The sequence below is a fragment of the Streptomyces sp. NPDC085931 genome, from assembly GCF_044540565.1.
Classification (GTDB): Bacteria; Actinomycetota; Actinomycetes; order Streptomycetales; family Streptomycetaceae; genus Streptomyces.
Genome location: NZ_JBITSK010000009.1, coordinates 22,153 through 77,904 on the forward strand (window position 1 = coordinate 22,153; position 55,752 = coordinate 77,904).

A 55,752-nucleotide genomic window follows, 5' to 3' on the forward strand; every position below is an offset into this window, starting at 1 on the left:
CGGGGTCGCCCGCGCCCCCCCCGGCCCCCCCGCCCCCCCCCCGCCCCCCCCCCGCCGGGGGGCCCCCCCCCCCCCCCCCCCCGGGGGGCCCGGCCCGGGGGGGGGCCGCCCCCCCCACGGCGGGGTGTGCCGTCGTCCGGGGTGTCGTCCGCGTTGTCGTCCGGGTTTCCTCTTGAGCCATGGGGCCCATCATAGAATCATGGGATGATTGACTGTCCACTCCTGTCCGGCCCCCGGACGCCCTCCGGGCCGCCGTTCGTGCGAAGGTGAGCCATGCCCCTGAGCCATCCCCGACGTTCGGCCCTGTCCGAGCAGGTCATCGCCGCGCTGCGGGCCCAGATCACCGCGGGCGAGTGGCCGGTCGGCTCCCGCATCCCGACGGAGCCGGAGCTGGTCGAGCAGCTCGGCGTCGCCCGCAACACCGTCCGTGAGGCCGTCCGCGCCCTGGCGCACAACGGCCTGCTGGACATCCGCCAGGGTTCCGGCACCTACGTCGCGGCGACGAGCGAGCTGGCGGGCGTGATGCAGCGGCGGTTCGCCGACGCCGATCCCCGGCACATCGCCGAGCTGCGCTCCACGCTGGAGTCCTCGGCCGCCCGGCTGGCCGCGCAGCGGCGCACGGAGAGGGACCTCAAGCAGCTCGACGCGCTGCTGCTGCGGCGCGAGGAGGCCTGGGAGTCGGGCGACAAGGAGGCGTTCGTGACTGCGGACGCCACGTTCCACCTGGCCGTGGTGTCCGCCTCGCACAACGACGTGATGACGGCCATGTACGCGGACCTGGGCGAGGTGCTGCGGGACTGGCTGCGCGAGGACGTCGGCGAGGAGCTGACGCCGGAGACGCACATGGACCACGGCCGGCTGCTCGACGCGATCCGCGCGGGTGACGCGGAGCAGGCGGCGGCGGAGGCCGCCCGCTATCCGTTCCTGTGCCGCCTGGGCGGGATCAGTTCCCCTTCCGGTGGCTGATCCACGCCGCGTCGACCTCCTTCCAGCAGCGCCCGGTCAGCCGCACGGTCTGTGCGGGCGCGGTCGCCACCGGCGCGCTGTCGGTGTCGAGGTCCCACCAGCGGGCGCACTCGACGTGCAGGCTCACGCGGTCGGTCTCCGGATACGGGTTGTGGCAGTGCGCGGTCACGAGGGAGCCGGCGACCCGGATGCGGCAGGCGGCGCCGAACGGGTCCGCCGGCTCCTGCTCGCCGGCGGGCACGCGCGCGTGGGGCACCGCCTCGTACGCCGGCGTCAGCACGAGAGCGACGGCGAGGGACACTGAGGCCGTTCGGCGGGACAAGCGCACAAGGAGACCTCCTCGGCCGTGCTGGGGAGGGGCTCGCGTGGTCGACGCGACTCCCAGACTGACCGGCTGCCGCCCGCCGCGCCCGGCCGGCTGCGCCGAACGGGTGACGCCCCGCTCCCCCGCGCGAGCGGGAAACGGGGCGTCCGGGCCGTACGAGGGACGTACGGGGTGGGTCAGGCGCCGATGGCGTGCAGACCGCCGTCCACGTGGATGATCTCGCCGGTGGTCTTCGGGAACCAGTCGCTCAGCAGCGCCACGACGCCGCGGCCGGCCGGCTCCGGGTCCTTCAGGTCCCACTCCAGCGGGGAGCGGGAGTCCCACACCGACGCCAGCTCGCTGAAGCCCGGGATGGACTTGGCGGCCATGGAACCGAGCGGACCGGCCGAGACCAGGTTGCAGCGGATGTTCTGCTTGCCCAGGTCACGGGCCATGTAGCGGCTGGTGGCCTCCAGGGCGGCCTTGGCCGGGCCCATCCAGTCGTACTGCGGCCAGGCGAACTGCGCGTCGAAGGTGAGGCCGACGACCGAGCCGCCGTTCTGCATCAGCGGCAGGCAGGCCATGGTCAGCGACTTCAGGGAGTACGCCGAGACGTGCATGGCGGTGGCGACCGACTCGAACGGCGTGTTCAGGAAGTTGCCGCCGAGGGCGTCCTGCGGGGCGAAGCCGATGGAGTGCACGACACCGTCGAGGCCGCCGAGCTCCTCGCCGACGATGTCGGCCAGGCGCCCCAGGTGCTCGTCGTTGGTCACGTCGAGCTCGATGACCTTGACGGGCTTGGGCAGCTTCTTGGCGATGCGCTCGGTCAGCGTGGGCCGCGGGAACGCGGTGAGGATGACCTCGGCGCCCTGCTCCTGGGCCAGCCTGGCGGTGTGGAAGGCGATGGAGGCCTCCGTCAGCACACCGGTGATCAGGACGCGCTTGCCCTCGAGAATTCCGCTCATGGTGATCAGTGACCCATTCCCAGTCCGCCGTCAACGGGGATGACGGCTCCAGTGATGTACGAGGCGTCGTCCGAGGCGAGGAACCGCACGGCCGCGGCGATCTCCTCCGGCTGGGCGTACCGGCCGAGGGGGACCTGCGACACGATGCCGGAGCGCTGCTCGTCGGTGAGCACCTTGGTCATGTCGGTGTCGACGAAGCCGGGTGCGACGACGTTGAAGGTGATGTTGCGCGAGCCCAGCTCCCGGGCGAGGGACCGCGCGAAGCCGACCAGGGCGGCCTTGGAGGCGGCGTAGTTCGCCTGCCCCGCGGAGCCGAGCAGCCCGACGACCGAGGAGATGAGGACGACACGGCCCTTCTTGGCGCGGAGCATGGCGCGGTTGGCGCGCTTGACGACGCGGAAGGTGCCGGTGAGGTTCGTGTCGATGACCGAGGTGAAGTCCTCCTCGGACATGCGCATCAGGAGCTGGTCCTTGGTGATGCCGGCGTTGGCGACGAGGACCTCGACGGGGCCGTGGGCCTCCTCGATCTCCTTGTAGGCCTGCTCCACCTGCTCGGCGTCGGTGATGTCGCACTTGACAGCCAGGAAGCCGGCCGGCGGCTCACCCGAGCGGTACGTGATGGCGACCTTGTCGCCGGCATCGGCGAAAGCGCGGGCGATGGCGAGGCCGATGCCCCGGTTGCCTCCGGTGACGAGAACCGAGCGGCTCAACGGATCACCCTTTCGGTAGCGGTCTGATACCCCGCCCCGGCGCCTGGACGACAGGCGGCGATGACAGGCGGCTTCCTCGAAAACCTATCGGTCCCGGCACGCCCGCGGACAATCGGGCACCGACAGTGGCGCCGGGGCCTCGCTGTCGGGTCCCTACAGAAGGGCCGCGCTCGTCCAGCCGGAAAGTCGTGGCCCGCGCGCGGGATGGGCGACATGATCGGAGCAGTCACCACGACACCGAGCACGGCAACCACGGTCACCTCGACAGAAAGAGACGGCGGTGCCTCATACCATCGACGAGGCCTTCACGGCCCTCCCCCTACGCGCCCTCGCCGACGCGGCCCTCGCACGCGCGCGTGCGCTGGGCGCCGAGCACGCGGACTTCCGGTTCGAGCGGGTGCGCAGCGCCTCCTGGCGGTTCCGGGACGCCAGGCCCGCCGGGTCGTCGGACACCACCGACCTCGGCTACGCGGTGCGGGTGGTGCACGGCGGCACCTGGGGCTTCGCCTCCGGCGTCGACCTCACCATGGACGCCGCCGCCCGGGTCGCCGGACAGGCGGTGGCCATGGCGAAGCTGTCCGCGCAGGTGATCAGGGCGGCCGGGTCGGACGAGCGCGTCGAGCTGGCCGACGAGCCGGTGCACGCCGACAAGACCTGGATCTCGTCGTACGAGATCGACCCCTTCGGCGTGCCGGACGAGGAGAAGGCCGGGCTGATCGCCGAGTGGAGCGCGCGGCTGCTGGCGGCGCGCGGGGTGGACCACGTCGACGCCTCGCTGCTCACCGTCCACGAGAACAAGTTCTACGCCGACACGGCCGGAACCGTCACCACGCAGCAGCGGGTCCGGCTGCACCCGGTGTTCAACGCCGTCGCGGTCGACGAGTCCAGCGGCGAGTTCGACTCGATGCGCACCCTCGCCCCGCCCGTCGGACGCGGCTGGGAGTACCTGCGGGGCACCGGCTGGGACTGGGAGGGCGAGCTGGAGCGGATCCCGGAGCTGCTGGCCGAGAAGATGCGCGCCCCGAGCGTCGAGCCGGGCCTGTACGACCTGGTCGTCGACCCGTCCAACCTGTGGCTGACCATCCACGAGTCCATCGGCCACGCCACCGAACTCGACCGGGCGCTCGGCTACGAGGCCGCCTACGCCGGCACCTCCTTCGCCACCTTCGACCAGCTGGGCAAGCTGCGCTACGGCTCCGAGCTGATGAACGTCACCGGCGACCGCACCGCCGAGCACGGCCTGGCCACGATCGGCTACGACGACGAGGGCGTCGAGGGCCAGTCCTGGGACCTGGTGCGCGACGGCACGCTCGTCGGCTACCAGCTGGACCGGCGCATCGCGCGGCTGACCGGCTTCGAGCGGTCCAACGGCTGCGCCTACGCCGACTCCCCCGGCCATGTGCCGGTCCAGCGCATGGCCAACGTGTCGCTGCGGCCGGACCCGGCCGGGATGTCGACCGAGGACCTGATCGGCGGCGTGGAGCGCGGCATCTACGTGGTCGGGGACCGGTCCTGGTCGATCGACATGCAGCGCTACAACTTCCAGTTCACCGGGCAGCGCTTCTACCGCATCGAGAACGGGCGGCTGGCCGGGCAGCTGCGGGACGTGGCCTACCAGGCGACCACCACCGACTTCTGGGGCTCGATGGCCGCGGTGGGCGGACCGCAGACCTACGTGCTGGGCGGCGCCTTCAACTGCGGCAAGGCCCAGCCGGGCCAGGTCGCCGCCGTGTCGCACGGCTGCCCCTCGGCGCTGTTCAAGGGCGTCAACATCCTCAACACCACCCAGGAGGCCGGCCGATGAGCGTGCGCACCAGCAAGCCCCACGAGGTCGTCGAGCGCGCCCTCGAACTGTCCCGGGCGGACGGCTGCGTCGTCATCGCCGACGAGCACTCCTCCGCCAACCTGCGCTGGGCGGGCAACGCCCTGACCACCAACGGCGTCACCCGCGGGCGCACCCTCACGGTCGTCGCCACCGTCGACGGCAAGGAGGGCACGGCCTCGGGGGTCGTGTCCCGGTCCGCCGTGACCGCCGACGAGCTGGAGCCCCTGGTGCGGGCCGCCGAGGCCGCCGCGCGCGGCGCCGGTCCCGCCGAGGACGCGCAGCCGCTGGTCTCGGGCGTGGACCGGTCGCCGGAGTTCACCGAGGCGCCCGCCGAGACCTCCTCGGCCGTGTTCGCCGAGTTCGCGCCGGCGCTCGGCGAGGCCTTCGCCCGCGCGCGTGCGGGCGGCCGCGAGCTGTACGGCTTCGCCCACCACCAGCTGGTCTCGTCGTACCTGGGCACCTCCACGGGCCTGCGGCTGCGGCACGACCAGCCGAACGGGACGCTGGAGCTGAACGCGAAGTCGCCCGACCGGACCCGCTCCGCGTGGGCCGGGCGCTCCACGCGGGACTTCAAGGACGTCGACCCGGCCGCCCTGGACGCCGAGCTGGCCGTGCGCCTCGGCTGGGCCGAGCGGCGCGTGGAGCTGCCGGCGGGCCGGTACGAGACGCTGCTGCCGCCGACGGCGGTGGCGGACCTGCTGATCTACCAGCTGTGGTCGGCCTCCGGCCGGGACGCGGTGGAGGGCCGGACGGTGTTCTCCAAGCCGGGCGGGGGCACGCGGGTCGGCGAGAAGCTGACCGACCTGCCGCTGACCCTGCGCAGCGACCCGCACGCGCCCGGCCTGGAGTCGGCGCCGTTCGTGATCGCGCACTCCTCGGGCGGCGACCAGTCGGTGTTCGACAACGGCCTGCCGCTGACGGCCACCGAGTGGATGCGCGAGGGCGAGCTGCGGCACCTGACGACCAGCCGCCACAGCGCGGGCCTGACGGGGCTGCCCGTGGCGCCGGGCATCGACAACCTGATCCTGGACGGGGGCGAGGACCGCTCCCTGGACGAGATGGTGGCGAACACCGAGCGGGGGCTGCTGCTGACCTGCCTGTGGTACATCCGCGAGGTCGATCCGGCGACGCTGCTGCTGACGGGCCTGACCCGGGACGGCGTGTACCTCGTCGAGAACGGCGAGGTGACGGGCGAGGTGAACAACTTCCGGTTCAACGAGTCGCCGGTGGGCCTGCTGGGGCGGGCCACCGAGGCGGGGCGGACGGAGAAGACGCTGCCGAGGGAATGGAGCGACTGGTTCACCAGGGCCGCGATGCCCCCGCTGCGCGTCCCCGATTTCAATATGAGCTCGGTCAGCCAGGGCGTATAACCTCGTACCCACCACGAGCCCAATCAAGGAGATACGAGAACCGTGACGGACATCGTCGACGAGCTGAAGTGGCGCGGGCTGTTCGCCCTGTCCACCGACGAGGACGCTTTGCGCAAGGCGCTCGCGGACGGTCCCGTCACGTTCTATTGCGGTTTCGACCCGACCGCGCCGTCGCTGCACGTGGGGCACCTGGTGCAGGTGCTCACCGTGCGCCGGCTCCAGCAGGCCGGTCACCGTCCGCTGGCGCTGGTCGGCGGCGCCACGGGCCTGATCGGCGACCCCCGCCCCACGGCGGAGCGCACGCTGAACGACCCGGAGACGGTCGGCGGCTGGGTCGACCGGCTGCGCGCCCAGATCGAGCCGTTCCTCGACTTCGAGGGCGACAACGCCGCCGTCATGGTCAACAACCTCGACTGGACGCGGGACCTGTCCGCGATCGAGTTCCTGAGGGACATCGGCAAGCACTTCCGCGTCAACAAGATGCTGACGAAGGACTCCGTGGCCCGCCGCCTGGAGTCCTCCGAGGGCATCAGCTACACGGAGTTCAGCTACCAGCTGCTGCAGGGCATGGACTTCCTGCAGCTCTACCGCCGCTACGGCTGCACGCTGCAGCAGGGCGGCAGCGACCAGTGGGGCAACCTCACGGCGGGCCTGGACCTGATCCACCGCCTGGAGCCGGACGCGACCGTGCACGCCCTGGCGACGCCGCTGATGACGAAGGCGGACGGCACCAAGTTCGGCAAGACCGAGGGCGGCGCCGTCTGGCTGGACCCGGAGATGACCACGCCGTACGCGTTCTACCAGTTCTGGCTGAACGTGGACGACCGGGACATCTCCCGGTACATGCGCATCCTGTCCTTCCGCTCCCGCGAGGAGCTGGAGGAACTGGAGAAGCAGACCGAGGAGCGTCCGCAGGCCCGGGCGGCGCAGCGGGCGCTGGCCGAGGAGCTGACGACGCTGGTGCACGGCGCCGGCCAGACGGCCGCCGTGATCGCCGCGTCCAAGGCCCTCTTCGGCCAGGGCGAGCTGGCGGAGCTGGACGAGCGCACGCTGGCCGCGGCCCTGTCCGAGGTGCCGCACATCCGGGTGGCCGAGCTGGGCCCGGCCGTCGACCTGTTCGCCGAGGTCGGCCTGGTCGCCAGCAAGTCGGCCGCGCGCCGCACGGTGAAGGAGGGCGGCGCGTACGTGAACAACGTGAAGGTCGCCGGCGAGGACGCCGTTCCCGCGAAGGAGGACCTGCTGCACGGCCGCTGGCTGGTGCTGCGCCGGGGCAAGAAGAACCTGGCCGCGGTCGAGGTCACGGGCGGCTGAGCACGCGGCACGGGAAGGGGGCGGTCTCCGGTGCCGGAGGCCGCCCCCTTCGCCCGCGTCCCGTCATGCCCTGCGTCTGCTCCCCCTCGCCGCCGTCCAGGCCCGGTCGCCCAGACCCACGAGGATGAGCGCGGCCACCAGCTGGAAGACGTGCCGCCACCAGTCGATGCCGGCCGTGGCCTCCACACCGGCCGCCCGGGCGATGGCGTTGCCGGCGATACCGCCGATCATGCCCAGGATGACGGTCAGCCACAGGGGAATGTGCTGCTTGCCGGGAATGATCGCCTTCGCGAGCAGACCGAGCACCAGTCCCACAATGATCGCCCACAACCAGCCCATCGCTGCCTCCTCGTCCGGCTCGACCTGAGCTCTACGGCCAGTGTCGGCCGAGCAGCGGTACGCCGCATGCCGACGCCGCCGTACGCGGTACGGCGCAGGCCGCTCGCGCCGCCCGGACCGGCCCCGGTCTCCCAGCGGGCGCAGACGCGGCGTAACGTGGGATCTGTCCTGGTCGGTTCCCCCCACCGGTCCGGGGCTGCGACGGGGCGGGGACGGTCCGATACGGGCGGATGGTGGAATGCGATGCGGAAGCAGCATGGCGGCGGCAACGTCCAGGTTTTCCGGATCACCGGCGCCCGGGCGGGGCTGCAGGAGGACGTACGCGGGCGGCAGCGCAGGTACGTGATCTCGATGACCGTCCGCACGATTTCCGTGATCCTCGCGGCGACCTTGTGGAACGTCGAACGGCACGTGGCCGTCGTGGCGTTGGTGCTCGGGCTGGTGCTCCCGTACGTCGCGGTGGTGATCGCGAACGCCGGGCGCGAGAACGCGCCGTCTCTGCCGTCGACGTTCGTGGCGCCGCCGGTGCGGCCGATGATCGCGCCGCCGGCCGGGCAGGACGGCCGGGCGGAATCCGCCGCGGAAGACGCCGTGTCGGGGACGGTGCCGGGCGCGCGGGGCGAAACCCCCGATCGGTAGGGGCGCCGCGGGCCTTGCGGGCCGCGCTCACAAACGGAAGTGGGCTTCCGGCCAAGCTCAGGAAAAGCTCAGATCAATCATGTTGTTCCGGTGCCGGGCCCGGGGTTACCCGTGACATACTTCGTACGCGCTCCGCATCCCCCGTCGGAGCGACGGACCGACGCCGGGCAGCTCCCCCCGTGGCTGCTCGGCGTCGCCTTTTCTGTGTGCAGTGGTGAGATGAACCTGTGAGTGACGAGACGCCCATCTGTTCCGCGAAGGGCTGCCGTGCCGACGCCGTGTGGGTGCTCGCGTGGAACAACCCGAAGATCCATACGCCGGAGCGGCGCAAGACGTGGCTGGCCTGTGCGGAGCATCGCGAGCACCTGTCGCAGTTCCTCGGGGTGCGGGGCTTCCTGAAGGACGTCGTCGCGTTCGAGGAGTGGCAGGAGCGCGGCTGACCGCTCAGCCGCCGATCGCCGACATCGGGCGGTCCGGCTGCACGAACGAGGGGTCGTCCAGGCCGGCGCCGGCCTTCTTGCCCCACATCGCCAGGCGCCAGAGGCGGGCGATCTCCTCGTCGGGGGCGCCGGAGCGCAGGGCGGCCCGCAGGTCCGTCTCCTCCCGGGCGAACAGGCAGGTGCGGACCTGGCCGTCAGCCGTGAGGCGGGTGCGGTCGCAGGCCGCGCAGAACGGGCGCGTGACGGAGGCGATCACACCGACCACATGCGGGCCGCCGTCGACCAGCCAGCGCTCGGCCGGGGCCGAGCCGCGCTTCTCCTCGCCCTCGGGCGTCAGCTCGAACCGCGTGCGCAGGGAGGCCAGGATGTCGCCTGCCGTGATCATCCCGTCGCGCTTCCAGCCGTGCTGGGCGTCCAGCGGCATCTGCTCGATGAACCGCAGCTCGTACTCGTGCTCCACGGCCCAGGCGAGGAGGTCGGGGGCCTCGTCCTCGTTGAGCCCCGGCATGAGGACCGAGTTGACCTTGACCGGGGTCAGGCCGGCGTCGCGGGCGGCGTCCAGGCCCTCCAGGACGTCCTTGTGGCGGTCGCGGCGGGTGAGTGTCTTGAAGACGTCCGGCCGGAGCGTGTCCAGGGAGACGTTGACCCGGTCCAGGCCCGCCGCTTTGAGGGCCGCCGCCGTGCGCTTGAGGCCGATGCCGTTGGTGGTCAGCGACATCTGGGGGCGGGGCCGAAGGGCCGCGACGCGCTCGACGATGCCGACCAGGCCGGGGCGCAGCAAGGGCTCGCCGCCGGTGAAGCGGACCTCCTCGATCCCGAGGGACGTGACCGCGATGTCGATCAGGCGGACGATCTCGTCGTCGGTGAGCAGATCCGGCTTGGCCAGCCACTGCAGACCCTCCTCGGGCATGCAGTACGTACAGCGCAGATTGCAGCGGTCGGTCAGCGAGACCCTCAGGTCGGTGGCCACTCGGCCGTAGGTGTCGATGAGCACGTGGGCCCCCTCCCTCGACGCGGATCGTGCCCGGAGCACGGGTTCTCCGACACCTGTGAGCCTACGTGACAGCGCTGACAACGCCACAGACCCGATCCCACGACGTGGGACGCGGCCGCGCCGCGGGGACCTGGAGGTTCCTACGACGCGGCCGCAACCGGCCGTTCGTGCTCAGTGGGCGCCGGTGCCGGTCAGGGACCTGACCTCCAACTCGGCGTACTTCTTGGCGTCGGGCTCCTCCTTGGACAGGACCGTGCCGAGCCAGCCCATGAGGAAGCCGAACGGGATGGAGATGATGCCCGGGTTCTTCAGCGGGAACCAGGCGAAGTCGACGTCGGGGAACATCGCCTTGGGGTCGCCGGAGACCACGGGTGAGAACAGCACCAGGCCGACGGCGACGATCAGGCCGCCGTAGATCGACCACAGGGCGCCCTGAGTGGTGAACCGCTTCCAGAACAGGCTGTAGAGGATCGTCGGCAGATTGGCGGAGGCCGCGACCGCGAAGGCGAGGGCGACCAGGCCGGCCACGTTCAGGTCGCGGGCCAGGGCGCCGAGGCCGATGGAGATGACGCCGATGAAGACGGTCGCCCAGCGGGCCGCGCGCACCTCCTCGGCGCCGGAGGCCTGCCCGTTGCGGATGACGTTGGCGTAGATGTCGTGGGCGAAGGAGGACGACGAGGCGAGGGTGAGGCCGGCGACCACGGCGAGGATGGTCGCGAAGGCGACCGCCGAGATCGTGGCGAGCAGGATCGCGCCCCAGGTCGAGTCGACGCCGCCCAGGTGCAGCGCGAGCAGGGGGGCCGCCGTGTTGCCGGACGGGTTGGAGGCGAGGATCTCCTCCTGCGAGATGAGCGCGGCGGCGCCGAAGCCGAGCGCGATCGTCATCAGGTAGAAGCCGCCGATGATGCCGATGGCCCAGTTCACCGACTTACGGGCGGCCTTGGCGTCGGGCACCGTGTAGAAGCGGATGAGGATGTGCGGCAGGCCGGCGGTGCCGAGCACCAGGGCGATGCCCAGGGAGATGAAGTCCAGCTTGGAGGTGCCGGTCGCGCCGTACTGGAGGCCGGGCTCCAGGAAGGCGGCGCCCTTGCCGCTGTTCTCGGCGGCGGTGCCGAGCAGGTCGGAGATGTTGAAGTCGAACTTCAGCAGCACCAGGAAGGTGATCAGGAGGGTGCCGCCGATGAGCAGCACGGCCTTGACCATCTGGACCCAGGTGGTGCCCTTCATGCCGCCGATGGACACGTAGACGATCATCAGGATGCCGACCAGGGCGACGATGAGGATCTTGCCCGCGTCGGAGGTGATGCCGAGCAGCAGCGAGACCAGGACGCCGGCGCCGGCCATCTGGGCCAGCAGGTAGAAGATCGACACGACGATCGTGGAGGTGCCGGCGGCGGTGCGCACCGGGCGCTGGCGCATGCGGTAGGCGAGGACGTCGCCCATGGTGTAGCGGCCGGAGTTCCGCAGCGGCTCGGCCACCAGGAGCAGGGCGACCAGCCAGGCGACCAGGAAGCCGATGGAGTACAGGAAGCCGTCGTAGCCGAAGATGGCGATGGCGCCGGCGATGCCGAGGAAGGACGCGGCCGACATGTAGTCGCCGGAGACGGCGAGGCCGTTCTGGAAGGCGCTGAACTGGCGGCCGCCGGCGTAGAAGTCGGCGGCGTCCTTGGTCTGGCGGCCGGCCCAGATCGTGATGCCGAGGGTGGCCAGGACGAACAGCGCGAACAGGGTGATGATCAGCGGGCGGTGCTCGCTGGCCTCGTTCGCGGCGAGCAGGGTCTGGTGTGCGGTGCTCATGCGCCGCCCTCCATCCGGGACTTGATGGCCTCGGCCTTGGGGTCGAGCTTCGCGGCGGCGTGCTTGGAGTACCACCAGGCGATGAGGAACGTGGTGACGAACTGGGCGACGCCGAGGACGAAGGCGACGTTGATGTTGCCGAACAGCTTGGTGCCCATGAAGCCGCCGGCGTAGTTCGACAGCAGCACGTACAGCAGGTACCAGGCGATGAAGGCGACGGTCAGCGGAAAGGCGAAGGAGCGGTAGGAGCGGCGCAGTTCACCGAACTCCGCGCTCTCCTGCACCTCGGTGAACTCCTCGGGTGAGGGGAGTTTGTGTTGCTCTTTCGAGGGGGGCGGTGCGTCGGCGGCCACGGAGTCTCCTCGCAAATGACGAAAGCGGTGGGTACGGGGACGGAGGCGAGTGTCCTCGCGCTCCTTGTTCAACGTCACGGCGGCACACGGGGAGCGGTTCAACCGCGTCGCGTTCTTTCCGAAGTCGTTCCGGCGAAACGTTGCTGGCCGGCGAGAGGCCGGGATAGCTTCACCCTGCACCACCTCGTCATGTACCTGCCCGAGCACCACCTGTGCCTCGGGCCGGTTTCGTTTCCGGAGGATGTGGAGACCCCATGTCTCACTTGCGTTCCAGACGCCGGCTCGCTCTCGCCGTGCCCGTCGTGCTGTCGCTGACGGCCTCGCTCGGTTTCCTGCCCGCCGCCGCCTCGGCGGCCCCGCAGGCGGAGCGGGCCACCCGGACGGCGGACGCGCCGCGGCTGGCGTACGTCGTCAACACCAAGACCGACCGCCACACGATCGCCTCGGTCAAGAAGGCGATCGGGAAGGCCGGCGGCTCGGTCGTGGCGACGTACGAGCGGATCGGCGTCCTCGTCGTCCACTCCTCGAACCCCGACTTCGCCAAGACCGTTCGCACGGTGCGCGGAGTCCACTCGGCCGGTGCCACGCGCACGGCGCCGCTGGCCGCCGCGGGCACGAAGGAGGAGGGCGCCGCCCGGTACCTGACGGCCGCCGAGGCCGAGCGGGTCGAGGCCGCCTCCGCGCGGACGCCCGAGAGCGAGCCCCTCGAAGCGGACCAGTGGGACCTGCGCGCGATCGGCGCCGACAAGGCCGCGCAGATCGCCCCGGGCAGCCGCAAGGTGACGGTCGCGGTGATCGACACCGGCGTGGACGACACCCACCCCGACATCGCCCCGAACTTCTCCGCCTCCCAGTCCGCCAACTGCGCGGGCGGCAAGGCCGACACCACCGAGGGCGCCTGGCGGCCGTACACGCCCGAGGACTACCACGGCACGCATGTCGCCGGGTCCATAGCCGCCGCCCGGAACGGAGTCGGCGTCGCCGGCGTCGCTCCGGGGGTGAAGGTGTCCAGCATCAACGTGACCGACCGGGCGAGCGGCCTCTTCTACCCGGAGAGCGTCGTCTGCGCGTTCGTGTTCGCCGCCGACCACGGCGTCGAGATCACGAACAACAGCTACTACGTCGACCCGTGGCTGTACAACTGCATGGACGACCCGGACCAGCGCGCCGTCGTCACGGCGGTCAACCGGGCCCAGCTGTACGCCCAGAAGAAGGGCACGCTGCACGTCGCCGCGGCGGGCAACTCCAACCACGACCTGGACGCCGACGCGATCGTCGACGACTCCAGCCCGAACGACACCACCCCGGTCGAGCGCACCATCGACCCGCACGAGTGCTTCGACATCCCGACCCAGCTGCCGGGTGTCGTCACGGTCAGCGCGACCGGTGTGCAGAACGTCAAGTCGTACTACTCGACCTACGGCAAGGGCGTCGTCGACGTCGCCGCGCCGGGCGGTGACCGCCGCTACCAGATCCCGGACACGCCCTCCAAGGACGGCCGGATCCTGTCCACCATGCCGAACGGCGCGTGGGCCTTCCTGCAGGGCACCTCGATGGCCTCGCCGCACGCCTCGGGCGTCGCCGCGCTGCTGAAGTCCAAGTACCCGTGGGCCTCGCCGGCCCAGCTGCAGGCGCTGCTGAAGGCGCAGGCCGACGAGACCGCCTGCCCCACGTCGTACGACCAGGACGGCGACGGCACGCAGGACGCGGTGTGCGAGGGCGGCGAGCGCGTCAACGGCTTCTACGGCCACGGCATCGTCAACGCGCTGCGCGCGGTCAAGTGACCCGCGCCTTCCGGGCCGCCTCCACGACCACCTTCCGCACAGCCGCCTCGTACCGCGAACGAACTGGAGACACCATGACTGCGCCGCACGCGCGCTACCGCCGCGCCGTCGCGATCCCGGCCGGGATGGCCATGGCCACGGCCCTCGCGTTCCTGCCGAACGCCACGGCCACGGCCGCCGAGGACGCCCCCGCCGCGGTCTCGGCCGACGCGACCCCGCTCAGCTACGTCGTCAACGTCAAGCCGGGCCACGGCACGTCGGCGCACGTGAAGAAGGCCGTCGGCAAGGCCGGCGGCACGATCGTGACGTCGTACGACCAGATCGGCGTCCTCGTCGTCCACTCCTCGAACCCCGACTTCGCCAAGACCATCCGCACGGTGCGCGGCGTGCAGTCGGCCGGTGCCACCCGCACCGCGCCGCTGCCCTCGGCGTCGACGGGTGACCTGGGCGCGCCGAAGGTGCTGAGCGCGGCCGAGGTCGCGCGGGCCGAGGCGGCGGCCGGCCAGGACCCGCTGGAGTCCCTGCAGTGGGACCTGCCCGCCATCAAGGCGGACAAGGCGCACGAGAAGTCGCTGGGCAGCGACAAGGTCACGGTCGCCGTGATCGACACCGGCGTGGACGACACCCACCCCGACATCGCGCCCAACTTCGACCGCAAGGCGTCGGTCAACTGCGTCACGGGCAAGCCGGACACCTCCGACGGTGCCTGGCGGCCGAGCGCGGCGGAGAGCCCGCACGGCACCCACGTGGCCGGTGAGATCGCCGCCGCCAAGAACGGCGTCGGCATGACGGGTGTCGCGCCCGGCGTGAAGGTCTCCGGCATCAAGGTGTCCACCACGGCCGGCTTCTTCTACACGGAGGCCGTGGTGTGCGGCTTCGTGTGGGCGGCCGAGCACGGGGTCGACGTGACGAACAACAGCTATTACACCGACCCGTGGTACTTCAACTGCAAGAACGACCCGGACCAGAAGGCGCTCGTGGAGGCCGTCACGCGCGCCTCGCGGTACGCCGAGAAGAAGGGCGCGGTCAACGTCGCGGCGGCGGGCAACGAGAACTACGACCTCGCCTCCGACTCGATCACCGACCCCTCCTCCCCGAACGACACCACGCCCGGCGAGCGGGTCGTCGACCCCTCGGAGTGCCTCGACATACCCACCCAGCTCCCGGGTGTCGTCACGGTCGCGGCGACGGGCGCGAAGGGCATCAAGTCGTCCTTCTCCAACTACGGTCTGGGCGTGGCCGACATCGCCGCGCCGGGCGGCGACTCCACGGCCTACCAGACGCCGGCGCCGCCGGCCACCAGCGGGCTGATCCTGGGCACGCTGCCGGGCGGCAAGTGGGGCTACATGGCCGGTACGTCGATGGCGTCCCCGCACGTCGCGGGCGTCGCCGCGCTCATCAAGTCGACGCACCCGTACGCCTCCCCGGCCCTGGTGAAGGCCCTGCTGTACGCGCAGGCCGACGCCAAGGCGTGCACGGACCCGTACGACATCGACGCCGACGGCAAGATCGACGCGGTGTGCGAGGGTTCGAAGAACCGCAACGGCTTCTACGGCTGGGGCATCACCGACGCGCTGGACGCGGTGACCAAGTAGCGTCCGTGTGACGACGGAACGGGCCGGGCGGGGACATCCGCCCGGCCCGTCCCGTTCCCGCGGGACGGCGGGCCGACCCCGCTCCCGGCTTGCCCGGACCTGTGGAGGTTGGTGAAGATCCTGGGGTGACCTTGACAAGATCTGCACCTGTGACGGGCCGGGCGCGGCAGCGGGGCGGCGCCGGGCGGGCCGTCGCCGTCCTGGTGCTCGTGACCCTGGGCGCGCTCGTTCCGCTGCTCGGCCCGTCCGCCGCGCTGCACGGCACCGGGGAGGCCGAGGCGCCCGGCGCCGGGGGCATAGCCCTGCTGCGCACGGTGCTGTTCGCGGCGCTGTGCATACCGGTCGGCGAGCTGTTCGTGAACCGGCTGGCGCGGTCGGTGCCGGGGGCTGCGCCGGGCCTGCCGCCCAGCTGGTCGTCCTGGGCGGCCGCCGCCGGCTTCCTGGCCGCGCTGGGACTCGCCTCGGTCGTGGCCACCGGCAATCTGGTGCCGGGCGCCCTCGCGGACATCGACGTCGGCGGCCTGTACGCCTCCCGGGACGGCAAGCTGGCCCTGCTGGAGGTCAACGCCTTCCTCGTGGCGGGCCTGTGCGCGGTGTCCCGGCGCCCGGCCGCGCAGGTGCTGCCGCTGGCCGCCGTCATCGTCGCCGAGGCGCTGCGCGCCCATCCCACGACCGAGCACACCCCGCTGACCGGCTCCGCCCTGACGCTCGTCCATCTGACCTGTGCCGCCCTGTGGGTGGGCGGTCTGCTGCACGCCCTGCGCGTGCTGCGGCGGTGGCGCGACCCGGCGGGCGCGGCCCTGCTGGGCCTCTACGCGCGCGTGGCGGCGGTACTGCTGGCCGCCATCACCGCCACGGGCGTGTGCAGTTCACTGCGGCGGATGCCGCCGGAGACGATCCTGGAGCAGCTGACGGCGACGGCGTACGGACGCGTCCTGCTCGCCAAGGTGCTGCTCGTGGCCGCCGTCGCCGCGCTCGCCCTGTGGGCCCGGCGGCGGCTGCGCCGGGCGGCCGATCCGCTGACCGCCTGCGCACCGGCCCGGGCGGAGGTGGTCGCGCTCGGCCTGGTGGTCGCGGTGTCCGGAGCGCTGACCGCGCTGCCGGTGCCCATCCGCTGGTAGACGCGGCCCTCCGGCCCCCGGCCGGCCTCAGGCCACCCGCATCTCGCCGTACGTCGCGGCCGGAGCGCGGCGGGCGTCGAGCGCCCCGAGTGCGCCGCCGGCCAGCAGGGTCTGCGCGGCGAGGTAGGTGAGCATGATCCAGAAGTCGGGGCGGGGCGGCTGCGGCCAGTCGGCGACGCCGGTCGCGATGAGGGTGTCGGAGAGCAGGAAGAGCGCCCCGCCCAGGCCGGTGAAGAGGCCGAGCCGGGTACCGGCCGCGTATGCCATGGCCGTGAGCAGGAGGCTGTACCCGGCGACGGGGACGCGCAGGTGCGCGGGCAGGTCCGGCCACAGCAGCGCGACGGTCGTCAGGAGGGCGCCGGCGTAGGCGAGGGCCGCAAGGCCCGCCCGCGCGCGGGGGACGGCGTAGCGGCTGCCGTGCGTGCGGAACAGCAGGAGGTAGCAGACGTGTCCCGCCGCGAAGGAGGCCATCCCGGCGAGGAAGGCCGGCTCGGCGTCGGACAGCAGCAGGACGTCCCCGCCCCAGCCGAACAGCAGGGCGGCCAGGAGCGGCCGGGGCGCCCGGCGCAGGGCGGCCCACAGCGCCAGCAGCGGCATCAGCAGCGGCTTGGCGACGGTGTGCCCGGCGTCGAAGCCGGCCGCGAGACAGGCGAGGTCGACGACCGCGGTGAGGCCGAAGACGACCAGGACGAGACGCGGGCGGTTCACGCCGGCGGGCTCTTCCGGGCGGGCGCGGTTTCGACGACGGGCTCCCGCCCCGCCGGAGTCCCGGGCGGGAGGGGAGCCGCCGCGGCGGCGCCGGCCGGCGCCGCCGCCCGCGCCGGGCCCCATCCCGGGCCCCGGAACACCCGTCCCGCGCGTTCGCTCCAACTGCGGGCCGCGCGCAGGTCCTTGGCGATCGCCACGTACTCGTGGGTGGCCACCTTCAGCAGGTTGTAGGTGTCGATGTTCTTGGTCAGCCCGTAGCGGGGCCGCTCGGTCTCCGCGACGAACGAGCCGAACAGCCGGTCCCAGACGATGAGGATGCCGCCGAAGTTGCGGTCCAGGTAGCCGCCCTGGGAGGCGTGGTGGACGCGGTGGTGCGAGGGCGTGTTGAAGACGAACTCGAACCACCGGGGCATCTTGTCGATCCGCTCGGTGTGGATCCAGAACTGGTAGACGAGGTTGGCCGAGGAGCAGAACGCGAGCGCGGCCGGGTGCACGCCGGCGAGGATGAGCGGCACGTAGAACGGCCACACCGTCAGGGACGTCCAGGGCTGGCGCAGCGCGGTGGTGAGGTTGAACTTGCGGCTGGAGTGGTGGACGACGTGACAGGCCCACAGGATGCGGATGACGTGGTGGCCCCGGTGGGACCAGTAGTAGAAGAAGTCCTGCCCGAGCAGCATCAGCGGGATCGTCCACCACAGCACGGGCACGCGCAGGGGCGTGAGTTCGTACAGAGCGGTGTAGACGGCCAGGATCGGGATCTTCCACAGGAAGTCGAAGGCGAGGCTGCCGAGCCCCATGCCGACGCTCGTGGCGGCGTCCTTCGCCTCGTAGCCCGCGGCGTCCTCGTCGGGGTGGAGACGGTAGCTCACCATCTCGACCACGGTGAGCAGCACGAAGGCGGGGATCGACCACAGCACGACATCGGGCAGGTTCGGCATGCAAGCACCGTAGGACCGCCGTCCCGGGCCCACCAGACGTTGTTACCGACAAGTATGGACGACGGTACGCGCTTGCTTCTTGGCGATCTCCGCCAAAGCGGCCCCCGTCGAGCAGACGTACGCCCCACGAACAGACAGACCGGACAAGCCGCCTGAGGGGGCATCGGGAAGGCGCGCGGTCGCGCACCTGGCGCACGGCGGTGTCAGTCCCGGCCCGTATCCTCGTGAACCATGCTCGAAGACCTGACGACCGCAGCGCTCTCCGCCACGGCGTGGCCGGCCGCATATCCCCGGGGATACGCGGTCGTTGACGTGGAGACCACGGGCCTGGCCCGGGACGACCGCATCATCTCCGCGGCCGTCTACCGGCTGGACGCGCGCGGCGAGGTCGAGGACCACTGGTACACGACGGTCAACCCGGAGCGCGACCCGGGCCCGGTGTGGATCCACGGGCTGACGAGCGAGGCGCTGGAGGGCGCTCCCCTCTTCCAGGACATCGCCGAGGAGTTCGCGGCCCGGCTGACGGACCGGGTCCTCGTCGCGCACAACGCCGTCTTCGACTGGCAGATGATCGCCCGGGAGTACGCGCGCGCCCGGCGCGAGGCTCCGGTGCGCCAGCGGCTGTGCACCATCGCGCTCTCCAAGGAGCTGGGGCTGCCGCTGCCCAACCACAAGCTGGAGTCCCTCGCGGCGCACTTCGGCGTGGTGCAGCAGCGGGCGCACCACGCGCTGGACGACGCGCGCGTGCTGGCGGAGGCGTTCCGCCCCAGCCTGCGGGCCGCGGCGGCGAGCAACCTGCGGCTGCCGCTGCACGAGTGCCGGCCGCTGACGGAGTGGTCGGACCGCCCCGCCACGCCCCGCATCGGGCAGCAGGCCGGCTACGGCGGCTACCGGCCGACCAGTTGGCGCCCCTCGCGCAAGCGCCCCGCCTGCCCCTACCCCAACCCGGGGCGCTACGAGCCGGGCGGGCGGCTCAAGCAGGGGATGCGGGTCGCCTTCTCGGGTGACACCTCGACCGAGCGGGAGCTGCTGGAGGACCGCGCGACCGAGGCCGGGCTGCACGTGGCCACCAGCCTGTCCCGGCTGACGAGCCTGCTCGTCACGAACGACCCGGACTCGGGCACCTCCAAGGTGGTCAAGGCCCGCCAGTTCGGCACGCCGGTCGTGGACGAGGCGGCCTTCGGGCAGCTCCTCGCGGACGTGGAACCGGCGTCCGAGGGGTGAGTCCGGCCGCGGCGCGGGGCGACCGCACGGACGGGTGATGGGCGGGTGACCGCACGGACGGGTGATGTCCGGGTGACCGTACGGACGGGTGATTGCCGGGCGACTCGCCCGGCGGCCGCTCGCCCGGGCCGGGGCCACGGCCCACCCTGTGGCCCATGGCGACCTGTGAGGTTTGTGGCAATCAGTACGGAATGACCTTCGAGGTGCACGCGCAGGGCGCGGTGCACGTCTTCGACTGCTTCGCCTGCGCGATCCACCGCATGGCCCCCATCTGCGAGCACTGCCGCGTGCAGATCATCGGGCAGGGCGTGGAGGTCGAGGGCCACTGGTACTGCGGCGCCCACTGCGCCCGCGCGGAGGGAAAGGCGGGCATCGTCGACAAGGTCTGAACCCGTACCCACCTGAATGCACCCCGCGACCGAGTTGTACGGTCGTGGGGTGTACCGCTTCCTGATGTCCCGGCAGTGGGTGATCGTCACGCTGATCGCCCTGCTCCTCATCCCCACGATGATCAGGCTGGGCATCTGGCAGATGCACCGCTACCAGGAGCGCACCGCCCGGAACGAGCTGGTCGCCGACGCGCTGGCCGCCGATCCGGTCCCCGTGGAGCAGCTGACCGCGCCCGGGCACACCGTGACCAGCGACGAGCGGTACCGGACCGTGACCGCCACGGGCCGCTTCGACGCCGAGGACGAGGTCGTCGTCCGCCGCCGCACCAACTCCGACGACGAGGTCGGCTACCACGTCCTGACCCCGTTCGTCCTGGACGACGGCAAGGTGCTGCTGGTCAACCGGGGCTGGGTGCCCTCCGGGCCGACCCAGACCGCGTTCCCGGAGGTCCCCGCACCGCCCGCCGGCGAGGTCACGGTCCGGGGCCGGCTGATGCCCAGCGAGACGACCGCGGCCAGCGGCATCAAGAACCTCAGCGACCTGCCGGACCGGCAGATCATGCTGATCAACAGCGAGCAGCAGGCGCGCCGGCTGGGCGCCGAGGTGCTCGGCGGGTACATCGCCCTGACGGCGCCCGAGCCCAAGGGCGACACGCCCGAGCCGCTGGGCAACCCCGGCAAGGAGGACGCGGCGCTGAACTACGCGTACGCCGTCCAGTGGTGGCTGTTCTCCGCCGCCGTCCCGGTCGGCTGGGTGATCCTGGCCCGCCGCGAGGCCCGGGACCGGGCGCAGACGGCGGCCGCGCAGCAGGACGCCGACGAGGCGGAACCGGCGGCGGTCTGACCGCGCCCGGCCGCGACACCCGCGGCGGTCCGTCGTCGTCCAGGGGCTTCGGCGCAGGGGCCGACCGGCCCGGACGCGGCCCCGTGGACGCGACCGAAAGTCACTCCCGCGGCCCCTGCCCTGATTGCCACGCCGAGTTGCCGGGAACCCGCACTCCGTGCACCCCAGCATCGAGGACTACGCGATCATCGGAGACGAACAGACCGCGGCCCTGGTCGGCACGGACGGATCGGTGGACTGGCTGTGCCTGCCCCGCTTCGACTCGGCCGCCTGTTTCGCGAAACTGCTCGGTGACGAGGACAACGGCCACTGGCGCATCGCCCCCGTGGGGGCGGACCGGTGCACCCGGCGCGCCTACCGGCGCGACACCCTCGTCCTCGACACCGAGTGGGAGACCGCGCAGGGGGCGGTCCGGGTCACGGACCTGATGCCCCAGCGCGACGAGGCCCCCGATCTCGTGCGGATCGTCGAGGGCCTGGACGGCGAGGTGACGCTGCACAGCGTGCTGAAGCTGCGCTTCGACTACGGCTCGATCGTCCCGTGGATGCGCCGCTCGGACGGCCACCGGGTCGCCGTCGCCGGCCCGGACTCCACCTGGCTGCGCAGCGAGCCGGAAGTGAACAGCTGGGGCGAGGACTTCGGCACGCACGCGGAGTTCACGGTGAAGAAGGGGGAAAAGGTCGCTTTCGTCCTGACCTGGCACCCCTCCCACGAACCGCGCCCGCCGCTCGTCGACCCCTACGAGTCGCTGCGCCACAGCGTGGAGGACTGGCAGGCCTGGGCCTCGCGCTGCCGCTACGACGGGCCGTACCGGGACGAAGTCGTCCGCTCCCTGATCACCCTCAAGGCCCTGACCTACGCCCCGACCGGCGGCATCGTCGCCGCCGCCACGACCTCGCTGCCCGAGGAGCCGGGCGGCGTGCGCAACTGGGACTACCGCTTCTGCTGGCTGCGCGACTCCACCCTCACCCTGGGCGCGCTGCTGGCGGCGGGCTACCAGGAGGAGGCCGAGGCCTGGCGGAACTGGCTGCTGCGCGCGGTCGCGGGCGACCCGGCCGACCTGCAGATCATGTACGGGCTGGCGGGCGAGCGGCGGCTGCCCGAGTTCGAGCTGCCCTGGCTGTCCGGCTTCGACGAGTCCACGCCGGTCCGCATCGGCAACGACGCCGTGAACCAGCTCCAGCTGGACGTCTACGGCGAGGTCATGGACTCCCTGTCGCTGGCCCGCGAGTCGGGCCTGTCGCCCCAGCCGGACGTATGGGCCCTGCAGACGGCCCTGATGGACTTCCTGCGGGAGAACTGGCAGCAGCCGGACGAGGGGCTGTGGGAGGTGCGCGGCGGACGCCGGCAGTTCGTGCACTCCAAGGTGATGGTGTGGGTGGCCGCCGACCGCGCCGTGCGCACCCTGGAGAGCCATCCGGAGCTGCACGGCGACCTGGACGCGTGGCGCACGCTGCGCGACGAGGTGCACCGCGAGGTGTGCGAGAAGGGCTACGACCCCGAGCGCAACACCTTCACGCAGTCCTACGGCTCGCGGGAGCTGGACGCCGCGCTGCTGCTCATCCCGCGCGTGGGCTTCCTGCCGCCGGACGATCCCCGGGTGATCGGCACGATCGACGCGGTGCGCGAGGAGCTGGACCACGGCGGCCTGCTGCGGCGCTACAGCACCACCGAGGCGGACTTCACGGACGTCGACGGGCTGCCCGGCAGCGAGGGCACCTTCCTGGTGTGCTCGTTCTGGCTCGCGGACGCCCTGCACATGACGGGCCGCACGAAGGAGGCCCGCGAGCTGTTCGAACGGCTGGTGGGGCTGGCCAACGACGTCGGCCTGCTGTCCGAGGAGTACGACCCGGTGGCCGGCCGGCAGCTGGGCAACTTCCCGCAGGCGTTCAGCCACATCGGCCTGGTGAACACCGCCCTCGCCCTGTTCGGGGAGGACGGGGCAGGATAGGTCCATGGATCTTGGACTGAAGGACCGGGTGTACGTCGTGACCGGGGCCACGCGCGGCCTCGGCAACGCCTCCGCGCGTGAGCTGGTCGCGGACGGGGCGAAGGTGGTCGTCTCGGGGCGGGACGACACGAGCGCGGCCGAGGCGGCCGCCGCGCTGGGCCCGAACGCGGTGGGGGTGGCCGTCGACAACGCCGACCCCGACGCGGCGGCCGTGCTGATCACGGCCGCGCGCGAGCACTTCGGGCGCTTCGACGGCCTCCTCGTCAGCGTGGGCGGGCCGCCCGCCGGGTTCGTCGCCGACAACACCGACGAGCAGTGGCAGACGGCGTTCGAGTCGGTGTTCCTCGGCGCGGTGCGACTGGCGCGCGCCGCGGCGGCCGAGCTGGAGGCCGGGGGCGTCATCGGGTTCGTGCTGTCCGGGTCGGTGTACGAGCCGATCCCGGGCCTGACCATCTCCAACGGGCTGCGGCCGGGCCTGGCCGGGTTCGCCAAGTCGCTCTCCGACGAACTCGGGCCGCGCGGCATCCGGGTGGTCGGTGTGCTGCCCGGGCGGATCGACACCGACCGGGTGCGCGAGCTGGACTCGCTGTCGGCCGACCCCGGGGCGACCCGGGCGGCCTCGGAGTCGCGGATCCCGTTGCGGCGGTACGGGGCGCCCGAGGAGTTCGGGCGGGTCGCCGCGTTCCTGCTGTCGCCTGCCGCGTCCTATCTGACCGGGGTCATGGTGCCGGTGGACGGCGGGGCGCGGCACGGCTTCTGAGCGGTCCGGCTCAACTGACCCGTTCGGCGCCGTGCCGGACCGCGCGCAGTCTCACCTCCGCCGGCAGCGACACGAGGCCCGCCGACGTCCTGGCGTGGTGCAGGGCGCCGGTCGTGAAGTCGGTCAGGGCGGTTCCCGGGTCCACGTGCGGCTCCAGGGCGAGGCGTACGTGGGCCTCGGGGGCGGTACGCCGGCCCGTCAGCCGGGCCCGGGACCGGTCGACGCCGTCGATCCGCTCCGCCTCCTGGGTGAGGACCTGCTCCAGGGCCCGGCCCCGCAGCAGGGCGCCCTCGCCGTCACCCGTGTCGACCAGGACCTCGGCGAGGCGGCGTCTGCGCAAACCCGCGACCAGCCACCACAGGGCGAGCAGCAGCAGGGCCGCCAGCACGGCGATGACGACCGGCCACCACCAGCCCTCCGCCCGCCAGCGGGTGCGCTCGGCGTCGCTGAGCAGCACGTCGTGCTCGCTGTCGTGGATCCACCAGGAGGGCACCGGCGCGCCGAGGCCGACGGCCAGGACCGAGCCGCCGAGCACCAGCAGCACCAGTCCCACCAGCCCGAGGAAGATCCGGTTGACGCCTCTGAGCATCGTCGTCACCCCTTCCGGCCCGGGCGCCGTACCCGCACCGACAGCGAGGGCGGCCGGGACAGTCCCAGGCCGCGCACGGCGTCGCCGAGCACGGCGTCCAGGTCGGTCCGTACCTCGTCCAGTTCCCGGAAGTGCGCCAGGGCACGGACGTCCGCCCGGCGCCGGCGCACCCTGACCCGTGCCGACTGCACGCCGGCCACCTCCACGGCCCGGTCGCGCAGGGCGCTCGCGGCGGCGTCCCGGTCCAGGCCCGCCCGTACCCCGGCGTGTGTGCGGCGCATCGGCAGCACGTGCCGCAGACCGGGGGTGGCGGCCAGCACGAGCAGCCAGAGGCCGAGGGCGGCGGCGACCCCGGCCCCGACGAGCACCCAGGTGTCGTCCAGGGGCCGTTCGGCGAGCTGCCGGGTCAGGTCCCGGCGCCAGCTCATGCCGGGCCGGCCGGCGCGCACCGAGACGATGTCGTAGAGGAACAGTCCCGCGAGGCCCAGGAGCAGCAGCGCGACGATGCCCGCGGGGATGCGGCGGGCCGACCAGAAGCGGCCCGCGCGGCCGCCCTCGCCCCCGGCTTCCGTCCGCGGGGCGGGCCGGTCGGGTCCGGTGCCGTCGTCCGCCTCGGGCTTCTCCAGCACGGGCAGGCGCTGCGTCGCGCCCTCGGGCTCGGTGCCCTGAGGTCCGGTGCCCCGGGGTTCGCTCATCGGGTCCTCCGCTGTCCGGCTCCGGGTGCCCCGGCCAGGTGCAGCCCTTCCACCTGGACGACGACCTCCGGCACGTGCATGCCCACCAGAGTGCTCACCCGCTCGACCACCTGGCGCCGCACGCTCCGGCAGCGTTCGCCGATGTCGCAGGGGTAGCCGAGTTCCACGTGCACCCGGACGTGGACGACGTCGTGGTGGACGGTGACGCCGGCCGACGGCCGTTCGGCGCCGGGCGGCAGCGTCCCGACGGCCTCGCGGGCCGCCTGCGAGGCGATCTTCGCGACGACCCGGTCGGCGATCCTGGTCGCCCCGCGTTCGCCCGGCGGGACGACGGTCAGTGGCCTGTCGAGCTCACCGGCCCCCGTGCTCACGGGCGTCACCGCCGCCGTTCTGCACGACTGCGGAAGAAGTCGCCGAAGTCCATGTCCCCCTCCAGGAACCGGCCGACGACGAAGCCGACGGCGCCCAGCGCCGCGACCAGCAGAAACGCCCCGAACCCGCCGAAGTATCCGGCGAAGGCCAGCGCCATGCCGGCGATCATCCCGGCCACGCCCATGCTCATGCGCTCCTCAGCTCCTCATCCGCTGTGCCGTGTCCTGGCCCGTGCCTCACTGGATCCGGCGCTCCGGTTCCTCTTCCTCCTCGTCCGGCAGCTTCACGTCGCTCACCGCGATGTTGACCTCGACGACCTCCAGGCCGGTCATCCGCTCGACGGCCGTGATGACGTTCTCCCGCACGTCCCGGGCCACGTCGGCGATCGACACGCCGTACTCGACGACGATCTCCAGGTCGAGGGCGGCCTGCACCTCGCCGACCTCGGCCTTCACACCGCGGGTCACGCCCGACTTCTGGCCGCCGGGCACCCGGTCGCGCACGGCGCCGAAGGTGCGGGACAGTCCGCTGCCCATGGCGTGCACGCCGTCCACGTCGCGTGCGGCCAGCCCGGCGATCTTCTCCACGACGCCGTCCGCGATGGTCGTCCGGCCCCGGGAGCCCGGGTCTCCCCCGCCGCGCTTGGCGAGCGGGCTCCTGCGCGCCGTCGTCTCGCTCTCCCCGCCCCGGTTCTCGGTCATGTCAGTCATCGCCGTACGTCCTTTTCGGTCGTCGTCCTGCGACCACGGTAAGCACGGTTACGCGGAAGCGCGCCTCTGATGCGGCAGGCTGGAGGAATGACGGCCGACCGATGGACGCGAGCAGTGAGACAGCAGCTGGGTCTGGGCAGGCTTCTGCCGCTGGGTGAGGCGCGCGACGGCGCCTGGATCTCCGAACGGGCGGTCGAGGCGGTACTGGGGCGCGCGACACGCGACACCCCGGGCGTACGCCTCGACACGCTCCGGATCGCGCTCGCGGACTCCGCGGAGCTCCACGAGCCGGCCGTGCCGGCGCCGCCGAGTGCGCTGCCGCCGGGGCCGCTGCGGGTGACCGCCCAGTTCGCGGCCACGGCCGCGCGCCCGCTGCCCGAGACGGCGTCGCTGCTGCGGGCGGCCCTGGCGAGCGCGGCGGCGCGGCGGCTCGGCCTGGCGGTGGCCGAGGTGGACCTGACGGTGACGGGCCTGCTGGAAGAGGAGGACCCGGACGGGGAGCCCGGGGCCTCGCCACCCGAACCGCCGCCAGCCGAACGGGTGGAGGGCGGCGACGAGGGCCGGGTGGCCGCCGCCGCGCTGGAGGTGCCGGGCGTGCTCCGGCTGACCGGCACGCTGGGTCACCCGGTGCACATCGAGGAGCGGCCGGCCGACGCCGCGCTGCCGCGCCGGCACGTCCGGCTGGAGGTGGCGGTGGCCGCGGAGCGGCGGGCCGGTGACGTGGCCCGCGCGGTCCGCACGGCGGTCGGGGAGGTCCTGCCGGACCGTCCGACGGTGGCGGTCGTGGTGAGCGCGCTGGGCTGACCGCGCTCCGGCCGCGGCGGTGGTCTCAGTCGCCGACGCCCGCGAGGTCCCGCAGCCGGCGGGCCTGGGACTGGCGCTCGGCGCGGCGCTGCTCCTCGTAGGTGCGGTCCTGGGCACCGCGCAGCAGGGCCTTGGTCTCGATGACGGCGTCGCGGGGCGCGGCGAGCACGGCCGCGGTGAGGTCGCGGACCGTGTCGTCGAGCTGCGCGGCGGGCACGGCCACGTTGGCCAGTCCCGTGCTGACGGCCTCCTCGGCCGTGACGAAGCGCCCGGTCACGCAGATCTCCAGCGCGCGGGCGTAGCCGACGAGCCCCACCAGTGGATGGGTGCCCGTCAGGTCGGGCACGAGTCCGAGGCCGGTCTCGCGCATGGCGAACTGCACGTCGTCGGCGACGACGCGCAGGTCACAGGCGAGGGCGAGCTGGAAGCCCGCCCCGATGGCGTGTCCCTGGACCGCGGCGACGGAGACGATGTCGCTGCGCCGCCACCAGGTGAACGCCTCCTGGTACTCGGCGATGGTCGCGTCCAACTCGGCGTCGCCGCCGCGCGCGAGGTCGATGAACGACGGTTCCCCGTCGAAGCCCTCGGGCGTGAACGCCTGCCGGTCGAGCCCGGCCGAGAAGGACTTGCCCTCGGCCCGCAGGACCACGACGCGGACGGAGCCCGGCAGCTGCCGCCCGGCCTCGGTCAGCGCCCGCCACAGAGCGGGGCTCTGCGCGTTGCGCTTGGCCGGGTTGGTCAGCGTCACCGTGGCGATCGCGTCGTCGACGGTGAGCCGTACGCCGTCCTTGTCGAGTACGGGAACGAGGTCCTGGTCGGGCGAAGCCATGGGACGCCTCCGATGGGTGCGGTCGTCTTCCGTGCCGTACGCCGGCTGGTGCACCGGAACACGACACAGCTAAGTGACTGCACAGTAACCACCCGGTCGGTTAGCTGAACGACCGGGTGGCCACCATCGAAGCCGTGGGGCCACCCGGGGTCAGGCCGTGGCCTTCTTGCCCCGGGTCGCCCCGCCACGCCCTCGCAGCGTGACGCCCGACTCACTGAGCATGCGGTGCACAAAGCCATACGAGCGGCCGGTCTCCTCGGCCAACGCCCGGATGCTCGCACCGGCGTCGTACTTCTTCTTCAGGTCTGCCGCGAGCTTGTCGCGCGCGGCGCCGGTCACCCGGCTGCCCTTCTTCAGAGTCTCGGCCACCCGTGCCTCCTCATGGGAAGTGCGCTCTGGTCTCCTCATGATCACCCCTCCGGGCCCTGATGGCCACCCATTCGGCAAGGTCCGTGAGACAAGGTTGTGACGACGGGAGCACATCCCCACAAGCGGAATTGCCAATTCCGAAGTGTGCCGTCGCCGGGGCCGCATTTAGCGTTCCGGGAAAGGCCAGGTCAGAGAGACGGAGCGGCCGAGTCCCGAAGGATCAGGGGCTCGGCCGCGAAATCGATGTAGGACACACCTCGGTACGAGGAGATCTCACACCAATGATGGATCACCGATGGGCCGAATGATCCATACGCCGTTGATCACGCATTCGATCAAGCGGCACTGACGCCCGGCGTGCCTCAGGCGAGGGCGACGAGGTCCGCGTAGTCGGAGCCCCACAGGTCCTCGACACCGTCCGGCAGCAGGATGATGCGCTCCGGCTGGAGCGCCTCGACCGCGCCCTCGTCGTGCGTGACGAGGACGACCGCGCCCTTGTAGGTGCGCAGCGCGCCGAGGATCTCCTCGCGGCTGGCCGGATCGAGGTTGTTGGTCGGCTCGTCGAGCAGCAGCACGTTCGCCGAGGACACCACCAGGGTGGCGAGGGCGAGGCGGGTCTTCTCACCGCCGGAAAGGACCCCGGCCGGCTTGTCGACGTCGTCGCCGGAGAACAGGAACGAGCCGAGCACCTTGCGGACCTCGACCAGGTCCATGTCGGGGGCGGCGGAGCGCATGTTCTCCAGCACCGTGCGGTCCGGGTCGAGGGTCTCGTGCTCCTGGGCGTAGTAGCCGAGCTTGAGGCCGTGGCCGGGGACGACCATGCCGGTGTCGGGCTGCTCCACGCCGCCCAGCAGCCGCAGCAGGGTGGTCTTGCCGGCGCCGTTGAGGCCGAGGATGACCACGCGGCTGCCCTTGTCGATGGCCAGGTCGACGTCGGTGAAGATCTCCAGCGAGCCGTACGACTTCGACAGGCCCTCGGCCATGAGCGGGGTCTTGCCGCAGGGAGCGGGCTCGGGGAAGCGGAGCTTGGCGACCTTGTCCGACTGGCGGACCGCCTCCAGGCCGGACAGCAGCTTGTCCGCGCGGCGGGCCATGTTCTGCGCGGCGACGGTCTTGGTGGCCTTGGCGCGCATCTTGTCGGCCTGCGAGTGCAGCGCGGCGGCCTTCTTCTCGGCGTTGGCGCGCTCGCGCTTGCGGCGCTTCTCGTCGGCCTCGCGCTGCTGCTGGTAGAGCTTCCAGCCCATGTTGTAGATGTCGATCTGGGCGCGGTTGGCGTCCAGGTAGAACACCTTGTTCACGACCGTCTCGACCAGGTCGACGTCGTGGGAGATCACGATGAAGCCGCCGCGGTAGGTCTTGAGGTAGTCGCGCAGCCAGATGATCGAGTCGGCGTCGAGGTGGTTGGTCGGCTCGTCGAGCAGCAGCGTGTCCGCGTCGGAGAAGAGGATCCGGGCCAGCTCGATGCGGCGCCGCTGGCCGCCCGAGAGGGTGTGCAGGGGCTGGCCGAGCACGCGGTCGGGCAGGTTGAGCGCGGCGGCGATGGTGGCGGCCTCGGCCTCGGCGGCGTACCCGCCCTTGGTCAGGAACTCCGTCTCCTGGCGCTCGTACTGCTTGAGGGCCTTCTCGCGGGTGGCGCCCTGGCCGTTGGCGATGCGCTGTTCGTTCTCGCGCATCTTGCGGATCAGGACGTCCAGGCCGCGGGCGGACAGGATGCGGTCGCGGGCGAGGACGTCGAGGTCGCCCGTGCGCGGGTCCTGCGGGAGGTAGCCGACCTCGCCGGAGCGCGTGATGGTGCCGCCGGCGGGCTGTGCCTCGCCCGCCAGGCACTTGGTGAGGGTGGTCTTCCCCGCCCCGTTGCGGCCGACGAGGCCGATGCGGTCGCCCTTGGCGACCCGGAAGGAGGCGTTTTCGATGAGGACGCGGGCACCGGCGCGCAGCTCGATACCGGAGGCGGAGATCACGGACAGACTCCAGGGCGGATACGGGGGCGGGATGGGCGGCTGAGGACGTTCCCGCCGTCTAATGCGCGAGGAGAAAGGCCATGGGGACAGTCTAACGGGGCCGTGCAACCACTTTTTCTGCGTGCGGGCGTCCGGTCGGTCTCGCGGGCGTCGCCCGAGCGCCGCTGCCAGACTGGACAGCGGGTCCGGACAGCGGGTCCGGATCACCCAGGACCACAGCGACCGGGCACGAGGGAGTGATCGGTATGGCAGGCACCTCCGGCGGGCGCCCGAGCATCTTCCCGACGCTGCTGTACGGGGACGCGAAGGCGGCGATCCGCCAGCTCACGGAGGCCCTCGGCTTCACGGAGCTGTCCGTGTACGAGGGCGAGGACGGCTCGGTGCTGCACGCCGAGCTGGCCCAGGGCAACGGAGCGGTGATGATCGGCACCCGCGGCACCGGCAGCGTCTTCGACAGGGCCATGAAGGGCGCCGGCACCACGGGGGTGTACGTCGTGGTGGACGACGTCGACGCGCACCACCGCCGCGCCGTGGAGCACGGCGTGGAGATCCTGATGCCCCCGACGGACCAGGACTACGGCTCGCGGGACTACATGGCCCGGGACGTCGAGGGCAATGTCTGGAGCTTCGGCACCTACGCGCCCGACACGGGCGCCTAGGGTCGGTCGCCCTGGCGCCTGGGGCCGGTCGCCCTAGCTGCCGCCCGTGTGCACCTGGAAGGCGGCCCGGCGGACGGCCTTGGCGAGGGCCGGGTCGGGGTGGGCGGCGGCCAGCGCGACCAGGACCTGCACGGTCCGCGGGTGTCCCACGGCGCGCACCTCGTCCAGCAGCATCGGGACGGTCGGCTGCACGGCGGACTCCAGGTGCCTGACGAGCAGCGGGGCCTCCCCGTGGTCGGCGACGGCGGCGGCGGTGTCCACCCACAGCCAGGTCGCCTCCTGCCGGGTGAGGACCTCGTGGGCGTCCTCGGGGTCGGCGCCGTCGTGCTCGGCGAGCCACAGCAGCGCGTACGGCCGCAGCGTGGGCTCGTCCAGCACGGCGCGGACGTCCGGCTCGGCGGGGGCGCCGACCACGCGCAGCGCCTCGAAGGCCAGGCCGCGCAGCAGGGCGTCCTCGCCGCGGGCGGCGTCGAGCAGCTCGGTGACGGCGCTGCCGACGGTGCGGGCGGCGAGCCAGGCGCGGTACTCGGCGCGGGCCGCGTTCGGGCGCAGCCGGGCGCAGCCGCGGAGCATGTCCTCGGCGCCCTGCTCGATGTTCCCGGCGGGGCTCTGCGCGGCGACGCAGATCTGCTCCAGCTTGACCCAGACGGCCCAGCTGCCGAGCGGGGTGAGCGTGGCCTGGCCGTCGCCGTAGGTGAGGGCGCCGACGGAGGCGAGGGCGCGCAGGGCCCAGTCGAGCAGGGGCGCGAGGGGGGCGTCGGTGGGCTCCGGTTCGGCGACCGGCTCGGGCTGCGGGCCGTAGGGGATCTCGCAGCGGGCGGTGCGCAGCTCGGTGACGCGCTGTTCCAGGAGGTCCAGGAGCTGCTCGACGGGGACGGGGCCGGCCGACAGCTGGAGGAAGGAGAGCACCTGGGGCATGGCCGAGACGACCTCGGCGACGGCGGCGGGCTCGTGCTCCTCGGGCTCCGGACAGGCGAGCGACCAGGCGTCGAAGAGGGCGACCCAGCCGCGCAGGACGGCGCTGTCGTCGCGGTTCCAGGCGCGCAGCCGCCAGCCGGGGCGGGCGCTGTCGCCGTGCACCTCGACGAGACCGGCGAGCCGGGCGGTGTCCCAGTCGGCCCTGACCTGAGCGGGGGTCAGGCCGAGGTCGCGGGCCGCCCGTTCGGCGGTCGCCTCGGAGAGGGTGGCCTTGCCGTCGGCGGTGGCGCTGTCCCCGCCGGGGCCGAGCGCGGCGTCGGCCCAGCGGGCGACACGGGCCGCGCCGGCCAGACCTGAGCGTGCCATTCTGGCCAGCTCCGCCGGGGCCGGGGTGCCCTCCGGGGGGCGCGGGGCGGGGCGGCGCGAGCGCCGCTGGTTGATCGCTGCGGGGGCGGCGGCCAGGGGTCGCGGGCGGACGAGTCGGAGCCTGGAGTCGCGCGGGATACGGGACGTCACGGGGGCAGTCTTCCGGTTGACGGTCCGAAAACCCAAACGGAATGTCACGGCGGGCGACGGGGATGGCCAACGCACCGGCCGCCGGAAATGGTCCGGGGCCGGGAACAGGCCAGTCGTACGACGCTAAACGGAATCCTCACGACCGGTCGGTGGGGGTCGGCCCGGGACGTGGTTGCGCGGGGGCGAAGGGGGCGTGAACGGGGGGTGTGTCCGGCCGGGGCGCCGCGGCGGATCGCGGGCGGGTCACATGAGCGGGGTCAGGAAGCGGCGGAGGGCTTCCTCGTAGGCCTGGGGGTCGGCGTTCCACATGGCTCCGTGCGGGGCGTCGCGCACGGTGTGGAGGGCGACCAGGTCGGGGCGGGCGTCGGCGAGCCGGCGGGAGAGGCGCCAGGGGGCGACCGTGTCGCCCGGGCCGTGGAAGAGCAGGGCCGGGACGCGGAGGGCGTCGTAGGAGGCGGTGACGCGGTGGCCGGACAGGCCGGTGCGGCCCTGGGCGGCCCGCACGGCGAGGGGCAGCAGCGCGCCCGGAGTGCGCCGGGCGGCGGCGAGGGCGCGCAGGGTGGTCTCCCAGCTGAGCACCGGCGAGTCCAGGACGAGCCCGGAGACGCGCTCGCGCAGCCCCGAGCGCTCGGCGGCGCGCAGGGCCATGGTGGCGCCGGTGGACCAGCCGTGCAGGACGACCTGGCGGGCGCCGTGGCGCACGGCGTAGCGGATCGCGGCGTCGAGGTCGCGCCACTCGGTCTCGCCGAGGTGGTTCAGGCCGTCGGCGGGGCGGGGGGCGCCGAGGTCGCCGCGGTAGGCGAGGGCGAGCACCGGGAAGTGGCTGCGGTGCCAGAACCCCAGGACGTTGAGGGCGAGTTCGCGGGTGGTGCCCAGGCCGTGCACGGCGATCACCCAGGTGTTCCGGGCGCCGGGCACGAACCACGCGGGCAGGGCGCCGAGTTCGCCGGGGACGTCGACGTCGGCGTGTTCGACGCCGAGGGCGGAGCCCGGGTCGCCGACGTGCACGTTGGGGGTGAGCCAGACCTTGTCGCCGGGTCTCAGGGTGCCGTGCGTCACGCCCTCCAGGCGGCGCACGACGGTGTCGGCGGAGAGCGGGGCGCCGGCCAGGACGGGTCCGACGATCGCGTGGGAGCCGTCGCCGGACAGGCCGTAGCGGCCGGGCCGCAGGGCGGCCAGGTCGCGGGTGAGGGTGATCTGCCCGGCGGCGGTGCCGTGGACGGTGAGCCGGGGCTCGGTGGGCAGCGGCCGGCCCGCGGGCGCCTTGAGCGCGGCGTCGCTGGCGAGCCGGCCGGCCGCCACCGCGGCGGCACCGGCCCCTAGCACGGCGGTGACGGCAGCGGCCGTCGCTCTGGCGGGGTGCACGGCTCAAGTGTCCCGGTCCGGTCCGCGGGCGACCAGTGGGAGGGGGCGGCGGGGTGACCCCGTCCGGCCCCGGTTCAGCGGCGCTGGCCGTAACCGCGCAGCCGTTCCTGCACCTCCGCGAGCTGCTGCCCGGACAGCAGGGTCGGGGTGCGGCCCGGCACCGAGGTGGCGGTGAGCCACAGACGGCACATCCACTCCAGCTGGGCCGTGCGGTCGTAGGCCTGGTCGAGGGTGGTGCCGTAGGTGATCGTGCCGTGGTTCTGCAGGAGGCAGCCGGAGCGGCCGGCGAGGGCGCGCAGCATGTTCTCGGCCAGTTCGCCGGTGCCGTACGTGGCGTAGGGGGCGACCCGGACGGGGCCGCCGAGCGCGGCCGCCATGTAGTGGATCAGCGGCAACTCGGTCACGAGCGTGGACACGGCCGTGGCGTGCACGGCGTGGGTGTGCACGACGGCACGGGCGTCGGTCGTGCGGTGGACGGCCAGGTGCATGGGCAGTTCGCTGGTGGGGACGAGGGTGCCGAGGACCTGCCGGCCGTCGAGGTCGACGCCGGTGACGTCGCCGGGCGTGAGGCGGTCGTAGGGGACGCCGGACGGCGTGACCAGGACGGTGTCGCCGACGCGCACCGAGACGTTGCCGGACGTGCCGACGACGAGTCCCTCCGCCACCGTGCGGCGGGCCGTCGCGACGAGGTCCTCCCAGGCGCGGGCCTCCTCGGGGCGGACGCTCCGGCGCTTCCCCGCGCCCTCTCGCCCGCCCCGGACCTCCCGCGGGTTCCGCTCGTCGTCTCGCTGTTCAGCCATGCGGCGATCCTGCCAGGCGGCCGCCCGGCGCACCGGCGAACGGGTCGTATGCGATGCCGCCGCGGCCCGGCCGGGCGGCCGGGGTGACGGAGCGTGCTCATCCGGTCACTCGATCGGCTGAAGAGGGGGGTGCGGGGAGCCTAGGTCGCGAGGGCGTGGGGAGCCTCACAGCAAGGCGGAACGTCAAACCCCTGTTGTGGACACCCATGCGCCCCTCCCAGTTCATCTTCCGTTCACTCGGGTTACTTACGTTCGTCCAGCCAATGACCTCGAACGATTGCCTGGGTAAATGGAAAGCTTCTCGCTGATCCTCGCGATTGTGGTGGTAACCGCACTCGCGTTCGATTTCACGAACGGTTTCCACGACACCGCGAACGCGATGGCCACGACCATTTCCACGGGCGCCATGCGACCGAAGGTCGCGGTCGCCATGTCCGCGGTCCTGAACCTGGTCGGCGCCTTCCTGTCCGTCGAAGTCGCCAACACGATCTCCAAGGGCCTCGTCGACGAGGCCGGCATCCGTCCCGAAGTCATCTTCGCCGCCCTGGTCGGCGCGATCCTGTGGAACCTGCTGACGTGGCTGGTCGGCCTGCCGTCCAGCTCCTCGCACGCCCTCATGGGCGGTCTGATCGGCGCCACGATCGCCTCGGCGGGCGTCGGCGCGGTGCACGGCGACGTGCTGGTGACCAAGGTGCTCATCCCGGCGATCGCCGCCCCGCTGGTCGCGGGCATCGCGGCGATGCTGGCCACGCGGCTGACGTACTCCCTGGGCCGCAAGGCCGACGGCAAGGCGTCCGAGAAGGGCTACCGGGCCGGCCAGATCGCCTCGGCGGGCCTGGTCTCCCTGGCGCACGGCACCAACGACGCGCAGAAGACGATGGGTGTCATCACCCTGGCCCTGGTCGCCGGCGGCGCCGTCGCCCCCGACTCCGACCCGCCCCTGTGGGTCATCCTCTCCGCGGGCGTCGCGATCGCGCTCGGCACCTACCTGGGCGGCTGGCGCATCATCCGGACCATGGGCAAAGGCCTGACCGACCTCCAGCCGCAGCAGGGCTTCGCCGCCCAGACCAGCGCGGCCACGGTCATCCTGGCCTCCTCGCACCTCGGCTTCTCCCTGTCCACCACCCACTCCGTGTCCGGCTCGGTGATGGGCGCGGGCCTCGGCCGCAAGGGCGGTGTCGTCCGCTGGTCGACCGCGACGCGGATGTTCGTCGCCTGGGGCCTGACCCTGCCGGCGGCCGCCCTGGTGGGCGCGCTCGCCGAGTACGTCACCGGCTTCGGCGCCTGGGGCACCGCCGTGGTGGCCGTCTTCCTCGTCGCCTCCTCGGCGGCGATCTGGAAGGTCTCCCGGCGCGAGGTCGTCGACCACACCAACGTCAACGACACCGGCGCCGAAGCCGACGAGGAGCCGGCCGGCGTGGTGACCGCGGCGATGGCCGCGGTGACGCCGCCGCCGGTGGGCCCGAGTTCCGACGTGCCGCCGATCCCGGCGCAGGCGACCGCCGAGCGGACGCCCTCCACGACCACCACGGTCTGACCCCGCCCACCGGCTAGCAAGGAAGAAGCAGAGATGAAGATCGACTGGGCGGCCCTCGGCTCCGTCTTCGGCGTCAGCCTCGTGGTCACCGTGGCCCTCGTGGCCCTGTTCACCCTCGGCATCACCGGTCTGTCGCGCCGCGAACGGGCGGTGGCGCAGGGCGGGTCCGCGGGCCTGGCGGTGACGGGCGCGTACGCGTGCTTCGCCGCGTGCGCCGCGGCCGTGGGGTACGGCATCTACCTGATCGTGGCCTGACGGCCCGACCGCACAGCGTGTCCGCCGGGCGGCACGGGACCTCGCTCCCGTGCCGCCCGGTCGTCGTGTGCGCGAAGGGGGCGGTGTGGGGTTCTCCACACTCTCCCCTCGCAGGTCAAGGGCAAGTTGACGGCGGTTCGCGCCCGTGGTGGACTTCCGGGGCCAGTACGGCGGCAGGAGAGGAAGCCGGTGTGAGTCCGGCGCGGTCCCGCCACTGTCACCGGGGTAGCCATCCCCCGGGAGCCAGGAACTCTCACCGCCGGTCACGTCGAACCAGGGCGCGGACACCCTGAGTGAGGACACGTATCGCCATGCGCGGCTGCCGACCGAGGTTCAGCACCCCACCCCTGCCCGCCCCGTTGGGCGGCTGACCCCATGGGTGCCGGTCGCGTCTTCGCGTACGGTGCCGCCGCCGGCCTGATCGGTGACCTGCTGCTCGGCGATCCCCGCCGAGGGCATCCGGTCGCCGTGTTCGGGCGGGCCGCGGCTGCCGTGGAACGAGTGGTGTGGCGGGACCACCGCGGGTGGGGCGCGCTGCACACCGCGGTGTGCGTGGGAGGAGCCGTCGCCCTCGGGGCCGTCGCCGAGCGTGCCGTACGCCCTTCCGCCGTCGCCTCCGTCGCGCTCACCGGTGCCGCCACCTGGGCCGTCGTCGGGGGGACTTCGCTCGCCCGCGAGGCGCGGGCCGTCGCCGGGGCCCTGGAGGCGGGCGACGTGGAGGCGGCCCGGGCGCGGCTGCCCCATCTGTGCGGGCGCGACCCGCAGGCCCTGGACGCCGACGGCATCGCCCGGGCCGTGGTCGAGTCCGTCGCCGAGAACACCTCCGACGCGGTCGTGGGGGCGCTGGTGTGGGGGGCCCTGGGCGGGGTGCCGGGGCTGCTCGGGTTCCGGGCCGCCAACACCCTGGACGCCATGGTCGGGCACAAGTCGGCCCGTCACCGCCGCTTCGGGTGGGCCTCCGCACGGCTGGACGACGTCATGGGGTGGCCGGGGGCGCGGCTGACGGCTGTCCTGGCGGCGCTGGCCGGGCCGGACCCGCGCGGTGCCGTGCGTGCCTGGCGGGCGGACGCGGCGCGGCATCCGAGCCCCAACGCCGGTCCCGTGGAGGCCTCGTTCGCCGGGGCGCTCGGGGTGCGGCTGGGCGGGACCCTGTCCTACGGCGGGCGGGTGGAGCACCGGCCCGTCCTCAACGCGCCGGGGCGGGGCGTCGGCGTCGGGGACGTCGAACGGGCCGTGCGGCTGTCCCGGCGCGTCGGCTGGCTCGCGCTCGGCGTCTGTGCCGCCGCGCGCCACATCACGAAGGGGCGTACGTCATGAGCGGTGGGCTTCTCGTCGCCGGGACCACCTCCGACGCGGGCAAGAGCGTCGTGACGGCCGGGATCTGCCGGTGGCTGGTGCGCCAGGGCGTCAAGGTCGCGCCCTTCAAGGCGCAGAACATGTCCCTCAACTCCTTCGTGACGCGGGAGGGCGCCGAGATCGGGCGGGCGCAGGCCATGCAGGCGCAGGCCTGCCGCGTCGAGCCGACCGCGCTGATGAACCCCGTGCTGCTCAAGCCCGGAGGCGAGCAGAGCAGTCAGGTCGTGCTGCTGGGCAAGCCGGTCGGGGAGATGAGCGCGCGCGGCTACCACGGCGGGCGGCAGCAGCGGCTGCTCGGGACGGTGCTGGACTGCCTGGAGCAGTTGCGGGGCACGTATGACGCGGTGATCTGTGAGGGGGCCGGTTCTCCCGCCGAGATCAACCTGCGGCGGACCGACATCGTCAACATGGGCATCGCCCGCAACGCCGGGCTGCCCGTGCTCGTCGTCGGCGACATCGACCGGGGCGGTGTCTTCGCCTCGTTCTTCGGCACGGTGGCGCTGCTGTCCCGCGAGGACCAGGAGTGCGTCGCCGGGTTCCTGGTCAACAAGTTCCGCGGGGACGTCTCCCTGCTGGAACCGGGCCTGGACATGCTGCACGGGCTGACCGGGCGGCGCACCTACGGCGTGCTGCCGTTCCGGCACGGGCTGGGGATCGACGAGGAGGACGGGCTGCGCGTGTCGCTGCGCGGGACGGTCCGCGAGTCGAACGTCGCGCCGCCCGTCGGCGAGGACGTGCTGCGCGTCGCCGTGTGCGCCGTGCCGCTGATGTCCAACTTCACCGACGTGGACGCCCTGGCCGCCGAACCGGGCGTCGTGGTGCGGTTCGTGGACCGGCCGGAGGAACTGGCCGACGCCGACCTCGTCGTGGTGCCCGGCACCCGCGGCACGGTACGGGCGCTGGACTGGCTGCGCGAGCGGGGGCTCGCCGACGCCCTGGTCCGCAGGGCCGCCGAGCAGCGTCCGGTGCTCGGCGTCTGCGGCGGCTTCCAGCTCCTCGGCGAGCACATCGAGGACGACGTGGAGAGCCGCCGGGGCCACGTCGACGGGCTCGGGATCCTGCCCGTGCGGGTGCGGTTCGCCCGCGAGAAGACCCTCACCCGGCCGGCGGGCGAGGCCCTCGGCGAACGTGTCGAGGGCTACGAGATCCACCACGGGGTCGCCGACGTCACCGGTGGTGAGGCCTTCCTGGACGGCTGCCGGGTCGGCCAGACCTGGGGCACCCACTGGCACGGCTCACTGGAGTCGGACGGCTTCCGGCGGGCGTTCCTGCGCGAGGTGGCGGCCGCCGCGGGCCGCCGTTTCGTGCCGGCTCCGGACACCTCGTTCGCCGCGCTGCGCGAGGAGCAGCTCGACCGGCTCGGCGACCTGATCGAACAGCACGCGGACACGGACGCGCTGTGGCGGCTCATCGAGTCCGGCGCACCGCAAGGACTGCCCTTCATCCCACCGGGAGCACCCGCATGAGCACTGTGTTGTTGTTGTCGACCGCCGACACGGACCTGCTGGCGGCCCGGGCCGCCACGGGTGCCACGTACCGGATCGGCAATCCGACCCGCGTGGACGTGCGCGAGGAGCTGCCGGCGCTGTTGGACGGCGCGGACCTCGCCGTGGTGCGGCTGCTCGGCGGCAAGCGGTCCTGGGAGGACGGGCTGGCCGCGCTGAAGGCCTCCGGGATCCCCACCGTGCTGCTGGGCGGCGAGGCCGTGCCGGACGCGGAGCTGATGGCCGAGTCGTCCGTGCCCGCCGGGGTCGTCGCCGAGGCGCTGAAGTACCTCGTGGAGGGCGGGCCGGAGAACCTCACCGAGCTGGCCCGCTTCCTGTCCGACACCGTGCTGCTCACCGGTGAGGGCTTCGCCGCGCCGCGCAAGATGCCCGAGTACGGGGTGCACGGCGAGCGGGCGCACCACGCGGGCCGCCCGACCGTCGGGGTGCTCTTCTACCGGGCTCACGAACTGAGCGGCAACACCGCCTTCGTGGACACCCTGTGCGACGCGATCGAGGCCCACGGCGCCAACGCGCTGCCCGTGTACTGCGGTTCGCTGCGCGGCGCCGACGAGGGGCTGTACGAGATCCTGGGCCGGGCGGACGCCCTGGTCGCCACCGTCCTGGCCGCCGGCGGCACGCACGCCTCGCAGGCCTCGGCGGGCGGTGACGAGGAGGCCTGGGACATCGGCGCGCTGGCCGGGATGAACGTCCCGGTGCTGCAGGGGCTGTGCCTGACGTCCTCGCGGCAGGCCTGGGAGGAGTCGGACGCCGCCCTGTCCCCCATGGACGCCGCGATGCAGGTGGCGATCCCGGAGTTCGACGGGCGCCTGACCACCGTGCCGTTCTCCTTCAAGGAGCAGGGCCCGGACGAGGTGCCCGTGTACGTCGCCGACCCGGAGCGGGCCGCCCGGGTCGCCGGCATCGCCGTACGGCACGCCCGGCTGAAGCACAAGGCGAACGCGGAGAAGAAGCTCGCGCTGGTCTTCACCGCGTACCCGACCAAGCACTCGCGGGTCGGCAACGCGGTCGGGCTCGACACGCCGGCCTCGGCGGTGCGGGTGCTGGACGCGCTGCGGGAGGCCGGGTACGCCGTCGAGGGCTACCCGGACAACGGCGACGAGCTGATCCACCGGCTGATCGAGGCCGGCGGGCACGACGTGGAGTGGCTGACGGAGGAGCAGCTCGCCTCGGCGCCCGCGCGGGTGCCGCTGGCGGACTACCGGGCCTGGTTCGAGAAGCTCGACCGGGAGCTGAGGGACGCCATGACCGAGGCGTGGGGCGAACCGCCGGGTTCGTTGTACGTCGACGGGGACGACATCGTGCTGGCGTCCCTGCAGTTCGGGAACGTCGTGGTGATGATCCAGCCGCCGCGCGGCTTCGGCGAGAACCCGATCGCGATCTACCACGACCCGGACATGCCGCCCTCGCACCACTACATGGCGGCCTACCGCTGGCTGGAGCACAGTTTCGGCGCCGACGCGATCGTGCACATGGGCAAGCACGGCACCATGGAGTGGCTGCCCGGCAAGGGCCTCGGGCTCAGCGGCGGCTGCGCCCCGGACGCCGTCCTCGGTGACCTGCCGCTGGTCTACCCGTTCATCGTCAACGACCCGGGCGAGGGCACCCAGGCCAAGCGCCGCGGCCACGCCACGGTCGTCGACCACCTCGTGCCGCCGATGGCCCGCGCCGACACCTACGGCGACCTGGCCAAGCTGGAACAGCTCCTCGACGAGTACGCGCTCGTCTCCGACCTGGACCCGGCCAAGGCCCCGGCCGTGCGCGCGCAGATCTGGACCCTCGTCAAGGCGGCCGAGCTCCACCACGACCTGCACGTCGACGAGCAGCCGGACGACGAGGCGTTCGACGAGTTCGTCATGCACATCGACGGCTACCTGTGCGAGATCAAGGACGTGCAGATCCGCGACGGCCTGCACATCCTGGGCGGCGGCCCGGTCGGCGAGGCGCGCGTCAACCTGGTGCTGGCCGTGCTGCGCGCCTCGCAGGTGTGGGGCGGCCGGGCCAACGCGCTGCCCGGGCTCCGGGCGGCGCTGGCGGAGCACTTCGGGCTGGTGGAGAAGGAGCTGCTGGCCGAGCCGGGCGCCCCGGTGAAGGTGCCCGTCGAGCTGACGGACCTGGTCGACGGCCCCGCCCGCAGCGCCGCCGACGCGATCGACCTGCTGGAGCAGCTGTGCCGGCGGATCGCGGAGGGCATGGAGGAGCGCGGCTGGGCGGTCGCCGAGAGCGCGCCGCTGGTGCGGGAGGTCCTCGGCACCGAACTGCCCGCGGCCGTCGCCGTGCTGGAGTTCGCCTGCGCCGAGGTCGTGCCCCGGCTGGAGAAGACCACCGACGAGATCGGGCACATCCTGCGGGCCCTGGACGGCGGCTACGTCCCGGCCGGTCCGTCCGGCTCGCCCACCCGCGGTCTGGTCAACGTGCTGCCGACGGGCCGGAACTTCTACTCCGTCGACCCCAAGGCCATTCCGTCCCGGCTCAGCTGGGAGGTCGGGCAGTCGCTCGCGGACTCGCTGGTGCAGCGCTATCTCCAGGACACCGGGGAGTATCCGAAGTCCGTCGGCCTGACGGTGTGGGGCACCTCCGCCATGCGCACCCAGGGCGACGACATCGCCGAGATCCTGGCGCTGCTGGGCTGCCGGCCGGTGTGGGACGACGCCTCGCGCCGGGTGACCGGGTTCGAGGTGATCCCGCTGGCGGAGCTGGGCCGGCCGCGCATCGACGTGACGGTCCGCATCTCCGGCTTCTTCCGGGACGCGTTCCCGCACGTGGTGGGGCTGATCGACGACGCCGTGCGCACGGTGGCCGAGCTGGACGAGCCCGCGGACGCCAACTACGTCCGGGCGCACGCCGACGAGGACACCGCCGAGCACGGCGACCGGCGCCGCGCCACCGCCCGTGTCTTCGGCTCCAAGCCGGGGGCCTACGGGGCCGGTCTGCTGCCGCTGATCGACGCCCGCAACTGGCGCTCCGACGCCGACCTCGCCGAGGTGTACGCGGTGTGGGGCGGCTACGCCTACGGGCGCGGGCTCGACGGGCGGGCGGCGCGCGGGGACATGGAGACGGCGTTCCGGCGGATCGCGGTCGCCGCGAAGAACGTCGACACCCGCGAGCACGACCTGGTCGACGCCGACGACTACTTCCAGTACCACGGCGGCATGGTCGCCATGGTGCGGCACCTGACGGGCACGAGCCCCGAGGCGTACGTCGGCGACTCGGCCACCCCGGACCAGGTGAAGACCCGCACGCTCGGCGAGGAGACCCACCGCGTCTTCCGCGCCCGGGTGGTCAACCCGCGCTGGATGGCGGCCATGCGGCGGCACGGCTACAAGGGCGCCTTCGAGATGGCGGCGACCGTGGACTACCTGTTCGGGTACGACGCCACGGCCGGGGTCGTGGACGACTGGATGTACGAGAAGCTCAGCGCCGAGTACGTCTTCGACCCGGAGAACCGGGACTTCATGAAGAAGTCCAACCCGTGGGCGCTGCGCGGGATCACCGAGCGGCTGCTGGAGGCCGCGGAGCGCGGGCTGTGGGCCGAGCCGGACGCCGAGACGCTGGAACGGCTGCGCGCCACCTACCTGGAACTCGAAGGCGACCTGGAGGGCGACGAGAAGTGACCACCCCCTTTCCGTTCACGGCCGTCGTCGGCCAGGACGACCTGCGGCTCGCGCTGCTGCTGAACGCCGTCTCCCCGGCGGTCGGCGGTGTGCTGGTGCGCGGCGAGAAGGGCACGGCCAAGTCGACGGCGGTGCGGGCGCTGTCGGCGCTGCTGCCCGCGGTGGCCGTCGTGCCCGGGTGCCGCTTCTCCTGCGACCCGGCCGCCCCCGACCCGGGCTGCCCGGACGGCCCGCACGAGCCGGGCGCCGGGGCCGAACGGCCCGCCCGCATGGTGGAGTTGCCGGTCGGCGCCTCCGAGGACCGGCTGGTCGGCGCGCTGGACATCGAGCGGGCGCTGGCGGAGGGCGTGAAGGCCTTCGAGCCCGGCCTGCTCGCGGACGCGCACCGCGGCATCCTCTACGTCGACGAGGTCAACCTCCTCCACGACCACTTGGTCGACCTGCTGCTGGACGCGGCCGCGATGGGCGCCTCGTACGTCGAGCGCGAGGGCGTCTCCGTGCGGCACGCCGCGCGGTTCCTGCTCGTCGGCACGATGAACCCCGAGGAGGGCGAGCTGCGGCCGCAGTTGCTCGACCGGTTCGGGCTGACCGTGGAGGTCGCCGCCTCGCGGGAGCCGGACCAGCGGGTCGAGGTGGTGCGCAGGCGGCTGGCCTACGACGACGACCCGGCCGGCTTCGCGGCCCGCTGGGCCGAGGAGGAGGCCGCCGTACGGGCGCGGATCGTGGCGGCGCGTGCGCTGCTGCCGTCGGTGCGCCTCGGCGACGGGGCGCTGCGGCAGATCGCGGCGACCTGCGCGGCCTTCGAGGTGGACGGCATGCGCGCCGACATCGTGATGGCCCGGACCGCGACCGCGCTGGCGGCCTGGGCGGGGCGGACGGACGTGCTCGCGGAGGACGTCCGGCAGGCGGCGCTGCTCGCGCTGCCGCACCGCAGGCGCCGCAATCCCTTCGACGCGCCGGGGCTGGACGAGGACAAGCTGGACGAGACGCTGGAGGAGTTCGGCGGCTCGCAGGACGACGACCCCGGGCCGGACGGGCCCGGCGGGGGCGGTGGGCAGCCGGACCCCGGGGAGGGTCCCGAGGGCGGTGACACCGGCGCCCGGCCCGAGGCCGGGGAGGGCGGGCAGCCGCAGCCGTCGGGCGGCGGCGAGCAGTCGGCCGTGCGGTCCGCCGAGCCGTTCCGCACGAAGGTGCTGAGCGTGCCCGGGATCGGCGAGGGCGTGGCCGGACGGCGTTCGCGGGCGCGGACCGAGCACGGGCGCACCACCGGGGCCAGGCGGCCCCGGGGCGCGCTCACCAAGCTGCACCTGGCGGCGACCGTGCAGGCCGCGGCGCCGCACCAGCGGGCGCGCGGGCGGTCCGGGCCGGGCCTGGTGGTGCGCCGGGACGATCTGCGGCAGGCCACCCGGGAAGGGCGCGAGGGCAACCTCGTGCTGTTCGTGGTGGACGCCTCCGGGTCGATGGCGGCGCGGCAGCGGATGAGCGCCGTGAAGGGTGCGGTGCTGTCGCTGCTGCTCGACGCCTACCAGCGGCGGGACAAGGTGGGCCTGGTGACCTTCCGGGGCACGGGCGCGGACGTGGCGCTGCCGCCGACCTCGTCGGTGGACGCGGCGGCGGCCCGGCTGGAGTCCCTGCCGACCGGCGGGCGGACCCCGCTCGCCGCGGGGCTGCTGCGCGCGCACGACGTGCTGCGCGTGGAGCGGCTGCGCGACCCGGCGCGGCGGCCGCTGGTCGTGGTGGTGACGGACGGGCGGGCCACCGGTGGTCCGGAGCCGGTCGCCCTGGCCGGGCGCGCGGCACGGCTGTTCGCGGCCGACGGGGTCGCCTCGGTGGTCGTGGACTGCGAGTCGGGGCCGGTGCGTCTCGGTCTCGCCGGGCAGCTCGCGGGTGAGCTGGGCGGTACGGCCGTGACGCTGGACGAGTTGCGGGCGGACAGCATCGCAGGGCTGGTGAAGGACGTGCAGAGGAGGGCCGCGTAATGCCGCAGGGACAGCCGAGTGTGGTGCCCGACGACGGGCTGACGACCCGGCAGCGCCGGAACCGGCCGCTGGTCGTGGTGCACACGGGCGTCGGCAAGGGCAAGTCCACCGCCGCGTTCGGGCTCGCGCTGCGGGCCTGGAACCAGGGGTGGCCCATCGGGGTGTTCCAGTTCGTCAAGTCGGCGAAGTGGAAGGTCGGCGAGGAGAACGCGCTGCGGGTGCTCGGCGCCTCCGGCGAGGGCGGGTCCGTCGACTGGCACAAGATGGGCGAGGGCTGGTCCTGGGTGCAGCGGGATGCCCAGATGGACAACGAGGAGAAGGCCCGGGAGGGCTGGGAGCAGGTCAAGCGGGACCTGGCGGCCGAGACGTACAAGCTGTACGTGCTCGACGAGTTCGCGTACCCGATGCACTGGGGGTGGGTCGACACCGACGAGGTGATCGACGTGCTGCGGAACCGGCCCGGGACGCAGCATGTGGTGATCACCGGGCGGAACGCGCCCGAGAAGCTCGTCGACTTCGCCGACCTCGTGACCGACATGTCCAAGGTCAAACACCCCATGGACGTCGGGCAGAAGGGGCAGAGGGGCATCGAGTGGTGAGTGCTTCCGTCCCCCGGCTGGTCGTCGCCGCGCCGTCGTCCGGCAGCGGCAAGACCACCGTCGCCACGGGGCTGATGGCCGCATTCGCCGCGCGGGGGCTCGCCGTGTCCCCGCACAAGGTCGGGCCGGACTACATCGACCCCGGGTACCACGCGCTCGCGACCGGGCGGGTGGGGCGCAACCTGGACGCGTACCTGTGCGGGCCCGAGCTGGTCGGGCCGTTGTTCCTGCACGGGGCGCGGGGGTGCGACCTCGCCGTCGTCGAGGGCGTGATGGGGCTGTACGACGGGGCGGCCGGGGAAGGGGAGCTGGCCTCCACCGCGCAGGTCGCGAAGCTGCTGCGGGCGCCGGTGGTGCTGGTCGTGGACGCGTCGTCGCAGTCGCGGTCGGTGGCTGCCCTGGTGCACGGGTTCGCGTCCTGGGACCCTGAGGTGCGGATCGGGGGCGTGATCCTGAACAAGGTCGCCTCCGACCGGCACGAGGAGCTGCTCCGGGAGGCGCTGGATGCGGCCGGGGTGCCCGTGCTGGGGGTGTTGCGGCGGGCGGAGCAGGTGGAGACGCCGTCGCGGCATCTGGGTCTCGTGCCGGTCGCCGAGCGGCGGGCCGCGGCGGTGGAGGCCGTGGCGGCGATGGGGGCGCAGGTCGCCGCCGGGTGTGATCTGGAGGCGTTGGCCGCGCTGGCGCGGAGTGCGGGCGCGTTGCCGTGCGCGGCCTGGGACGCCGCCGAGGCCGTCGCCTCGCCCGCCCACCGCCCGGCGCCGTCGGACCGTGGGCGGGCGCCCGTCGTCGCCGTCGCCGGTGGCCCCGCCTTCACCTTCTCCTACGCCGAACACACCGAACTGCTCACCGCCGCCGGGGCGGAGGTCGTCACGTTCGACCCGCTGCGGGACGAGGAACTGCCCGCGGGGACCGCCGGGTTGGTGATCGGGGGCGGGTTCCCCGAGGTGTACGCCGCCGAGCTGTCCGCCAACGAGCCGTTGCGCAAGGCCGTCGCCGAGCCGGCGAACAGCGGCGCTCCCGTGGCCGCCGAGTGCGCCGGGCTGCTGTACCTGTGCCGGGAGCTGGACGGGCTGCCGATGTGCGGGGTGCTGGACGCCGCAGCGCGGATGAGCGAGCGGCTCACGCTGGGCTACCGGGACGCCGTGGCCGTCGGCGACAGCGTGCTCGCGGCGGCCGGGACGCGGATGCGCGGGCACGAGTTCCACCGGACCGTCGTGGAGCCCGGGGCGGGGACGGAGCCCGCCTGGGGCGTGCGCACGCCCCGGCCCCGGGTCGAAGGTTTCGTACAGCGCGGTGTGCACGCGAGCTATCTGCACACGCACTGGGCGTCCGAGCCCGGTGTGGCCCGTCGGTTCGTGGAGAGGTGCCGGACGTCATGAGCAGCAGGCTGGTCGGAGTCGGGGTCGGCCCCGGGGATCCGGAGCTGGTGACCGTCAAGGGCGTCAACGCCCTGCGCGCCGCGGACGTGGTCGTCGTGCCCGTGATGGACACCGGCGAGCGCGGGCGGGCCGAGGCGACCGTGGTGCACTACGTGCCCGCGGAGAAGGTCGTCCGGGTCGTGTTCGCGCTGAACGAGCGCAGTGACCGGGCGCGGCGCGAGGCCGCCTGGGACGCGGCGGGCGCGCGGGTCGCCGAACTGCTGCGCGCCCACGCCACCGTGGCCTTCGCGACCATCGGCGACCCCAACGTCTACTCGACCTTCACCTATCTCGCGCAGACCATCGCCGGGCTGGTGCCGGGGACCGTCGTCGAGACCGTGCCCGGGATCACCGCCATGCAGGACCTCGCCGCCCGCTCGGGTGCCGTGCTGACCGAGGGGACCGAGCCGCTCACCCTGGTGCCCGTCACCGCGGGGGCGACCGTGCTCAAGGAGGCCCTCGCCGGGCCCGGGACCGTCGTCGCCTACAAGTTCGGCCGGCAGGCGCACGAGGTCGCCGAGGCGCTGCGCGAGACCGGGCGGATCGAGGACGCGGTGTGGGGTTCGGCGCTGGGGCTGGCGGAGGAGTCGATCCGCCCGGCCGCCGACCTCGACGGCGCTCCCCTGCCCTATCTGTCGACGCTCATCGCGCCCGCCCGGCGCGAGGGCGGCCGGGGCGGAAAGCTCTGACCCGGCCGCCCGCCCATCACCGTCCAACCCCTGTACGAGAGGACCCACCCATGGCCGACGCCCCCGCCGGCAAAGTGACCTTCGTCGGTGCCGGCCCCGGCGCCGCCGACCTGCTGACGTTCCGCGCCGCGCGCGCCATCGCCGAGGCCGACGTCGTGATCTGGGCGGCCAGCCTGGTCCAGGCCGAGGTCCTCGACCACGCGCGCGAGGGCGCGGAGATCCTCGACTCGGCGGCCATGTCCCTGGAGGACGTCGTCGCCGTGTACGAACGGGCCCGCCGGGAGGGCTTGAGGGTGGCCCGCATCCACTCCGGCGACCCCGCCCTGTGGGGCGGCACGCAGGAGCAGCTGGACCGGTGCGCCGAGATCGGCATCGCGACCGAGATCGTGCCCGGTGTCTCCTCCTTCTCGGCCGTGGCGGCGCTGGCGCAGCGCGAGCTGACCATCCCGGAGGTCGCGCAGTCCGTGGTGCTGACCCGGCTCGGCGGTGGCAAGACGCCCATGCCGCCCGGCGAGGAGGTCCGCGAGTTCGCCAAGCACGGCACCACCATGGCGGTCTTCCTGTCCGCCGCCCGCAGCGGGCAGCTGGTACGGGAGCTGCTGGAGGGCGGGTATCCGACGACGACCCCGGTCGTGGTGGCCTACCAGGCGACCTGGCCGGAGGAGCTGGTCGTGAAGTGCACGATCGGCACGCTGGAGGAGACGGTCAAGGAGCACAAGCTCTGGAAGCACACGCTGTTCCTGGTCGGCCCGGCGCTCGACGCGCACGGCACCCGTTCGCACCTGTACCACCCGGGGCACTTCCACGGGTACCGCAAGGCCGACCCCGAGGCTCGCCGGGCGCTGCGCGAGCGGGGGGCGAGCACGTGATCACGGTGATCGGCACGGGGACCGGGGCGGCGCCTGCCGGCGACGTCCTCGCCGGTGCCTCACTGGTCGTGGGCGGGCGGCGGCACCTGGACGCCGCCCGGCTGCCGGACGGCGCCGAGCGGGTCGTGCTCGGACCGCTCGCCCCGGCCCTCGACACCGTCGCGGAGTACCTCGCGAAGGACCGGCCGGTGGTGGTGCTGGCCTCCGGGGATCCCGGGTTCTTCGGGATCGTCCGGGTGCTGGCCGAGCGGTTCGGGCCGGAGCGGCTGGACGTGCGGCCCGGGGTGTCGTCGGTCGCCGCCGCGTTCGCGCGGACCGGGCTGCCGTGGGACGACGCCGTGGTGGTGAGCGCCCACGGGCGTGGGCTGCGTACGGCCGTCAACGTGTGCCGGGCGCGGGCCAAGACGGCCGTGCTGACCGGGCCGGGTGCCGGTCCGGCCGAGCTGGGCGCGGCCCTGGCGGGCTGGGACCGGGTGCTGGTCGTCGCCTCCGGGCTCGGCTCGGCGGACGAGCGCGTGGAGCGGGTGACGCCCGCCGAGGCCGCCGCCCGGGACTGGGGCACGGCGGTGAACGTGGTGCTGTGCCTGGAGCCGGCGCGGGCGCTCGGGCCCGTGCGCACGGTCGCGGGACCCGGGGAGCAGCCGGCCGGCTGGGCCCTGGACGAGGCGGAGTTCGCCCACCGCGACTCGATGATCACCAAGTTCGAGGTGCGGGCGCTGGCCCTGGCCCGGCTGGGTCCCCGGCTGGGTGACCTGGTGTGGGACGTGGGCGCGGGCTCCGGCTCGGTGGCCGTGGAGTGCGCCCGGCTCGGAGCGGCGGCCGTGGCCGTGGAGAAGGCGCCCGACGGGGTGGAGCGCGTCCGCGCCAACGCCGCCGCGCACGGGGTGGACGTACGCGTGGTGCACGGCGCGGCGCCGGAGGCCCTGGAGGAGCTGGCCGACGACCCGGACGCCGTGTTCGTCGGGGGCGGCGGGCGGGAACTGCCCGCGATCGTCGCCGCGTGCGCCCGGCGGGCCCGGCGCACGGTGGTCGTCGCGATGGCCGCGCTCGACCGGGTGCCGGCCGCGCGCGAGGCCCTGACGGGCGCCGGGTTCTCCTGCGACGGGGTGCTGTCGCAGTCGTCCCGGCTCGCGCCGCTGCCGGGCGATGTGACCCGGCTGGCGGCGACGAATCCGGTTTTCCTGTTGTGGGGTGTGCGTGAGCCCCTGGATCGTGAGGGAGTTGCCCAGTGATCGGCCTCATTTCCGCCACCGCGGCGGGGGCGGCGGCACGCGACCGGCTGGCCGCGGCGTGGCCGGACCGCACCCGCGTGTACGACGGGCCCGTGGGGGACGCCGTCCGGCGGGCGTTCGCCGAGTGCGAGCAGCTCGTGTGCTTCCTGGCGACCGGCGCGGTCGTGCGGATCGTCGGCCCGCTGCTGGCCGACAAGGCGAGCGACCCGGGCGTGGTCTGTGTGGACGAGGCCGGGCGGTTCGCCGTGTCGCTGGCCGGCGGGCACGGCGGCGGCGCGAACGAACTGGCCCGCGCGGTGGGTGAGGTGCTGGGCGCGGAGCCCGTGGTGACCACCGCGACGGACGCCGTCGGCCTGCCCGGCCTGGACACGCTCGGCCTGCCCGTGGAGGGCGATGTCGCCGGTGTCTCGCGGGCCCTGCTCGACGGTGAGCCGGTGGCGCTGCGGGCCGAGGTGCCCTGGCCGCTGCCGCCGCTGCCGGTGGCGGCGCAGGGGGCGTACACGATCCGGCTGACGGACCGGCTCGTCGAAGCGGCCGAGCGGGAAGTGCTGCTGCGGCCCCCGTCCCTCGTGGTCGGCGTGGGCGCCTCCTCGGGCGTGCCCGCCGAGGAGGTGCTGGAGCTGGTCGAGTCGGCGCTGCGGGAGGCGGGGCTGTCCGCCCGCAGCCTCGCCGAGATCGCCACCGTCGACGCCAAGGCCGAGGAGCCGGGGATCGTCGAGGCCGCGCGGCGGCTCGGGGTGCCGCTGGTGACGCACCCGGCCGGGGAGCTGTCCGGCGTCGAGGTGCCCAACCCGTCCGACGCGCCCCTCGCGGCCGTCGGCACGCCCTCCGTCGCGGAGGCGGCGGCGCTGCTGCGCGGTGGCGAACTGCTCGTGCCGAAGCGGAAGTCGCGGCGCGCCGACGGCACCCCGGCGATGGCGACGTGTGCCGTCGTACGGCGGCCCGGGCGCGGGCGGCTCGCGGTGGTCGGGCTCGGGCCGGGCGCCCGGGACCTGCTGACGCCGCGTGCGAAGGCCGAACTGCGGCGCGCCGCCGTGCTCGTCGGGCTCGACCAGTACGTCGACCAGATCCGGGACCTGCTGCGGCCCGGCACGCGGGTGCTGGAGTCGGGTCTGGGCGCCGAGGAGGAGCGGGCTCGCACCGCCGTCGAGGAGGCCCGCAAGGGGCAGGCCGTCGCGCTGATCGGCAGCGGCGACGCGGGCGTGTACGCCATGGCCTCGCCCGCCCTCGCCGAGGCCAGCGACGACATCGACGTGGTCGGCGTGCCCGGGGTGACGGCGGCCCTGGCGGCGGCCGCGATCCTGGGGGCGCCGCTCGGCCACGACCACGTGTCGATCAGCCTGTCCGACCTGCACACGCCCTGGGAGGTCATCGAGCGCCGGGTGCGGGCGGCGGCCGAGGCGGACCTCGTCGTCACCTTCTACAACCCGCGTTCGCGCGGCCGCGACTGGCAGCTGCCGAAGGCCCTGGCGATCCTCGCCGAGCACCGGGCACCGGCCACGCCGGTCGGTGTGGTCCGCAACGCCTCGCGGCCGGACGAGTCCAGCCGGCTCACCACGCTGGGCGCGCTCGACCCGGCGACGGTCGACATGATGACGGTCGTGACCGTGGGCAACACGGCGACCCGGGACGTCGCGGGGCGCATGGTGACGCCGCGCGGCTACCGCTGGCAGAGCGGGCGGGAGGGCGCCGAGTGAACCGCGTCGTGCATCCCATCGAGGTGGAGTCCTACCGCCGGCTGCGCGCCCGGCTGGACACCTCGCACTTCCCGCCGCTGACCCGGGCGGTCGTGGAGCGGGTCATCCACTCCGCCGCCGACCTCGACTACGCCACCGACCTCGTGATGGCCGAGGCCGACCTGGAGAAGGCGCACGCCGCGCTGCACGCCGGGGCGCCCGTCGTCGTGGACGTGGAGATGGTCGGGGCCGGCATCACCCGCCGCGAGACCGTCTGCCGGCTGCGGGACGCCGAGGCCGGACCCGGGCTGACCCGGTCCGCGCACGCGATCCGGCTCGCCTACGAGCAGGTCGGCCCGGGCGCCCTGTGGGTGATCGGCAACGCCCCCACCGCGCTGGAGGAACTGCTGACCCTGGACGCCGACCCGGCGCTCGTCATCGGCCTGCCCGTCGGGTTCGTCGGCGCCGTCGAATCGAAGGCCGCGCTGCGCGAGAGCGGCCTGCCCGCCGTGAGCAACGTGTCCGAGAAGGGCGGCTCGGCGGTCGCCGCCGCCGCGCTCAACGCCCTGCTGTACCACCCCACTTCCGTCGAGGAGACACTGTGACCACCCCGCCCGCCCTACTCATCGCCGGCCACGGCACCCGGGACGACGCCGGAGCCGAGGCGTTCCGCGACTTCGTACGGGAGCTGGGGGCCCGCCACCCCGAGCTGCCCGTCGCGGGCGGCTTCATCGAACTGTCCCCGCCGCCGCTCGGCGAGGCCGTGACCGCACTCGTCGAGCAGGGCGTGCGGCGCTTCGCCGCGGTGCCGCTGATGCTGGTGTCGGCCGGTCACGCCAAGGGCGACATCCCGGCCGCGCTGGCCCGCGAGAAGGAGCGCCACCCCGGCATCTCGTACACGTACGGGCGTCCCCTCGGCCCGCACCCGGCGCTGCTGAGCGTGCTGGAGCGGCGGCTGGAGGAGGCCCTGGGGGGCGGTGCCGGGCGCACGCCCGGGGACCGGTCCGACGTGACGGTGCTGCTGGTGGGGCGCGGCTCGACGGACCCGGACGCCAACGCCGAGGTCCACAAGGCGGCGCGGCTGCTGTGGGAGGGGCGCGGTTACGCGGGCGTGGAGACGGCGTTCGTGTCGCTGGCGGCGCCGGACGTGCCGAGCGGGCTCGACCGGTGCGTGCGGCTGGGCGCGCGGCGGATCGTGGTCCTGCCCTACTTCCTGTTCACGGGCATCCTGCCGGACCGGGTGCGGCAGCAGACGGAGGGCTGGGCGGCCGCCCACCCGGAGGTGGAGGTGCGCTCGGCCGACGTCATCGGTCCCGAGCCGGAGCTGCTGGACCTGGTGTGGGAGCGGTACGAGGAGGCCGTCAAGGGCGACCTGCGGATGAACTGCGACTCGTGCGTCTACCGCATCGCGCTGCCGGGCTTCGAGGACAAGGTGGGGATGCCGCAGCAGCCGCACTTCCACCCGGACGACGACGACCACCACCACGGTCATGGCCACGGGCACGGCCATCACCACGGCACGCACTCGCATGCGCACTGACAGCGGGCACGATCTGCGCCACCACGGGGACGCTGAGATCCGGGACGGCGGCGGCTCGCTGGTCGACCTGGCGGTGAACGTCCGCGCGGACACACCGCCGGGGTGGCTGCGGGAGCACATCGCCGGGTCGCTGGACGGGCTCGCGGCCTACCCGGACGGCCGGGCGGCGCGCGCGGCGGTGGCGGCGCGGCACGGTGTGCCGGTGGAGCGGGTGCTGCTGACGGCGGGCGCGGCGGAGGCGTTCGTGCTGCTGGCCCGGGCGCTGAAGGTGCGGCGGCCGGTCGTGGTGCATCCGCAGTTCACGGAGCCGGAGGCGGCGCTGCGGGACGCGGGGCACACGGTCGGGCGGGTGCTGCTGCGGGAGGCGGCCGGTTTCCGGCTCGACCCGGCGGCCGTCCCCGAGGACGCGGACCTGGTGGTGATCGGCAACCCCACGAACCCGACGTCGGTGCTGCACCCGGCGGACGCCGTCGCCTCGCTCGCCCGGCCCGGGCGGGTGCTGGTGGTGGACGAGGCGTTCATGGACGCCGTGCCCGGTGAGCCGGAGTCCCTGGCCGGGCGGGTGGACGTGCCCGGTCTCGTGGTGCTGCGCAGCCTGACCAAGACCTGGGGACTGGCCGGGCTGCGCATCGGGTACGTGCTGGCGGCGCCGGAGACCGTGGCGGACCTGGCGCGGGCCCAGCCGTTGTGGCCGGTGTCGGCACCGGCGCTGGCGGCGGCCGAGGCGTGTGTGGGGCCGCGGGCGGTGGCCGAGGCCGCGCACGCGGCCCACCGCGTCGCGGCGGACCGCGCGTACCTGCTGGCGGGCCTGGCCCGGTTCGCCGCGGACGGGCTGCGGGTGGTCGAGCCCGCGCAGGGCCCGTTCCTGCTGATCCGCCTGCCCCGGGCGGCGGCCGTACGCGCCCGCTTGCGCGACCTCGGCTACGCCGTGCGCCGCGGGGACACGTTCCCGGGCCTGAACGAGGAGTGGCTGCGCCTGGCGGTCCGCGACCGCCCCACCGTCGACGGTTTCCTGACGGCACTGGAACGGGCGCTGCGGCGGTGACGCCCCGGGCCGGGGCGTCAGCCGCGGCGCCTGGCCAGGAACACCGCTCCCCCGCCCCCGGCCAGCAGGGCCACCGCGCCGCCCACGAGGTAGGGCGTCGCCGGACTGCCGCCCGTCTCGGCCAGGTTCGCCTCCGCGGGGGCGCCCTGGGGTTCGATACCGGCGGGTGGGGCGGAGGGGGCCGGCGCGGGGCTGGGGGTCTTGCAGGTCGCCTCGGCCAGGGTGAGCGTGCCGTCGACCTCGGCGACGTTCAGCTTCAGCGGGTCGACGGAGACCTTGAGTTCGAGGGCGGTGGCGGCGGCCGAGCGGGCCGTCGTCCGGGTGTTCGACAGTTCCAGCCGCACGTCTCCGACGCCCGGCACCGTGACGTCGGTCGGGCCGCCGGCGGTCAGGTTCACGCGCTTGCCGAGCACGGTGACCGAGCCGGGCAGGTCCGTTGCGGCGACCGGCTTCTCGCCCACCTCGCAGGTGGCCGTGGAGGTGACCTGCTCGATCTCGATCAGCGACAGCAGCGGCAGGCCGGGGACGTGCAGCCGGGCGTGGGCCAGGGTGGTCTTCCCCTCGGCCTTCGTGGCGGTCGTGGTGGCGCTCGCCCGGGCCACCTCCGCGCGCAGCACGCTGAAGGGCCGGCCGCCGTCCACCGCGTCCAGGTGGGCCGTCAGCGTGGTCTTCGCGGCGCTGTCCGGGGCCTCGACCTCGTTGAGGGAGACGGCCAGCGGGACCTGGACCGACTTGTTCAGCAGGGAGACGTCGAGGCCGGTGCGCAGGACGGCGGCGCTCGCGCGCCCGTGGTCGCCGGTGGCGTGCGCCGGGCTCGCGCCGGCCAATGCCGCGGGCCCCGCGGCGAGGGACGTCGCCGTGGCGAGGGCCGCCAGCCGGCGTGCGGGCATACGGAAGGAAGTGCTGTTCACGGTGGGGACTCCCAGAAGAGACAGGCTCGGGACCCGGACAGAATCACCCCGCCGCACGCCCCCCGTCAGCGATCCGACCCGGCTTCACCCCAACGTGGTGAGATCGCCGCTCTATTCGAATCCCCCGGCACAGGCGTTCCCCGGCGTCACCCTCACGCCCCGCCCACCACACGCCCGTTGAGCACCACGCGGCGCGGCGCCGCCAGTACGCGCACGTCCGCGCGCGGGTCCTCGTCGTAGACGACGAGGTCGGCCGGGGCGCCCTCGTCCAGGCCGGGCCGGCCGAGCCAGGCGCGTGCCTTCCAGGTGCCGGCCGCCAGGGCCTCGACGGGCGGGATGCCCGCGGTGACCAGTTCGCCGACCTCGGCCGCTGCCAGGCCGTGGGCGAGTCCGCCGCCGGCGTCGGTGCCGACGAAGACGGGGATCCCGGCGTCGTAGGCGTTGCGGACCGTGTCGTAGCGGCGGGCGTGGAGCCGGCGCATATGGGCGGACCAGCGCGGGAACTTGGCCTCGCCGCCGTCGGCGAGCTGCGGGAAGGTCGCGATGTTGACGAGGGTGGGCACGATGGCGACGCCCCGCTCGGCGAACAGCGGGACGAGGTCCTCGGTCAGGCCCGTCGCGTGTTCGACGCAGTCGATGCCCGCCTCGACGAGGTCGCGCAGGGAACTCTCCGCGAAGCAGTGCGCGGTGACGCGGGCGCCGAGGCGGTGCGCCTCGGCGATCGCGGCCTCCACCGCGCCGCGGGGCCAGCAGGCGGACAGGTCGCCGAGGTCGCGGTCGATCCAGTCGCCGACCAGCTTGACCCAGCCGTCGCCGCGCCGGGCCTCCTGGGCGACGTAGGCGACCAGGTCGTCCGGTTCGATCTCCCAGGCGTAGTTGCGGATGTAGCGGCGGGTGCGGGCGATGTGCCGTCCCGCGCGGATGATCTTCGGCAGGTCCTCGCGGTCGTCGACCCAGCGGGTGTCGGAGGGCGAGCCGGCGTCGCGGATGAGCAGGGTGCCCGCGTCCCGGTCGGTCAGCGCCTGCTGCTCGGCGACGTCCCGCGGGACCGCGCCGTGCCGGTCGAGCCCGACGTGGCAGTGGGCGTCGACGAGGCCGGGCAGGGCCCAGCCCTCGACCGTGCGGACGTCGCGGGCGCCGGCCGGACGGTCGTAGGAGACACGGCCGCCGACGACCCACAGTTCGTCCCGGACGTCCTCGGGCCCGACGAGCACCCGTCCCTTCACGTGCAGCACCGCGTGATCGCTCATGCACCGCACCTTAGTGAGCCGCGTGCGGCACCTCGAGGGGGGGCGCGGCACCCGCCGGTTACCCTCGTTGCCGTCGAACCTGTGAGTGAAGAGAGCATTGCTGTGACGCATCCGTTTCTGGACCTGGCCCCGCTCGGCGCGGACCGCTTCGCCGCGATCGAGGACCGTGTGGCGCGGCTGCTGAGCACCGAGCAGGACGTCGTGATCATGCAGGGCGAGGCGCTGCTGCCGCTGGAGGGCGCGATCCGCGCCACGGCCGGTCCGGGGACGACGGCGCTGAACGTCATCACGGGCCCCTACGGGCAGACCTTCGGCGACTGGCTGCGGGACTGCGGCGCGACGGTGATCGACCTGGCGGTGCCC

General features: G+C 73.6%; 54 protein-coding genes and 1 riboswitch (1 of these 55 only partly in view). Of the genes, 32 read left to right on the top strand and 22 right to left on the bottom strand.

The window, feature by feature from the left end:
• Positions 1–273 precede the first annotated feature (273 nt).
• Positions 274–966, top strand: coding sequence for a FadR/GntR family transcriptional regulator (locus ACIGAN_RS20310; RefSeq protein WP_365739780.1), 693 nt, complete (start codon positions 274–276; stop codon positions 964–966).
• On the opposite strand, the gene ACIGAN_RS20315 is transcribed toward ACIGAN_RS20310, so the two are convergent.
• The 3 genes from ACIGAN_RS20315 to fabG form a co-directional block, all read right to left on the bottom strand.
• On the bottom strand, positions 944–1,294 hold the full coding sequence (locus ACIGAN_RS20315; RefSeq protein ID WP_399859240.1) for a hypothetical protein: 351 nt from the start codon (positions 1,292–1,294) through the stop codon (positions 944–946). The two genes, ACIGAN_RS20310 and ACIGAN_RS20315, sit on opposite strands and share 23 nt — an antisense overlap.
• 173 nt (positions 1,295–1,467) lie before the next feature.
• Positions 1,468–2,235 (bottom strand): enoyl-ACP reductase FabI, encoded by a 768-nt coding sequence (gene fabI, locus ACIGAN_RS20320; RefSeq protein WP_365089262.1) that lies wholly within the window; start codon positions 2,233–2,235, stop codon positions 1,468–1,470.
• A gap of 5 nt (positions 2,236–2,240) precedes the next feature.
• Positions 2,241–2,945: a 3-oxoacyl-[acyl-carrier-protein] reductase gene (fabG, locus tag ACIGAN_RS20325; protein WP_309093614.1), complete on the bottom strand. Its 705-nt coding sequence runs from the start codon at positions 2,943–2,945 to the stop codon at positions 2,241–2,243.
• A 280-nt stretch (positions 2,946–3,225) separates the two neighbouring features.
• Between fabG and ACIGAN_RS20330 the strand changes: the two genes are divergently transcribed.
• From ACIGAN_RS20330 to tyrS, 3 genes are read left to right on the top strand one after another with little or no spacing between them, the layout of a single operon-like run.
• The gene (locus tag ACIGAN_RS20330) at positions 3,226–4,749 is read left to right on the top strand and encodes a TldD/PmbA family protein (protein ID WP_365089261.1); all 1,524 of its coding nucleotides are present in this window, start codon (positions 3,226–3,228) and stop codon (positions 4,747–4,749) included.
• Positions 4,746–6,140, top strand: coding sequence for a metallopeptidase TldD-related protein (locus ACIGAN_RS20335; protein WP_399859245.1), 1,395 nt, complete (start codon positions 4,746–4,748; stop codon positions 6,138–6,140). Before ACIGAN_RS20330 ends, ACIGAN_RS20335 begins: the two co-directional genes overlap by 4 nt.
• A gap of 42 nt (positions 6,141–6,182) precedes the next feature.
• Entirely contained in the window at positions 6,183–7,451 is a 1,269-nt protein-coding gene (gene tyrS / locus ACIGAN_RS20340) for a tyrosine--tRNA ligase (protein WP_365089258.1), read from the top strand.
• Between the two features lie 63 nt (positions 7,452–7,514).
• Here tyrS and ACIGAN_RS20345 read toward each other — a convergent pair whose 3' ends face one another.
• Positions 7,515–7,790: a GlsB/YeaQ/YmgE family stress response membrane protein gene (locus ACIGAN_RS20345; RefSeq protein ID WP_365089256.1), complete on the bottom strand. Its 276-nt coding sequence runs from the start codon at positions 7,788–7,790 to the stop codon at positions 7,515–7,517.
• 243 nt (positions 7,791–8,033) lie between these two features.
• Here ACIGAN_RS20345 and ACIGAN_RS20350 point away from each other — a divergent pair, with 243 nt between their 5' ends.
• Positions 8,034–8,429: a DUF3099 domain-containing protein gene (locus ACIGAN_RS20350; RefSeq protein WP_365089254.1), complete on the top strand. Its 396-nt coding sequence runs from the start codon at positions 8,034–8,036 to the stop codon at positions 8,427–8,429.
• A 227-nt stretch (positions 8,430–8,656) separates the two neighbouring features.
• Complete coding sequence (locus ACIGAN_RS20355) at positions 8,657–8,869, top strand: hypothetical protein (protein ID WP_365739783.1); 213 nt, start codon at positions 8,657–8,659, stop codon at positions 8,867–8,869.
• A gap of 4 nt (positions 8,870–8,873) precedes the next feature.
• Here the strand turns inward: ACIGAN_RS20355 and moaA are convergent, their stop codons facing one another.
• The 3 genes from moaA to ACIGAN_RS20370 all read right to left on the bottom strand — a co-directional run bounded on the left by moaA (position 8,874) and on the right by ACIGAN_RS20370 (position 12,013).
• On the bottom strand, positions 8,874–9,863 hold the full coding sequence (gene moaA / locus ACIGAN_RS20360) for a GTP 3',8-cyclase MoaA (protein WP_399859250.1): 990 nt from the start codon (positions 9,861–9,863) through the stop codon (positions 8,874–8,876).
• A gap of 171 nt (positions 9,864–10,034) precedes the next feature.
• Positions 10,035–11,660, bottom strand: a complete 1,626-nt coding sequence (locus ACIGAN_RS20365; protein ID WP_399859252.1) for a cation acetate symporter — start codon at positions 11,658–11,660, stop codon at positions 10,035–10,037.
• On the bottom strand, positions 11,657–12,013 hold the full coding sequence (locus ACIGAN_RS20370) for a DUF485 domain-containing protein (RefSeq protein ID WP_365089246.1): 357 nt from the start codon (positions 12,011–12,013) through the stop codon (positions 11,657–11,659). Before ACIGAN_RS20370 ends, ACIGAN_RS20365 begins: the two co-directional genes overlap by 4 nt.
• A gap of 254 nt (positions 12,014–12,267) precedes the next feature.
• On the opposite strand from ACIGAN_RS20370, the gene ACIGAN_RS20375 reads away from it, so the two are divergent.
• From ACIGAN_RS20375 to ACIGAN_RS20385, 3 genes are all read left to right on the top strand, one after another.
• Complete coding sequence (locus ACIGAN_RS20375) at positions 12,268–13,797, top strand: S8 family peptidase (RefSeq protein WP_365089244.1); 1,530 nt, start codon at positions 12,268–12,270, stop codon at positions 13,795–13,797.
• Between the two features lie 74 nt (positions 13,798–13,871).
• The gene (locus ACIGAN_RS20380; RefSeq protein WP_399859255.1) at positions 13,872–15,392 is read left to right on the top strand and encodes a S8 family peptidase; all 1,521 of its coding nucleotides are present in this window, start codon (positions 13,872–13,874) and stop codon (positions 15,390–15,392) included.
• Positions 15,393–15,541: 149 nt separating this feature from the next.
• Entirely contained in the window at positions 15,542–16,513 is a 972-nt protein-coding gene (locus ACIGAN_RS20385; protein WP_399859258.1) for a CopD family protein, read from the top strand.
• 27 nt (positions 16,514–16,540) lie between these two features.
• Here the strand turns inward: ACIGAN_RS20385 and ACIGAN_RS20390 are convergent, their stop codons facing one another.
• Both ACIGAN_RS20390 and ACIGAN_RS20395 read right to left on the bottom strand, forming a co-directional pair.
• Entirely contained in the window at positions 16,541–17,221 is a 681-nt protein-coding gene (locus ACIGAN_RS20390; RefSeq protein ID WP_399859261.1) for a lysoplasmalogenase, read from the bottom strand.
• The gene (locus ACIGAN_RS20395) at positions 17,218–18,159 is read right to left on the bottom strand and encodes a sterol desaturase family protein (protein ID WP_399859264.1); all 942 of its coding nucleotides are present in this window, start codon (positions 18,157–18,159) and stop codon (positions 17,218–17,220) included. Before ACIGAN_RS20395 ends, ACIGAN_RS20390 begins: the two co-directional genes overlap by 4 nt.
• Before the next feature lie 231 nt (positions 18,160–18,390).
• Here ACIGAN_RS20395 and ACIGAN_RS20400 point away from each other — a divergent pair, with 231 nt between their 5' ends.
• From ACIGAN_RS20400 to ACIGAN_RS20420, 5 genes are all read left to right on the top strand, one after another.
• On the top strand, positions 18,391–19,383 hold the full coding sequence (locus tag ACIGAN_RS20400; protein WP_365739789.1) for a DEDDh family exonuclease: 993 nt from the start codon (positions 18,391–18,393) through the stop codon (positions 19,381–19,383).
• Positions 19,384–19,538: 155 nt separating this feature from the next.
• On the top strand, positions 19,539–19,772 hold the full coding sequence (locus tag ACIGAN_RS20405; RefSeq protein WP_094056481.1) for a hypothetical protein: 234 nt from the start codon (positions 19,539–19,541) through the stop codon (positions 19,770–19,772).
• Positions 19,773–19,821: 49 nt separating this feature from the next.
• Entirely contained in the window at positions 19,822–20,616 is a 795-nt protein-coding gene (locus tag ACIGAN_RS20410) for an SURF1 family cytochrome oxidase biogenesis protein (protein WP_399859267.1), read from the top strand.
• A 157-nt stretch (positions 20,617–20,773) separates the two neighbouring features.
• Entirely contained in the window at positions 20,774–22,567 is a 1,794-nt protein-coding gene (locus ACIGAN_RS20415) for a glycoside hydrolase family 15 protein (RefSeq protein ID WP_365739791.1), read from the top strand.
• Positions 22,568–22,571: 4 nt separating this feature from the next.
• The gene (locus tag ACIGAN_RS20420) at positions 22,572–23,327 is read left to right on the top strand and encodes an SDR family oxidoreductase (protein WP_365089233.1); all 756 of its coding nucleotides are present in this window, start codon (positions 22,572–22,574) and stop codon (positions 23,325–23,327) included.
• Between the two features lie 10 nt (positions 23,328–23,337).
• On the opposite strand, the gene amaP is transcribed toward ACIGAN_RS20420, so the two are convergent.
• The 5 genes from amaP to ACIGAN_RS20445 are packed head-to-tail and all read right to left on the bottom strand — an operon-like array spanning position 23,338 to position 25,693.
• Positions 23,338–23,916, bottom strand: coding sequence for an alkaline shock response membrane anchor protein AmaP (gene amaP / locus ACIGAN_RS20425; RefSeq protein WP_399859271.1), 579 nt, complete (start codon positions 23,914–23,916; stop codon positions 23,338–23,340).
• A 5-nt stretch (positions 23,917–23,921) separates the two neighbouring features.
• A complete protein-coding gene (locus ACIGAN_RS20430) occupies positions 23,922–24,611 on the bottom strand; it encodes a DUF6286 domain-containing protein (protein WP_365739793.1) in 690 nt (229 codons plus the stop codon).
• A complete protein-coding gene (locus ACIGAN_RS20435; RefSeq protein WP_365739794.1) occupies positions 24,608–24,991 on the bottom strand; it encodes an Asp23/Gls24 family envelope stress response protein in 384 nt (127 codons plus the stop codon). Before ACIGAN_RS20435 ends, ACIGAN_RS20430 begins: the two co-directional genes overlap by 4 nt.
• Positions 24,988–25,173, bottom strand: a complete 186-nt coding sequence (locus ACIGAN_RS20440; RefSeq protein WP_365739795.1) for a hypothetical protein — start codon at positions 25,171–25,173, stop codon at positions 24,988–24,990. The genes ACIGAN_RS20435 and ACIGAN_RS20440 overlap by 4 nt, the downstream gene beginning before the upstream one ends.
• Positions 25,174–25,219: 46 nt before the next feature.
• The gene (locus ACIGAN_RS20445; RefSeq protein WP_365739796.1) at positions 25,220–25,693 is read right to left on the bottom strand and encodes an Asp23/Gls24 family envelope stress response protein; all 474 of its coding nucleotides are present in this window, start codon (positions 25,691–25,693) and stop codon (positions 25,220–25,222) included.
• Between the two features lie 87 nt (positions 25,694–25,780).
• On the opposite strand from ACIGAN_RS20445, the gene ACIGAN_RS20450 reads away from it, so the two are divergent.
• Positions 25,781–26,497 (top strand): nucleopolyhedrovirus P10 family protein, encoded by a 717-nt coding sequence (locus tag ACIGAN_RS20450; protein WP_399859275.1) that lies wholly within the window; start codon positions 25,781–25,783, stop codon positions 26,495–26,497.
• A 25-nt stretch (positions 26,498–26,522) separates the two neighbouring features.
• On the opposite strand, the gene ACIGAN_RS20455 is transcribed toward ACIGAN_RS20450, so the two are convergent.
• From ACIGAN_RS20455 to ACIGAN_RS20465, 3 genes are all read right to left on the bottom strand, one after another.
• Entirely contained in the window at positions 26,523–27,326 is an 804-nt protein-coding gene (locus tag ACIGAN_RS20455) for an enoyl-CoA hydratase/isomerase family protein (protein WP_365089220.1), read from the bottom strand.
• Positions 27,327–27,476: 150 nt separating this feature from the next.
• A complete protein-coding gene (locus tag ACIGAN_RS20460) occupies positions 27,477–27,695 on the bottom strand; it encodes a helix-turn-helix domain-containing protein (RefSeq protein WP_010037790.1) in 219 nt (72 codons plus the stop codon).
• 362 nt (positions 27,696–28,057) lie between these two features.
• On the bottom strand, positions 28,058–29,656 hold the full coding sequence (locus tag ACIGAN_RS20465) for an ABC-F family ATP-binding cassette domain-containing protein (protein ID WP_365089219.1): 1,599 nt from the start codon (positions 29,654–29,656) through the stop codon (positions 28,058–28,060).
• A gap of 245 nt (positions 29,657–29,901) precedes the next feature.
• On the opposite strand from ACIGAN_RS20465, the gene ACIGAN_RS20470 reads away from it, so the two are divergent.
• Complete coding sequence (locus ACIGAN_RS20470) at positions 29,902–30,315, top strand: VOC family protein (protein WP_365089217.1); 414 nt, start codon at positions 29,902–29,904, stop codon at positions 30,313–30,315.
• A gap of 33 nt (positions 30,316–30,348) precedes the next feature.
• Here ACIGAN_RS20470 and ACIGAN_RS20475 read toward each other — a convergent pair whose 3' ends face one another.
• The 3 genes from ACIGAN_RS20475 to ACIGAN_RS20485 all read right to left on the bottom strand — a co-directional run bounded on the left by ACIGAN_RS20475 (position 30,349) and on the right by ACIGAN_RS20485 (position 33,914).
• Positions 30,349–31,749: a hypothetical protein gene (locus ACIGAN_RS20475; RefSeq protein ID WP_399859279.1), complete on the bottom strand. Its 1,401-nt coding sequence runs from the start codon at positions 31,747–31,749 to the stop codon at positions 30,349–30,351.
• 243 nt (positions 31,750–31,992) lie between these two features.
• Positions 31,993–33,114, bottom strand: coding sequence for an alpha/beta hydrolase (locus tag ACIGAN_RS20480; protein ID WP_399859282.1), 1,122 nt, complete (start codon positions 33,112–33,114; stop codon positions 31,993–31,995).
• A gap of 74 nt (positions 33,115–33,188) precedes the next feature.
• Positions 33,189–33,914, bottom strand: coding sequence for a class II aldolase/adducin family protein (locus ACIGAN_RS20485; RefSeq protein WP_399859285.1), 726 nt, complete (start codon positions 33,912–33,914; stop codon positions 33,189–33,191).
• A 289-nt stretch (positions 33,915–34,203) separates the two neighbouring features.
• Here ACIGAN_RS20485 and ACIGAN_RS20490 point away from each other — a divergent pair, with 289 nt between their 5' ends.
• The 15 genes from ACIGAN_RS20490 (at position 34,204) to cobC (ending at position 53,228) form a co-directional block, all read left to right on the top strand.
• On the top strand, positions 34,204–35,451 hold the full coding sequence (locus tag ACIGAN_RS20490; RefSeq protein WP_365089211.1) for an inorganic phosphate transporter: 1,248 nt from the start codon (positions 34,204–34,206) through the stop codon (positions 35,449–35,451).
• Positions 35,452–35,484: 33 nt separating this feature from the next.
• A complete protein-coding gene (locus ACIGAN_RS20495) occupies positions 35,485–35,706 on the top strand; it encodes a hypothetical protein (RefSeq protein WP_033310903.1) in 222 nt (73 codons plus the stop codon).
• 116 nt (positions 35,707–35,822) lie between these two features.
• Positions 35,823–35,982: riboswitch (cobalamin riboswitch) on the top strand.
• Between the two features lie 99 nt (positions 35,983–36,081).
• The gene (locus ACIGAN_RS20500; protein ID WP_365739802.1) at positions 36,082–37,023 is read left to right on the top strand and encodes a cobalamin biosynthesis protein; all 942 of its coding nucleotides are present in this window, start codon (positions 36,082–36,084) and stop codon (positions 37,021–37,023) included.
• Positions 37,020–38,528, top strand: coding sequence for a cobyric acid synthase (locus tag ACIGAN_RS20505; RefSeq protein ID WP_365739803.1), 1,509 nt, complete (start codon positions 37,020–37,022; stop codon positions 38,526–38,528). Before ACIGAN_RS20500 ends, ACIGAN_RS20505 begins: the two co-directional genes overlap by 4 nt.
• Positions 38,525–42,181 carry a cobaltochelatase subunit CobN gene (gene cobN / locus ACIGAN_RS20510; protein WP_399859289.1) on the top strand — a complete coding sequence of 1,219 codons (3,657 nt, stop codon included), beginning with the start codon at positions 38,525–38,527 and terminating at the stop codon, positions 42,179–42,181. The genes ACIGAN_RS20505 and cobN overlap by 4 nt, the downstream gene beginning before the upstream one ends.
• Complete coding sequence (locus ACIGAN_RS20515) at positions 42,178–44,160, top strand: putative cobaltochelatase (protein WP_399859292.1); 1,983 nt, start codon at positions 42,178–42,180, stop codon at positions 44,158–44,160. The genes cobN and ACIGAN_RS20515 overlap by 4 nt, the downstream gene beginning before the upstream one ends.
• Complete coding sequence (gene cobO / locus ACIGAN_RS20520; protein ID WP_399859295.1) at positions 44,160–44,759, top strand: cob(I)yrinic acid a,c-diamide adenosyltransferase; 600 nt, start codon at positions 44,160–44,162, stop codon at positions 44,757–44,759. The genes ACIGAN_RS20515 and cobO overlap by 1 nt, the downstream gene beginning before the upstream one ends.
• Complete coding sequence (locus ACIGAN_RS20525; RefSeq protein WP_399859297.1) at positions 44,756–46,138, top strand: cobyrinate a,c-diamide synthase; 1,383 nt, start codon at positions 44,756–44,758, stop codon at positions 46,136–46,138. Before cobO ends, ACIGAN_RS20525 begins: the two co-directional genes overlap by 4 nt.
• On the top strand, positions 46,135–46,866 hold the full coding sequence (gene cobI / locus ACIGAN_RS20530) for a precorrin-2 C(20)-methyltransferase (protein WP_399859299.1): 732 nt from the start codon (positions 46,135–46,137) through the stop codon (positions 46,864–46,866). The genes ACIGAN_RS20525 and cobI overlap by 4 nt, the downstream gene beginning before the upstream one ends.
• 50 nt (positions 46,867–46,916) lie before the next feature.
• Positions 46,917–47,735 (top strand): precorrin-4 C(11)-methyltransferase, encoded by an 819-nt coding sequence (cobM, locus tag ACIGAN_RS20535; RefSeq protein WP_399859302.1) that lies wholly within the window; start codon positions 46,917–46,919, stop codon positions 47,733–47,735.
• Positions 47,732–48,967 carry a precorrin-6y C5,15-methyltransferase (decarboxylating) subunit CbiE gene (gene cbiE, locus ACIGAN_RS20540; protein ID WP_365739810.1) on the top strand — a complete coding sequence of 412 codons (1,236 nt, stop codon included), beginning with the start codon at positions 47,732–47,734 and terminating at the stop codon, positions 48,965–48,967. Before cobM ends, cbiE begins: the two co-directional genes overlap by 4 nt.
• Positions 48,964–50,664 (top strand): precorrin-3B C(17)-methyltransferase, encoded by a 1,701-nt coding sequence (cobJ, locus tag ACIGAN_RS20545; protein ID WP_399859305.1) that lies wholly within the window; start codon positions 48,964–48,966, stop codon positions 50,662–50,664. The genes cbiE and cobJ overlap by 4 nt, the downstream gene beginning before the upstream one ends.
• Positions 50,661–51,248 carry a precorrin-8X methylmutase gene (locus ACIGAN_RS20550; RefSeq protein WP_365739812.1) on the top strand — a complete coding sequence of 196 codons (588 nt, stop codon included), beginning with the start codon at positions 50,661–50,663 and terminating at the stop codon, positions 51,246–51,248. The genes cobJ and ACIGAN_RS20550 overlap by 4 nt, the downstream gene beginning before the upstream one ends.
• Positions 51,245–52,183 carry a sirohydrochlorin chelatase gene (locus ACIGAN_RS20555; protein WP_399859307.1) on the top strand — a complete coding sequence of 313 codons (939 nt, stop codon included), beginning with the start codon at positions 51,245–51,247 and terminating at the stop codon, positions 52,181–52,183. The genes ACIGAN_RS20550 and ACIGAN_RS20555 overlap by 4 nt, the downstream gene beginning before the upstream one ends.
• Complete coding sequence (cobC, locus tag ACIGAN_RS20560; RefSeq protein ID WP_399859310.1) at positions 52,173–53,228, top strand: Rv2231c family pyridoxal phosphate-dependent protein CobC; 1,056 nt, start codon at positions 52,173–52,175, stop codon at positions 53,226–53,228. Before ACIGAN_RS20555 ends, cobC begins: the two co-directional genes overlap by 11 nt.
• A 17-nt stretch (positions 53,229–53,245) precedes the next feature.
• Here the strand turns inward: cobC and ACIGAN_RS20565 are convergent, their stop codons facing one another.
• Complete coding sequence (locus tag ACIGAN_RS20565) at positions 53,246–54,139, bottom strand: SCO1860 family LAETG-anchored protein (protein WP_399859313.1); 894 nt, start codon at positions 54,137–54,139, stop codon at positions 53,246–53,248.
• A gap of 152 nt (positions 54,140–54,291) precedes the next feature.
• Complete coding sequence (locus tag ACIGAN_RS20570; protein ID WP_365739815.1) at positions 54,292–55,389, bottom strand: amidohydrolase family protein; 1,098 nt, start codon at positions 55,387–55,389, stop codon at positions 54,292–54,294.
• Between the two features lie 102 nt (positions 55,390–55,491).
• On the opposite strand from ACIGAN_RS20570, the gene ACIGAN_RS20575 reads away from it, so the two are divergent.
• Positions 55,492–55,752: the 5' portion of a pyridoxal-phosphate-dependent aminotransferase family protein gene (locus ACIGAN_RS20575; RefSeq protein ID WP_365739816.1), read on the top strand. The gene runs 855 nt beyond the window's last position; 261 of the gene's 1,116 nt are visible here — the first part of the coding sequence; its start codon is at positions 55,492–55,494; its stop codon lies off the right edge, out of view.

Coding starts and splice junctions, on each gene's coding strand:
- ACIGAN_RS20345 (WP_365089256.1), bottom strand. CDS start 7,790: ATGGGCTGGTTGTGGGCGATCATTGTGGGACTGGTGCTCGGTCTGCTC.
- amaP (WP_399859271.1), bottom strand. CDS start 23,916: ATGCTCAGAGGCGTCAACCGGATCTTCCTCGGGCTGGTGGGACTGGTG.
- ACIGAN_RS20500 (WP_365739802.1), top strand. CDS start 36,082: ATGGGTGCCGGTCGCGTCTTCGCGTACGGTGCCGCCGCCGGCCTGATC.
- ACIGAN_RS20380 (WP_399859255.1), top strand. CDS start 13,872: ATGACTGCGCCGCACGCGCGCTACCGCCGCGCCGTCGCGATCCCGGCC.
- ACIGAN_RS20395 (WP_399859264.1), bottom strand. CDS start 18,159: ATGCCGAACCTGCCCGATGTCGTGCTGTGGTCGATCCCCGCCTTCGTG.
- ACIGAN_RS20420 (WP_365089233.1), top strand. CDS start 22,572: ATGGATCTTGGACTGAAGGACCGGGTGTACGTCGTGACCGGGGCCACG.
- ACIGAN_RS20365 (WP_399859252.1), bottom strand. CDS start 11,660: ATGAGCACCGCACACCAGACCCTGCTCGCCGCGAACGAGGCCAGCGAG.
- ACIGAN_RS20485 (WP_399859285.1), bottom strand. CDS start 33,914: ATGGCTGAACAGCGAGACGACGAGCGGAACCCGCGGGAGGTCCGGGGC.
- ACIGAN_RS20440 (WP_365739795.1), bottom strand. CDS start 25,173: ATGAGCATGGGCGTGGCCGGGATGATCGCCGGCATGGCGCTGGCCTTC.
- ACIGAN_RS20335 (WP_399859245.1), top strand. CDS start 4,746: ATGAGCGTGCGCACCAGCAAGCCCCACGAGGTCGTCGAGCGCGCCCTC.
- ACIGAN_RS20375 (WP_365089244.1), top strand. CDS start 12,268: ATGTCTCACTTGCGTTCCAGACGCCGGCTCGCTCTCGCCGTGCCCGTC.
- ACIGAN_RS20495 (WP_033310903.1), top strand. CDS start 35,485: ATGAAGATCGACTGGGCGGCCCTCGGCTCCGTCTTCGGCGTCAGCCTC.
- ACIGAN_RS20455 (WP_365089220.1), bottom strand. CDS start 27,326: ATGGCTTCGCCCGACCAGGACCTCGTTCCCGTACTCGACAAGGACGGC.
- ACIGAN_RS20450 (WP_399859275.1), top strand. CDS start 25,781: ATGACGGCCGACCGATGGACGCGAGCAGTGAGACAGCAGCTGGGTCTG.
- cobO (WP_399859295.1), top strand. CDS start 44,160: ATGCCGCAGGGACAGCCGAGTGTGGTGCCCGACGACGGGCTGACGACC.
- ACIGAN_RS20490 (WP_365089211.1), top strand. CDS start 34,204: ATGGAAAGCTTCTCGCTGATCCTCGCGATTGTGGTGGTAACCGCACTC.
- ACIGAN_RS20505 (WP_365739803.1), top strand. CDS start 37,020: ATGAGCGGTGGGCTTCTCGTCGCCGGGACCACCTCCGACGCGGGCAAG.
- cobM (WP_399859302.1), top strand. CDS start 46,917: ATGGCCGACGCCCCCGCCGGCAAAGTGACCTTCGTCGGTGCCGGCCCC.
- ACIGAN_RS20470 (WP_365089217.1), top strand. CDS start 29,902: ATGGCAGGCACCTCCGGCGGGCGCCCGAGCATCTTCCCGACGCTGCTG.
- ACIGAN_RS20570 (WP_365739815.1), bottom strand. CDS start 55,389: ATGAGCGATCACGCGGTGCTGCACGTGAAGGGACGGGTGCTCGTCGGG.
- cobN (WP_399859289.1), top strand. CDS start 38,525: ATGAGCACTGTGTTGTTGTTGTCGACCGCCGACACGGACCTGCTGGCG.
- ACIGAN_RS20430 (WP_365739793.1), bottom strand. CDS start 24,611: ATGAGCGAACCCCGGGGCACCGGACCTCAGGGCACCGAGCCCGAGGGC.
- cobC (WP_399859310.1), top strand. CDS start 52,173: ATGCGCACTGACAGCGGGCACGATCTGCGCCACCACGGGGACGCTGAG.
- ACIGAN_RS20350 (WP_365089254.1), top strand. CDS start 8,034: ATGCGGAAGCAGCATGGCGGCGGCAACGTCCAGGTTTTCCGGATCACC.
- ACIGAN_RS20310 (WP_365739780.1), top strand. CDS start 274: ATGCCCCTGAGCCATCCCCGACGTTCGGCCCTGTCCGAGCAGGTCATC.
- ACIGAN_RS20445 (WP_365739796.1), bottom strand. CDS start 25,693: ATGACTGACATGACCGAGAACCGGGGCGGGGAGAGCGAGACGACGGCG.
- ACIGAN_RS20405 (WP_094056481.1), top strand. CDS start 19,539: ATGGCGACCTGTGAGGTTTGTGGCAATCAGTACGGAATGACCTTCGAG.
- ACIGAN_RS20400 (WP_365739789.1), top strand. CDS start 18,391: ATGCTCGAAGACCTGACGACCGCAGCGCTCTCCGCCACGGCGTGGCCG.
- cobI (WP_399859299.1), top strand. CDS start 46,135: ATGAGCAGCAGGCTGGTCGGAGTCGGGGTCGGCCCCGGGGATCCGGAG.
- fabI (WP_365089262.1), bottom strand. CDS start 2,235: ATGAGCGGAATTCTCGAGGGCAAGCGCGTCCTGATCACCGGTGTGCTG.